Here is a 57167-nt window from a genome sequence, read left to right as displayed (position 1 = left end):
TGCGCGTCAGCGGCGCTGCCTGCACCGACGGTTCGTCGGGCACGACGACGACGGGTACGGGCAGCGTCGTCCACGCTTTCTGTCCGACGAGTCGCGCCTGCATGAGACACGTGTCATTCCACGGAGCTTCGCGACCGGCCGAGTATCGCAGGCGGTCGCTTGATACCGCCTCGCAGGTGGCCTGCGCACGCCCCACAGCGAACGGCTCGCGGCGCAGCTCGACGCGATCGCCGGATCCGATGTCGACGAGGTCGCCGACGGCGGCCTCCCGTTGCTCGTTCTCATCGACTTTGATGGGCTGCAGATCGGGCTTGAGCGTGAGCCGCAGCTCGTCGAGCGGAGGCATGATGAGGAGCCCGTACGATGCGACGTCCTGGCCGGTCGCGTCGGTACCCGACAGTTTGAAGACCACCGTGTCACCGCTCGCCCGGTACTCGCCCGAGATCTTCGAACCCGAGACCCGGTAGCCCTCACCAGAGCCAGCCCACAGCGACATCCGCAGAGTGGACACGTCGCCGGTCGCCCAGCGCACCTTGTCGGTGACGACGTCGACGCCGCCGGCCGCGAGCTCCGCGCGATCGCGCACGTTCAGCACTGTGTCGCTGATGGTCGGGGCCTGCGCTCCCACGCGTTCGGACGTGTGCACGACGATGAGACCATCGGCGGTGCTCTTCGTGGTCTCCGAGCGAATCGTGTACCGGTAGGAGACGGCGCCCAGATCGTCGCCGGGCTGCACGGATACGCGCCCCTCAGAGAGCTTCGAGAGGTCGAGTCGTTTGGCCAGCTGCTTCGCTTCGCTGCTGTTCGCACCGCCTGCGACATTGGGCACGACCGACTCGATCGTGAGCTTGCCGCCGGACGGATCGATGTCATTGTCGAGCGGTCGCACCACTGCTGGGTCGCTCTTCGGCGTCAGACGGAGGTAGTCGGTCGACGCGACGATCGCGCTGGATTCCGCGGACGGCACGATGATCACCGTGAGCGCGCCGGTGCCCGATCCTCCCTGCGCATCACGGACGGTGTACGAGAGCTGCACGGAGCCCGCGGTCGCACTCGCGAGCGCCGCGATGTCGAATCCGTTGCCCGCCGAGTTGACGGTCGCCGATACGGCGGCCTCGGCGTCGGTGTCGACCGCGACGAGACGCACTCGGTCTCCGTCCGGGTCGACCCCGGAGAGCGGCACGCGCACCTGCGTCGTCGAGCCGGGGCTGACGCGCGCCGTCACCGCGGCGGGCTCGGGATCGCGGTTCGAGCCGTCGGGCAGCACTGTCACGATCACAGAGCCCACGTCTCCTGCAGCCGGATCGCTCGCCCCGTACGCGGTGTAGCTCAGTCGATAGGTGCCCGGCTGCTTCGGTGCGAGATATCGCAGCACGTTGCCAGAAGCGAACGCGAGCTCACCCTTCGTTCCAGACCCGACGATCTCGGGGTCGAGCAGCAGGCGCTCTCCGGGGGCCGCCACGTCGTTGTCGAGCACACGGATGTCGACGACCGAACCGGCGCGGACGGTCGCGGAATCTGCCACCGCGATCGCACCGGTGGCGCCCGTATCCGGAACCTGGAACACCGTGAGCTTGCCCTCCGCCCGCGCCTCTCCCTCGGCGACGGTGACATCGACGGAACCGATCCGGCCGGCACCGCCATCCGCGGTGCTACCCGCGACGCGCACCTGCGCATGATCGATGATGTCGGCCTGCAGGTCGCCGTCGGCGACGTCGGCGCCGGCCACCGAGAGCGACCGAGAGGCGGCACCGGGGATCGCATCGAGTATCTCCACCGTCGCGTCGGTGAGCGGTCGCACGAACGCGCGCAGTGCCGGCAGCGCGAGTGGTGGTCCGGCGGGAGTGGCGGTGACGCGCAGCTGCCCGGTGACCTCGCCGCCGGTAACGGTGTCGCGCACGGTCACGGTGACGGCCGCGGTACCCGCTGCGGCCGCCTTGATCTCGACCGCACCGCTGGTCGGCTGCGGCGCGACCTGTACGGCGCCGCTCGGGTCGGTGGCGTCGAGCAGCGCGAACGAGCCCGACCCGCCGGCAACTCGATCGAGCGGTCGCACGGTCGCGGTCCGGCCCACCTGAATGGTCGTCGCCGTCGCCGTGAACTCGGGTGTCGCACTCGGGTCGACGGCGAGGGTCAGCTCCCGCTGCGCTTCTTCACCACGGCCGTCGCGCACGGTGACGCGCAGGGCGACGTCGGAGGCGCCGGCATTCGGATCCGTGTGCCGAATGCCGAGACGCCCGTCAGCGGTGACGATCGCACGCACCGGATCCTCCGACCGCACAGCCTCAGCCGCAGCCAGCGTCATGACATCGCCTTCTGGGTCGACCCAGCCCTCCAGAACGGGGTACACGAGGGTGCCGCCCGGGGCCAGCGACGGCACGCGCCATTCGCGCTGGCAGCCTTCCACCGGGCACCATGCGGGCGCCGTGTTGACGTCTTCGTCTGCGACGGTGAGGGTGACGGTCGCCGGCTCAGACACGAGCCCGCCGTCAGTCACCCGATAGGTGAAGGTCGCACTGCCGCTCGCGTCGGCGGCGGGCTGCACGGTGAGCGACTGCCCGTCCGGCATGAGCTGCAACGCACCGAACGACTCGGGAAGACCCTGCTCGCCGATCGATTCCGGCACAATCGTGAGCACATCGCGCTTGTTCGCGTCGAAGTCGTTCAGCAGCACGGGGAGCGGGGCCGGCTCCCCCGCGCGCACTCCGAATGCGTCGTCCACAGCGGTCGGGGGCACCTGCTCGGTCACGTCTTCCACGACGACCGTGCCGCGATCCTCTTTCGGCGGATCTGAGATGGTCCACTGCGAGAGCGGGATCAGCTCGCCTCCTGGCAGCGTCCACAGCATGCCAGTGCGCATCTCATTGAGCACGCCGCGTTCACCGTTCGAGCGGATCACCGGCAGCAGGTCGCCCGATTCCCGTGCCGAATCGTCGAGCACGAGCGGCTTCTCCCCCTCGTCGGTGGTCCAGAGCGCTCCCGAGTTCTGCCCGATCCACGCCGCATAGGCGGTCTCCCCGATGTACACGGGCTGCGCCGGCGTACCGGTGGTCTCGACGACGCGCTCCGCGGCCCCCTCGGTGTCCACCGCGGTGAGGCCGCTGGTGTCGGCGATCAGCACCGTGCGGCCCTCCCGGGTGCCATCGCCACCGCTGGCCTGCAACCTCGCCGAGCCATCGAGCTCGAGGGTCGTCGCCGGGGCGCCCTCGCGCCACAGTTCACCGTTCTCCGGGTCGAGCAGCACCCAGTCCCCGCTCACCAGGGCGAGTTGGGGTGCAGGGGCGTCACCGGCTGCAGCAGGCACTTCGGCTGCACCGCCGACGAACTCCCGACGCGAGACCTCGTATTCCCGCACGGCGTCCTCGTCGCTCGAGAAGAGCGCCATTCGGCCCGAGTCGGTCACGGCGATCGCGGCGGCGCGGTACGACGAGCCGCCGTCGACGCTCTCGGCGTCGGTGTCCGCCTCCGCATCGCCGCCCGCATCGTCTGCTCCCTCGTTCACGAGAGGATCAACGCGTTCGAGCGACGTCAAGCGGGACTCGAGATCGGCGAGTGCGCGGTCATCACCGGAGAGGTCGGCGGCTGAGCCGCCCGGCCCGCCGATCGCGGTCATCGACGGGTCGGCGATGAGCTCACCGGCGTAGACGGCGCCGGATTCGGTGCGCACCGCGACGAACCGCCCGGCGCTCACCACTTCCCGCGTGCCGTCGGGCAGGCGCACCGCCGCTGCCGCGCCCTCCGATGCCGCGTCGTCGGCGGCTTCGCTGTCGGAGACCCGAGAGGCAGTCGCCCCGTCATTGTCAACGCCGGCCGCTTCGGCATCATCGGTCGCGGCATCCTGGCCTGCTCCGGCGCGGTCCCCGAGGTCTACGGGGTCTCCTGCGTCGAGCGGCCACGCGCGACCATTGCCGTGCGACAGCACGGCGGCACTCGCCCCCGACTGCAGCACGCCGCTCGGGTCGGCCACTTTGCGTACGACGTCGATCTCACCCGTGTCGGTGTTGACGCGCGCATACTGCCCGGCCTCGCGAGCCACCCACACGCCGGGCTCTGCGCGAGGGGTCTCACGGGCGTCGTACCCGTTCGCGATCACCGCAACCGTGGCGATGAGCGCGCACGAGACGACGCCGGCGATCCACCACTGCAGCCGCCGAAATCTCTCGCGCCCCTCGCTCGGCGCCGCACTCACCCGGCACCGCCGCTCATCGCCCAGATGACACTCCCGGCGCCGGCGACGACGGCGAGGGCCACTCCGGCTCCGATGAGTCCGGCGCGCCAGGGTGATGCCGGTCGATCGAGGATCAGCCCGTCGTCGTCCGTGCCTCGACGCTGCGCGAGCATCTCAGCGCGCGCCTCGGCGCGCGTCACGCGGCCGACGGTGCTCACGACGGGGCCGCGAGTGCCAGCCGGCACCGCTTCGGCGCGCGGCAGCCAGGCCTCCGCGACGATCTCGAGCGGCGTCACGTCGTAGCCGAACGTGCGCTGCAGCTGCTGCAGTGCCTCACCGAACTCCGCCATCGAGGCGTATCGCTCGTGCGGGTTCTTCCGCAGCGCCTTCGCGATGAGTTCGTCGAAGCGCTCGTACCCCTGCGCACCGGGAATCGCCTGGTACAGCGCCTTCGAAATGCGCTCGGTGAGCTTCGAACGGGAGTTCTGCGAGCGATCCGCGAGCTCGAACGGCGACCGGCCCGCGGCGAACGAGTAGAGGGTCGCGCCGAGCGACCACACCTCGGTCGCGACGCTGCCGGTGCTCTGCAATCCGACCACCTCGGGGGCCGACCAGGGGATCGACATCGCCATCTCCCCGTCGAGTTCGCGCCTGCCCAGTACCTGGGCGATGCCGAAATCGGAGAGCGCCGGGCGGCCGAGCGTCGTGAGCAGCACGTTGGAGGGCTTGATGTCGCGGTGCAGCACACCGGCTCGATGCGCCGTCTCGAGCGCCCCGGCGATGCGCACACCCGCGTCCAGCACGTCGCGGAGTCGCGCCGGCTGCCCTTTGGTGAGCGCCCCCATCGAAGCGGGGCAGAACTCCATGGCGAGATACGGGTGCCCCTCGAGCGAAATGCTCGCCTGGTAGATCGAGACCACCGAAGGGTGGCTGCTCAGGCGTGCCATGACGTCGGCCTCGCTCTCGAAGACCTCCCGCAGTTCTTCGACGGCTGCCGATCCCTTCGCAGCGCCGTTCAGCACCTTCACCGCCACGAGGCGGCGCGGCATGTCCTGCTCGTACAGGAACACCTGCGCGAAGCCGCCCGACCCCAGCGGACGCACATAGCTGAACCCCGGGATCGAGGGCGCGCCGACTGGGGCGCGCTCAGGCACGAGCCGCCCCTGCGGCAATCGGCCTGCACTGCATCGGCGCGCGTCGGTGCGCTGCAGCGGCTGGGGAGCAGTGTGTCACGTGAATATCCTAATCGAGGCGAAGCGCACGGAGGACCTTATCCACAGCGGCGGAGACACGTCAGCCCCCGACCGCTGTGCGGCCGGGGGCTGACGTGAACGGTTCTGCTTACAGACCCGAGACGTCGAGCGGGATGCCCGGGCCGAAGGTCGTCGAAACGGCGCCCTTCTGCACGTACTTGCCCTTTGCCGACGACGGCTTCAGACGCGAGATCTCGTCGAGCACCGAGTTGATGTTGTCAGCGAGCTGCTCGGCCGTGAACGATGCCTTGCCGACGATGAAGTGCACGTTGGAGTGCTTGTCGACGCGGAATTCGATCTTGCCGCCCTTGATCTCGGTCACAGCCTTGGCTGCGTCCGGAGTCACGGTGCCGGTCTTCGGGTTGGGCATGAGGCCGCGGGGGCCGAGCACCTTACCCAGACGACCGACCTTGCCCATGAGCTCGGGGGTCGAGACAGCCGAATCGAAGTCGGTGTAGCCTGCGGCCACCTTCTCGATCAGCTCGTCGCCGCCGACCTCATCGGCGCCGGCAGCGATTGCTGCCTCAGCAGCAGCGCCCACCGCGAACACGATGACGCGCGCGGTCTTGCCGGTGCCGTGGGGCAGGCTCACGGTGCCGCGAACCATCTGGTCCGCCTTGCGGGGATCCACACCGAGCTTGACGGCGACCTCGACGGTCGTGTCGGTCTTGGTGGAACCGGTCTCCTTCGCCAAGGCGACTGCCTCAGCGGGAGTGTAGAACTTGTCTGCCTGAATCTTCTCGGCAGCGGCGCGGTACGCCTTCGACTTCTGTGCCATGTCCGATGCCCCTTACTCGACCGTGATGCCCATGGAGCGAGCGGTGCCCGCAATGATCTTCGCCGCAGCGTCGATGTCGTTCGCGTTGAGATCGGCCTGCTTCTGCTCGGCGATCTGGCGAACCTGCTCTGCGGTGACCTTCGCGACCTTGACGGTGTGCGGAGTGCCGGAGCCCTTCTGCACGCCTGCCGCCTTCTTCAGCAGCTCGGCTGCCGGCGGGGTCTTGAGCACGAACGTGAACGAACGGTCCTCGTACACGGTGATCTCCACCGGAACGATGTTGCCGCGCTGGGATTCCGTTGCAGCGTTGTACGCCTTGCAGAATTCCATGATGTTGACACCGTGCTGACCGAGCGCCGGACCCACGGGAGGTGCGGGGTTGGCTGCACCGGCCGGGATCTGAAGCTTGATCAGACCGGTAACCTTCTTGACCTTAGCCATGATTGTTTCCTTTCCATCGAGCTCGCACGGCAGTGCGAGCTCTCCCGCGAGTCCGGCCGTTCCGGATGCGGTACTCGTCCGCATCGACGCACGCCAGGGGCGTTCGCAGACGCAAACCAGTCGAGTCTACCCGATGAAACAGGATCGCGCACCTGGGGGCGCGGGACGGTTGGGTGAACCACCCGGGTCACACGGTGAACTCGACCGAGTCCCAACCCGTCGCACCGTTCGGTGGGGGCGGCGCCGTTGCCGCGGTCTGCGTGTAGCCCGATCTGTCGGTCGCCCGCACGCGCGCCGTATGCCGCCCCGGGCTCGACGGCCAGGCGAGCGTCCACTGCACCCACGTGTCGTCCGAGATCGCTGAGGCCAGCGTCGCCTGCTGCCACTCGCCGCCGTCGACCTGCACTTCGACCCGGTCGATACCCGTGTGCTGCGCCCATGCCACTCCCGCGATCGCGATGGTGTCGCCCGATGCGTTCGCGCCGGAGCGCGGGGTGTCGATGCGCGACGCCGTCTTGATCGGCCCCAGTTCCGACCAGCCGCGCGGGGTCCAGTACCCTTCCGCGTCGGCGAACCGCGTCACCTCTAGACGCGTGACCCATTTCGTCGCGGAGACGTATCCGTACAGGCCGGGAACGATCAGGCGCGCGGGGAACCCGTGCTCGGCCGGCAGCGGCTCGCCGTTCATCCCGACCGCGAGAAGCGCATAGCGGTCGGGGTCGGTGAGCGTCTCGAGGGGCGTGCCGGCCGTGAAGCCGTCCGGCCCGGAAGACAGCACCATATCGGCGTCGCGCGAGACCCCCGCGCGTTCGAGGAGCTCGCGAATCGGATACCCGAGCCACGTCGCCGTGTCGATGAGGTCGCCGCCGACGGTGTTCGACACGCACGCGATCGTGGTGATGTGCTCCTCGAGCGGGAGCGCGAGAAGCTCGTCGTAGGTGATGGTCATCGGGGTGTCGACGAGGCCGCTGATCTCGAGCCTCCAGGCGGAGGGGTCGATCCTCGGCACCTGCAGCGCGATATCGATGCGATAGAAATCCGCATTCGGAGTGATCAGCGGGCTGATTCCTGGTACATCGAGTTGCGCGCCCGCCTGGACCGCCGGGGCCGCCGTTGCCGGGGCCGGAAGCCTGATCGCCGATCGCGCCGCGAGATATGCGGCGCTGCCGGCGTTCTTCACCCGAGCACCGACGCCGACGATCAGGGCGGCCGCCGAGGTCGCGCCGACGAAGACCAGGAAGCTGCGCCTCTCGAACTTCGCACTGCGCTGCTTCGGGTGCACGACTCCGGCCGACCGATGCGGCCCCGGCTCGTCTCGCAGGGCAGCGGGCGCCGATTCGGCGTTCCGGGAGACGACTGCGGCGCGCCACGCGACAGCCTTCGGTCGGCCGCGATGCAGCACCCAGAGTCCTGCGATCGTCCCGAGCCCCGTCGGCAGCGCCCACAGCGGCGTGGCCTCCGCGCGCGTCAGAATCGCCAGCAGCGCGACGGCGGAGACCCCGATCAGGACCACCATCCCGAACCCGCGCCAGGCCACCTCCACCGCACCTGCCACGATGGCGAGCACCAGCAGCACGACGCCGAGGATGACGAACAGCGCCACCTTGTCGGCGGTGCCGAAGAGGGAGATCATGCTGTCTTTCACCCAGCTCGGCGCGAGGTCGATCGCGAGCGACCCGACGGCGAACACGGGTGACGAGCGGGGGTTCACGAACGCGGCGACGAGTTCTGCGATGCCGAGCACGGCGAGCGCCGCTGCGATTCCGAGCACAGCGCCGCCTGCCCGTGTTTCAGCTCCGCCCGTGTGCATGGGCTCACCGTAACGAGGCAACATGCAAAAAGCCCCGCCGAAGCGGGGCTTTCCTGCAGTTTGGGGGTTAGACCATCTTGGTGACCTGATCGAAGCTCAGCTCGACCGGGGTCTCGCGCTCGAAGAGCGAGACGAGCACCGTGAGCTTCCCAGCAGCGGGGTTGATCTCACTGATCGTGCCGGGCAGCCCCTCGAAGGAGCCCGACTTGATCGTGATGGTCTCGCCGACCTCGAAGTCGATCTCGACGTTGCCCTGAGCTGCGGCGTTCGCGGCGGCCTTGCCCTTCGCCGTGGCGGCGGGCTCGAGCTCGACGGTGCTCTTGAGCATCTCGAACGCTTCGTTGATGCGCAGCGGGACGGGGTTGTGAGCGTTGCCGACGAAGCCCGTGACCCCGGGGGTGTGGCGCACGACGGACCACGTGGTCTCGTTGAGATGCATGCGAACGAGCACGTAGCCCGGGATGCGCACGCGCGTCACCATCTTGCGCTGGCCGTTCTTGACCTCCATGACCTCTTCCATGGGGACCTGGATCTCGAAGATGTCGTCGACCGCGCCCATCGTCTCGCGACGGTTCCAGAGGTTCGACTTCACCTTGCGCTCATAGCCGGCGTAGGTGTGGATCACGAACCACTTCCCGGGACGGCGGCGCAGATCCTTCTTGAAGGCCTTGTAGGGATCGACGGCGGTCTCGCCGTCTTCATCGGTCTCTTCTTCCGACTCCTCGTCGACGATCGCGCTGGCGGCAGCCTCGGCCTCTTCAGCGCTATCGATGTCGAGCGCGTCCTCCACGGCAGCGTCCACATCGGGGTCCGTCGACTGCACCAGTGCGTCGAGTGCCGCGTCGAGGTCTGCCTCGGGGGTATTGTTCTCGCTCGTCATCTCTACTTGCTTTCCTTGTTCTACGGTCGGTTCGTTCGGCGGCTGATCAGCCGAGCGTCGTTCCGAATAGGAAGACCGTCACGAATCCGAACGCCTGGTCGAGTACCCACACCAACGCCATCATGATCAGCACGAAGGCGATCACGACGAGGGTGAAGTTGATGAGTTCTTTGCGGGTCGGGGTGACGACCTTCTTCAGCTCGGCGATGACCTGCTGAATGAACAGAATGATGCGGCTGAACCAGTTGCGCTTCGCGGCGCGATCGGCTTTGGCGCGCTCGACGAGGCCGCCGCTCTCCTCAACTTCGGTGCTGCTCACTCGCATGTCCTTTCCGTTGCCCCCGTTCGGCGCTTTCGCGCCGAACGGGTTTGGCAGGGCAGACAGGACTCGAACCTGCAACCTGCGGTTTTGGAGACCGCTGCGCTACCAATTGCGCCACTGCCCTATGGTGTGTTCAACCCAATCTCCCAGCCCTGGCGGCATAGGAAATTTTGGCAGAAGTCAACTACCGAGAAACACTCTACGCGATCCGCCTGGCGCTGTCGAACCGAGCGGGGTGCTCCCGGGCGCGTCGTGGCTCGGGGCTGCGACTCGCCGGACCGGCACCGCGTTGCGGCGCGGGCGGGCGATCCTCCGCATCCCGTGGGATCGCACCCGCACGGCGCCGCCCGGGGATAGGATCGAATCGTGAGCCACATCTCCCGTTTATCAAAGAAGATCTCCGCAATCGCCGAGTCGGCGACGCTCAAGGTCGATGCGAAGGCGAAAGCCCTGCAGGCCGAGGGTCGCCCCGTCATCAGTTACGCGGCAGGTGAACCAGACTTCTCCACGCCGCAGCACATCGTCGACGCGGCCCGCTCCGCACTCGATGATCCGAAGAACTTCCGGTACACCGCAGCTGCGGGCCTTCCCGATCTCAAGCGCGCGATCGCCGACAAGACCGCGCGCGACTCCGGCTGGGCGGTCGAGCCCTCCCAGGTCGTCGTCACCAACGGCGGGAAGCAGGCCGTCTACCAGGCCTTCCAAGTGCTGCTCGATCCGGGCGACGAGGTGCTGCTGCCCGCACCGTACTGGACCACCTATCCCGAGGCGATCCAGCTCGCCGACGGCGTTCCCGTGGAGGTCTTCGCAGGAGCGGAACAGCACTACAAGGTCACGGTCGAACAGCTCGAAGCGGCGCGCACCGAGCGCACGAAGGTGCTGCTCTTCGTATCGCCCTCCAACCCGACCGGCGCCGTCTACTCGCCGGAGGAGACGCGCGCGATCGGCGAGTGGGCGCAGGCCAACGGGCTGTGGATCATCGCCGATGAGATCTACCAGAACCTCACCTACGACGGCGTGCGCGCGGTCTCCATCGTCGAGGCCGTCCCCGCGCTGCAGGATCGCGCGATCCTCGTCAACGGCGTCGCGAAGACCTATGCCATGACGGGCTGGCGCCTCGGGTGGATGGTCGGCCCGGCCGACATCGTCAAGGGCGCGTCGAACCTGCAGTCGCATCTGACCTCGAACGTCAACAACATCGCGCAGCGCGCTGCGATCGCGGCGCTCACGGGTCCGCAGGAGCCGATCGAGGCTATGCGGCAGGCCTTCGATCGTCGGCGCAGGCTGATCGTCGCCGAGCTCAACGAGGTCCCCGGATTCCACTGCCCGACGCCCGAGGGTGCGTTCTACGCCTACGTCGACGTCACGTCGGCCCTCGGCAAGACCTATCGGCGCGTCACGCCCGAGACGTCGCTGGAGCTCGCGGACCTCATCCTCTCCGAAGCCGAGGTCGCTGCCGTTCCCGGCGAGGCGTTCGGCCCGAGCGGGTACCTGCGCTTCAGCTACGCACTCGGCGACGAGGCGCTCGTCGAGGGTGTCCGCCGAATTCAGGCGCTGCTGAGCGAGTAGAACGGCCGCCTGCGAGGCGCGGGCGGTGCTGGATCTGCGGATCCGGCACCGCCCGCGCGCATCTCAGCAGCCGCTAGCCGAACTGCGCGTAGTACTCGGCGGCGTCTGCCACGTCGTTGTTGTACGACGCGCTCGGGTTGTAGCCGTCGAGTGCCGCGATCCAGTGCTCGCCGACTGTGAGGTCGAGTCCCGGGTCGCACAGCAGCGCTGCAGCTGACAGAGCCGCGTCATCGATCTGGTCGATCTCGATGCGCCCGTCGCCGTTGCCGTCGCGGCCGAACACGTCCCACGTGCTCGGAATGAACTGCATCGGCCCCACCGCGCGGTCCCACTGCGCATCACCGTCGATGGCGCCGCCGTCGGTGTCTGGGGTCGCGAGAAAATCGGTGCCATCGAGCGGCACGCCGATGATGCGTGGCGTCGTCTCGCCGCTCGGCAGCAGCCTCGCGCCGTCGATGCTGCCGTGCTCGGACTCGATCTTGCCGATGCCTGCGAGCATGTTCCAGCCGAGCCGGCAGCCCGGCTGCTCGTCTGCGAGCGTCAACGCCGCCATCGCGTATGCGCGGAGGGCCCGCTCGGGAATGTCCGCTGCGCCGGAGACCCGCTGGAGCCACGCGGCATCGGCAGCCGGCAGCGCGCTGCCCGCCGCAGTCGGGGGCGGGGCGGGCGACGGGGCGACGAGTCGGTCACGTGCGCCGGCGACGGCCCTCCCCCGTTCCCCTGGCCCGTCCCGACGAGGACGGCCGCGCCTGCAGCGACGATGAGCGCAGCGAGAGCGACACCGCCGACGGCGTAGCGGAGGGTGCGACGGCCACGCGATTCTGCGCGGGCAGCGGCGCCGCGATCCGTGTCATCCATTGCCTCCAAGATATCGGGAATGAACCAGCATCTCGCGTGTTACATTTGTATGCAGGCGCATATAAATGGCGTAGAAGACGAGACACACAGGAGCACATCATGGAATTCGGGATCTTCTCGGTCAGCGACGTCACCCGCGACCCGGTCTCGGGCGAGACGCCGAGCGAGGCCGCACGCATCCAGGGACTCGCGGAGATCGCCGTACACGCCGAAGAGGTGGGCTTCGACGTCTTCGCCGTCGGCGAGCATCACAACGCGCCCTTCTTCTCCTCGAGCCCGACGACGTTCCTCGCCTACATCGCGGCGATGACGAAGACGCTGAAGCTCTCCACGAGCACCACGCTCATCACCACCAACGACCCGGTGCGCATCGCCGAGGAGTACGCGATGCTGCAGCACCTCGCGAAGGGCCGTATGGACCTCATGCTCGGACGCGGCAACACCGCGCCCGTGTACCCCTGGTTCGGCAAGGACATCCGCTCGGCGCTGCCCCTCGCGCTCGACAACTACAACCTCCTGCACCGTCTGTGGCGCGAGGACGTCGTCGACTACGACGGCAATTTCCGCACCCCGCTGCAGGGCTTCACGAGCACGCCGCGCCCGCTCGACGACGTGCCCCCGTTCGTGTGGCACGGCTCGATCCGCACCCCGGAGATCGCCGAGCAGGCCGCCTACTACGGTGACGGATTCTTCTCGAACCACATCTTCGCCCCCTCCGAGCACTCCCTCCGCCTCGTCCGGTTCTACCGCGAGCGCTTCGAGCACTACGGGCACGGAACGCAGAAGCAGGCAGTCGTCGGCCTCGGCGGGCAGGCCTTCATGGCGAAGAACTCGCAGGACGCGATGTCGCAGTTCCGCCCCTACTTCAACGAAGCCCCCGTGTACGGCCACGGGCCGCGGCTCGAGGACTTCGCCAGCCAGACGCCCCTGACCGTGGGCAGCCCGCAGGAGGTCATCGATAAGACGCTCGGATTCCGCGATGTCTTCGGCGACTACCAGCGTCAGATGTTCCTCATCGATCACGCAGGCCTCCCCACGAAGACCGTGCTCGAGCAGCTCGACCTCTTCGGTTCGGAGGTGCTCCCGGTGCTGCGCGCCGAGATGGCGAAGGACCGCGGCCCAGAGGTCGCAGAAGCCCCGTCTCACGCCGACCTCGTCACCGCCAAGTACGGCGACGCGGCGCCGCGTCAGCCCCGCCCGAACGCGAATCGGGGTGACAATGTCACCGGGGGTTCTCCGTACCAGGATTCACCCGCGAAGCGGGGAGCGGCGTTCGGGGTCGCCTGATCCCCCGTCCGTTCGCGGAGGGGCGCTGCTGCGGCAGCACCCCTCCTCTACCCAGTCAGACCCGCAGGATGAAGGAGAACGCGAGATGGAACAGCCCACTCGTATCGATGTGCGCCTCGCGAACGAGGCTTGGGAATCGGTGATGTCGGCGCACGCGGCGCTCATGCACACCTTCGCCGCCGAGCACATGTGGTCGGAGATCAGCATGCGCGAGTACGACGTGCTCTACACGCTCTCCAAACGCGGTGAGCCCATGCGCATGTGCGATGTGCAGGGCGGCGTACTGCTCAGCCAGCCCGCGCTCTCACGCATGGTGGAGCGCCTCGCCGCGCGGGGGCTCATCGCGCGTGAGCCCGATCCCCAAGACGGCCGCGCCGTGCTGCTCAGCCTCACCCCCGAGGGGGAGCGCCTGCAGCAGCAGGTCGGGCGGGCGCACGCGAAAAGCGTCGCACGGCAGCTCGGCTCCGCGCTCACCGCCCCAGAGCTGAACGATCTGCGCCGCCTCGCCGGCAAGCTCGTCACCGGCGACGCACCCGACTGATCGTCTCTCACCCTGTCATTCCCACCGCGTTCCTTGAGGAGCACCCCATGAACACACCATTTGAAGGATCAGCCGCTCTCTCGCCAGAGGCTTCGACCGCTCTCCCGCGCACCCTCGCCGTCGTGAGCGCCGGCACCAGCGACCCGTCGACCACGACGATGCTCGCGAACCGCGTCGCAGAAGCCGCAGCGAAGCTCGCAGCGCAGCGCGGCATCGAACTGCGCGTTCGCTTCGTCGATCTCCGTGCACTCGCCGAAGACGTTACGACGGCGCTCGTCACCCAGCACGTCTCCCCCGCGCTGCAGGCGGCCAGCGACATCATGCGCGACGCCGACGCGATCGTCGCGTCGACCCCCGTGTACAAGGCCGGCGCAAGCGGGCTCTTCACCGCCTTCTTCCAGGTGCTCGACAACGACCTCCTCATCGGCACGCCCGTCGTGCTCGGAGCGACGGCCGGCAGTGCCCGGCATGCGCTCGTCGTCGACGACCAGCTGCGCGGGCTCTTCGCGTACCTCCGCACCATCACCGTGCCGACCGGCCTCTTCGCGGCTCCCGATGACTGGACGAGCCGCGACTTCGGCAAGCGGATCGAGCGCGCTGCGACGGAGCTCGTCGCCCTCGTGGACGGCGGATTCCGTGAAGCGGTGCGCGGCGAGACGTGGGGCGCCTATCAGCACTCCTACGGCAGTGCCGGGGGAACCGAGCTCGGCATCGACTTCGACAGCGACCTCATGAAGCTTGCGACGGGCGGGCGCTGAGCTCGAACGCAGCGCGTTCGGGCACCGCGCCCGGTGGCGCCATAGCGCCAGCCCACGGAGCGCAGCGCGGGGTGGGGCGCTGAGCTCGAACGCAGCGCGTTCGGGCACCGCGCCCGGTGGCGCCACAGCGCCAGCCCACGGAGCGCAGCGCGGGGTGGGGCGCTGAGCTCGAACGCAGCGCGTTCGGGCACCGCGCCCGGTGGCGCCGGTGCGCCAGCGCTTCGGTGAGAGATCCGGCTTCGGTGAGGCCGATTCCGGCCTCTCGGTCTCACCGAAGTGGGATCTCTCACCCGAGGCGCACGGTGCGCGCGGCGACGCGCGCGGCCCACCGCAGGTCGTGCGTCGTGACGACCACGGCACCTCCCGCGGCGGAGAACTCGCGAATCACGCGCTCCAGACGGCGCATCCCGGCAAGATCTCGCCCGAGCGTGGGCTCGTCGAGGAGGAGCACCTCGGCCCGCAGCAGCAGCGCCGATGCGATGACGAGATCTTTGCGCTGCGCCGGCGCGAGGTCGTAGGGATGCTCGCCGGCGTTCTCGGCGAGCCCGGTCCGCTCGAGCACTCGGCTGACCGCCGCTGCGCGATCCGATCGAAGCTGCGCGCGATCTCGGCGCCGGTGAGGGGGCAGCGGCACGGCGCGCTCGAGTTCGGTCTGCACCGTCGCGGACGAGAGCTGCGCGCCGGGATCCTGACCCACCCAGCCCACCCACCGCGCGCGCTGGTGCGCCGGCAGGCCGTGCAACTCGGTGCGACCGACGTGCACCTCACCCGCGACGCGCACCGTCGGGTCGGCGTCGAGCATCCCGGCGATGGCACGGAGCAACGTCGATTTTCCGGTTCCGTTCGGGCCCACGATCGTCGCCACCTCGCCGCGAGCGACACTGCAGTCGAACGATTGGAACACGGTCGACCTCCCGCGCACCACGGTGAGGCGGTGCACATGCAGTCCGGGCGCGTCGAGATCGCGCCCAAGGAACGCGGCCTCAGTCGACGGGGGCTCGCGCTCCTCGGAGACGCCACCAGGGCGGGCGCCTCCGACCGTGCTCCAGACCCCGTGCTCGGCCAGCAGCGCATCCGTGAGCGATCCGGGGTGCGCACTATCGACGATGCGACCGGCCCGCAGGAACTGCACGCGATCCGCAGTCTCCGCCAGTTCGTCGAACTGGTGCCCGGCGAGCAGCACGGCGCCTCCGGATGCGCGGAAGCGTCGAAGCGCTCGCGAGAGCCGCTGCCGGGCATCGGGGTCGAGCGATAGCGCGGGTTGATCGAGCACGAGCAGTGACGGTCCGAGCGTCATGAGACTTGCGAGGGCGACGAGCTGCCGTTCGCCTCCCGAGAGGGTGTCGAGGCGCCGGCCGATCAATCGTTGCATGCCGAACATGTCGAGGGCGGCGCGGATGTCGACGGGGCGTGCACTGCCTGCGAGCCGTGCGGGCAGTCGCACCTCGTCATCGACGTAGCTCGTCATGCCCGTCAGCTGGGCCTCGGGGTCGTCGCCGAGCATCGCGACGCTGCCGCCCACGGCTCGGGAGCCCGACGTCGCCCCGCGATCGCCGAGGAGCGCGGCCGCGAGTCGGCAGAGCGTCGAGGTGCCCGCACCCTGAGGTCCGAGCACGGCGAGCATCTCGCCCGGGCCGATACTCAGATCGACGCTCGCCAGCGCGCTCGTTTCGGCGCCGTGGAACGCGAAACCCGCCCCCGTGAGCGACAGCACCGGGGTGTCAGCCACGGAGCACCCCCAGCAGCTCGGATGCCGTCGGCGCCTGCAGCACGCCGCCGAGCGCGGCGGCCACCAGCAGTATCGTCGAGATCGGCGCCCCCCACCGGAGCGCGCGCTGCAGCGCGCCGTCGGCGTGATCCTGCAACTCGGCCGGCCGCGGGGATCGCCCGAATCCCCGCTGCTCGAGGGTGTCGTGCCGCTGGTCGAGCTGGACGAGCGAAGCCGTCAGCAGGCCACCGATGATGCCGGGCATGAGGCGCACCCGCGTGCGGAGCCGGGCGGTGTTCCAGCCTCGGGCCGCTCTCGCCGAGAGCGCGTGGGACACCTGATCGCGCAGCAGGGGAATCAGGCTCAGCGCGGTCGCGCAGACGTATGCGATGCCGAGCGGCAGGCGCAGACGGATCATGCCGTCGAACGTGCGCGCAGAATCGGAGCCGAACGCGAAGAGGGCGCAGACGGCGATCATCGCCGCGACCCGCAACCAGAGCTGCAGAGCGACGGAGAGCCCTTCGACGGTGAGCGCTGCCGCACCCCAGCGCCACAGCACCTCGAGGTCGTCGCCCGGGTAGAACAACCCCTGGATGATGCCGACCATGATGAGCATCGGCACGGCCAGCACTGCGACGGTCGCGCTCCAGCGAGCGAAGCGCACACGTGGAGAGCACGCAGCGATCGTGGCGGCCACGACGAGCAGCGCCGCCGGCACGATCGGAGACGGAATACCGTAGGTGAGCACGAGCGCGCAGGCGAGCAGCACGAGCTCGGTGGCCGGGTGCAGCAGGCTCGCACGGCGGATCCCGGGTCGCCCGTTCGCCGCACCGATCGGGTCGCTGCCCGCGTTCACGACCAGGTCAGCGGCGAACGGGCGATCCTCCATGGTCAGCCGGAGACGCCGGGCGTCGTCGCGCGCCTGGCGGAGAGCGAGCGCATGGCGAGCGGATACCTGCTGACGATGCGATTCGGCAGGGTGCGCAGGACGAGGAAGGCGAGCAGGAAGATGATCGCCTTGTCCGCGGTGTCGGAGGCGAGGCTCTGCACCGTGGTCGCGTTCAGCATCTCGAGCCCTGCCGCTTGCAGCGTCGCGACGATGCCGCCGGTGCCGACGCCGAGGCCTCCGCCGAACACGAAAGCCGCGACGGGAGCGCCCAGTGCGCCCCCGGGAATCCCCGCGATCGCTCCGGCGAGCACGGCCCACCATGCGGCCCGGAATGCGCCGAGCCGGGCGGCCCAGCCGGCTGCGGCGCCGATGAAGGCGGCACCGGCGGTGAACGCGATGACTGTGGGGTTGATGGTGACGCCCCAGATGAGATTGCCGAGCACGCCTGTCAGTGCCCCGGCTGCCGGGCCGGCGAGCACGCCGACGATGACAGAACCGAGCGAGTCGAGGTAGAGCGGGATGGGAGTCAGTGTGCCGACGATCTGCCCGACGGTGATGTTCAGGGCGATGGCGATCGGCATGAGCGCGAAGATGCTGCGCGGAATGAGCGGCAGCGTGCCGGCGGCGATGAGCGCTGCACCGGCGAGATAGCCGACCATGACCCAGAGGGTGGTGTTGCCGAGGTCCTGCCCGAGCGTTGCGGGCTGCGTGACGAGCACCGCGACGTAGGTGGCGATGATCACGACCGCGCCGGCGGCGGTGAGGAGGTACGCCCACTTCGGGGCGGTGGGGCGGGCTTCTCCGGGACTCATCGTGGTGATGAGCCCCTGCCCAGAGACGCTATCGCGTGCGGTCATGCTGCGGTCCTTCCATCAGGGTGTCAGTGAGGTGGTCGAGAAAGCGTGCGGCGTCGACGCGACGAATGATCTCCGCGTTCGCGGGTCGGTTCCATCGACCCAACCAGTCGGCGATGGTCTCGCCGCGCGTCAGCGTTCCGGTCAGTTCCACATCGACCGGAGCGATCGCCGTCTCCGCCCAGGGAATTCTGCCAGCCGTCGCCGATCCGCGCGATTCGGCCTGCACCTCGGCCGGGTCGCGCGGGGCACCCGCACCGCGGATCGGCGGCACGGACGCTGCCGCGCTCCGCGCCCAGTGCACCGCCGTCGCCGCGACGTACGGGTCGTGGATGTGCGCGAGGTAGCCGTGGCCGTCCTCCTCGTGGAACTCGAAGTAGAACCGCAGCGCTTCCCCGATCTCGTGCAGCAGCGCACGCCATCGAGGCGACGCGCGGTGCGCTCCATCGACGATGCGGCTGAGGCGCTCGGGCGTCATCTCGACCATCTCAGTGGCCTCGATCGGCCCGATCACCGGCGGGAACGGGGCCTCACCAGCGACGTAGGCCTCGCCGAACGCGGCGAAGACACGGGCGGCGGCCTCCGGATCGTAGCTCACGTTCCATTCCGTCGTCGGGTGCGTGTTGCCGCGGTAGTTGAAGGCTCCGCCCATCACGAAGAGCCGCTTCAGCAGCCGGGGCAGCTCGGGCGCGATCTCGAGGGCGAGGGCGAGGTTCGTGGCGGGGCCGATCATCACGCCGATGAGTTCGCCTGGGCGCGCTCTCGCCGCATCGACCCAGGCCTGCGCAGCGCTGGCGTCTCGTGTGGCGCTGGTCGGCTGCGGAAGCGTCGCGTACCCCGATCCGGTATCGCCGTGGGTCACCTCCGCGTACTCCGGGTCCGCGGCGGCGTCAGACGAGGCGCGGGCGCCCGTCGCCGCTTCCGCCTCCTCACGCGCGGCCGTCGCCGTCTGCGCGAGGGGGTGCACCGCGCCGCGGAAGACCGGCAGGTCGGTGCGCCCGGCGAGGGCGAGCCAGCCGTGCGTATTGCGCACGACCTGCTCTGTCGAGACGTTGCCGCCGCTCGCGGCGATCCCGACGATCTCGACGTCGGGCTGGCACAGCAGATAGGCGATCGCTATGGCGTCGTCGATGCCCGGGTCGCAGTCAAGGAAGAGCGGGATCGCGGTTTCAGCCATGCCTCTATTGTGGCGGACGCCGCCGACACCGCCGAGAACCGGGGGCGCCCGGTGCACCTCGGCTACGCGTCGCCCGACGTGATGTCTTGCGCTTCCTCCACCGGGGTCTCGTGCGGGCGACCGATGTGGGCGACGTGACGACCCGCGATCCCGAGCATGACCATGGCGATGCCGGTCGCCGCGGCGCCGAACCAGTAGGGCGCACCGGCGCCCAGGGCTTCCGAGATCGGCCCTGCGACCGCGGGCGCGACAGCGCCTCCCATGAATCGCACACCCGAGTACGTCGACGATGCCACGTTCCGGGGCAGATCCGTCGCTTCCATCACGGCCTCGGTCAGCGCAGTGTTCATGACGCCGAGCAAGAGCCCGCTGACGATGACCACCACGACGAGTCCGGTCAGCGATCCGGTGAAGCAGCCGAGCAGCACGAGGCAGACGGTGAGCCCGCTGAGCATCGAGAACAGCACGGGTCGAAGGCCGAAGCGGCGAGTCAGCGCCGGGGCCACGAGCACGGAGGTGATCGCGAGCGCGAGCCCCCAGCCGAAGAAGACGAGGCCGAGCTCGTGCGCACCGAATTCGAGCCCGAGCGAATGCGCTGCGGCCTCCATCGGGTAGGGGCTGTAGGCGAGCAGCACGAAGAATCCGAAGTTGTAGAACAGCGCGACGAGCGCGAGCGATCGCAGCGCAGGATTGCGCAACGCCCGGAAACCGGCGAGGATCGACACCCGCTCGGCGGGCGGGGCCGCGTCGGCGGGCGGTGCCGGCTTGGGCTGACGCAGCAGCACGAGGATCGCGATGAGGGCGACCCCCATCAGCGCCGCCGTGCCGAAGAACGGTCCGCGCCACGACACCGAGCCGAGCACTCCGCCGACCAACGGTCCGACCGCGAGCCCGACGCCGAGGGCTGCCTCGTAGAGCACGATCGCCTGCCGAGCGCCGCCGGAGGCCGCTCCGACGATCGCGGCCAGCGCGGTCGAGATGAAGAGCGCGTTGCCGAGGCCCCAGCCTGCGCGGAACCCGATGATGGCGTCGACCGACGCCGATGCCCCGGCGAGCGCGGCGAAGATGACGACGAGCACCAGCCCGGCGAGGAGCGTGCGCTTCACGCCGAGGCGGCTCGACACCCAGCTCGTGAAGAACATCGCAGCGCCCGTGATGAAGAGGTAGCTCGTGAAGAGCAGCATGGTCTGGCTCGGGCTCGCGCCGAGTTCGTGACTGATCGCGGGGAGGATCGGGTCGACCAGCCCGATGCCCATGAACGAAACGGCGCATGCGAAGGCGATCGCCCACACCGCGGTGGGCTGGCGCAGGATCGACGTCTTCTGGGCGGGCGACGATACGGGTGTGGACTCGGTGCCCGGTCGTGATTCAGCGGTGGTGGACGTGATCTGCTCCTGGTGGTCTGGCGCGCTCGGCGCGCGGTTCATGCGGTGATCGGGACGGGAGACGGGTTAGCCCGGGCGGGCGTCGATGCCGTCGCCGATCTGCTGCATGAGCTCCGCGGCGCGCGCGAGCGTGGCCCGGTCGAAGTCGGACAGCGCGTCGAGGTGCGGGCGCACCCGTGCTGCGGCGGCCGCCCGGTACTCCTCGAGTGCTTCCACTCCCGCGGGCGTGACGGAGACGAGCGTGGCGCGCCCGTCGGCGGGGTCGGGGGCGCGGTTCACCCAGCCCTCGCCTTCCAGGCGCTGCACGAGACCCGTCATCGAGGGCTGCGCGACGTGCTGCTGATGCGCGAGGGCGCTGACGCGCATGGGGCCCGCCTGCTCGAGCTCGGCGAGCACGCGCCAAGCGATGAGCGAGAAGCCGCCGCCGGCGACGCGGCCGGCCACGCGGGCGAATCGCCCGGTGACGCGGGTGAGATCGAGAGCAAGCGCATCGGCACCTGAACCATTCTCGGAAAGTTTCTCGCTCACGAGAGAGACCTTAGCACGTATTACATCGGACTGCGATGCTTTTGCAGGTGTGCCGCCCCGGCGAGACCGTCCGGCACGAAGTTCACTCACCGAAGCCGAATCACTCACCGAAGCCGGCGGCATTCGCGCCTCGAGCCGCTACCCCCGGTCGATCACCACCACTTTCTGATTCGAGAACTCCCGGAGCCCCTGCGCGCCCAGCTCGCGCCCGAACCCGGAGCGCTTCACCCCGCCGAACGGCAGCGCGGGGCTGCCGCCCTTCAGGCGATTGATCGATACCATGCCGGCGACGATCTCGGTCGCGCACCGCTCGGCCGCCTCCGCCGTATCCGCGAACACCGTCGCACCCAGGCCGTAGGGCGAATCGTTGGCCAGCTCGATCGCCTCGTCGATCGTGTCGGCGCCGACGATCATCGCGACGGGGCCGAACAGCTCCTCATGCCAGACCGGCAGCTCGCGGAGCGGCTCGAGCAGCACGACGGGAGCGAAGCGGCGCGGGTCCTCGTCGTCGCGCTCGAACGACCCCCGCACCTCGGCACCCTGCTGCTGCGCCGCTCGCACCGCGCTGCGCAACTCATCAGCGGCCGTCTCGTTCGACAACGGACCGAGACGGGTCTCGCCGTCCAATGGATCCCCGGGGAGCGCAGAGAAGAACTCCGCGGCGAAGTCATCGACGAACTGGTCGAGCAGATCGCGTCGCACGATGATCCGCTTGGGCGAGACGCACGTCTGCCCGGCGTTCGAGAGCCGCATCGTCGCGGCGAGCCTCGCGAGTTCGCGTGCGCGCGACGCATCGAACACGATGAACGGGTCGCTGCCGCCGAGCTCGAGGACGACCTTCGTCAATGCGGCGCCCGCCGCCTCCGCGATCGCGGCACCCGCACGTTCTCCGCCGGTGAACGAGACGCCGGAGACGAGCGGATGCGCGATCGCCGCGAACACCTCCGCATGCGTGAACCCGGTGTCGCGCACCAGACCGCGCGGGGCCCCGGCATCGTTGAAGAGCGCCTCGACCAGCGCCGCGCTCCCCCCGCAGATCGATGCGTGCTTGAACGCGACGGCGTTCCCGAGCAGCAGGTTCGGCGCGATGCACCGGATCAACTGGTAGTGCGGGTAGTTCCACGGCATGACCCCGAGCACGACGCCGATCGCCTGCAGTCGCACCTCTGCCTGGTTCCCGTCTTCGTGCGCGATGAGCTCGGGTGCGAGCAGGTCGGCGGCATTGTCCGCGTAGTACGAGAGGATCGCGATGCACGATCGCACCTCCGCGAGACCCTGCGCGATCGGCTTTCCCATGTCGAGCGCCATCTGCTCGGCGAGGGCGTCGGCGCGCTGCTCGTAGAGCCTCGCAGCGCGCGCCAGCACCTGCGCTCGCGCGGCGACGCTCTGCCGGTGCCAGTCGGCGAAGGCTGCATGAGCGGCGTCGAGCACGTGCTCGACCGACGCGTGGACGGCGTTCATGCGCGCACCCCCGACGGCTGCTCGCGACCACCGGCCGGCAGCGCGGCACCGGTCGGGACGGGCGGCAGCTGCACCCAGAGCAGGGTCGATCCGTCGGCGGCGAGCGCGCGTCGGAGGGCCGGCCCGAAGTCGGCGACATCGCTGATCGCGCTCGCTTCGATGCCGTGCGCGCGTGCGAGCAACGCGTAGTCGGGATTCGTGAGCGACGTCCCTGCTGGACGACCGGGGAAGTGCCGCTCCTGGTGGGAGTGGATCGTGCCGAAGCCTGCGTTGTCGAAGACGATGATGATCGCCCGCCCGCCCGTCGCCTGGAGCGTGGCGAGTTCCTGACCGTTCATGCCGAAGCACCCGTCTCCCGCCAGCGCGACCACGGTGCGGCCGCGGTGCACGTGCGAGGCCGCGACGGCGGCCGGAACGCCCATCCCCATCGCCCCGTTCCTGGGCCCGATGAAGGTGCGCGGGTGCTGGTGGTGCAGGTATCGGAGCGCGCCGATGACGTAATTGCCCGCGCCGACCGTGATGATGGCGTCTTCGGGGAGTTGGCGCTGCATCTCCCCGAAGACGGATCCGCGCCACTCGTCCTCCCCGGTGCGCTCGGCCGCCGGAGTGCTCCATTCGAGATAGGCGGCCCGCTCGCGCTGCAGGCGATCGATCCGCGCCGGAGTCGCCGCGCGCACCGACGTCAGCGCTCGCAGCCAGTCCTGAGGGTCGGCGACGTACTGCAGTGAGACCTGGCCCTCGTGTCCGAGCAGGTCGGCGTCCGGGCTCACCACGATCGTGCAGCTCTCGTCGCCTCCGAGCGTGTACTCGTCCGAGAGCACATCCCGGCGCACCGTGCCCAGGTAGCACACGAGGTCTGCCGACCCGTAGGCTTCCGCCGCTCCTGCGTTGCGGCCGAAGCCGAGGCTGCCCACCCACGCTGGGGACTCGTGCGGAAACGCGTCGTGAGCGCGGAAGTCGGAGACGACCGGAATGCCCGCCTGCTCGGCGACGCGGCGCAGAAGCGCTGCCGCTTCGGCGTTCCAGCCGTCACCGCCGACGACGAACACGGGTCGCTCGGCGGCATCGATGGCGCCGACCGCTGCGCTGACCGACGCCGCGGTGAGCGCGAGCGGCGGCCGCTCGGTCCGCGGTACCGGGACCACGCCTGGGGCGCGCTGCACGAGCACCTCCTCCGGCAGTCCGACCACCACGGGGCCGGGGCGGCCGGATTCGGCGATCTCGAAGGCCCGCGCCACGCGTTCGGCCGCGCTCGCGGGATGATCCAGGACGAACACGGCCTTCGCGGTGCTCCCGAACCAGGCTTTGAGGTCGAACTCCTGGAACGATTCGAGGTCGCGCACATGGGTCGAGATCAGCCCGACGAAGACGACGAGCGGGGTGCAGTCCTGATAGGCGGTGTGGATCGCGATCGACGCGTTGGCTGCGCCCGGCCCGCGCGTCACCGCGACGACGCCCGCGCGGCCCGTGAGCCGGGCCTCTGCAACGGCCATGAATCCGGCCCCGCCCTCGTGGCGAGCGGTGATCAGGTCGATGGGCGAGTCCCGCAGGGCGTCGAGGAGCCCGAGAAAGCTCTCCCCCGGCACCTGATAGACGCGGGGCACCCCGCGAAGTTCGAGCTGCGTGACAATGGTGTTCGCGACGAGGTCGGACATGCGCACCTTTTCGATGTGTGGATTGCGGAAGAGGGATGCGCGCCGGTCACGCGCATCCCCGCATTACTCGGCCGTGTATTCCTTCGCTTCTTGCCGGATCGCCTCGGGATCGAAGTCGTTGATCTGATCCGTCAGGTCGTGGTTGAACAGCGTGGCGACGTCGTAGTCGGCAGCCTCGCCCTCGATCACGCCGTACTCGGTCAGGAGATCGACCATCTGCTGCAGGTCCTCGTCGGTCTGCAACCCGTACTGGCCCGAGTTGCCCTGACCGCCGGTCAGTTCGAGACGCGTCGAGAGCTGCCGCACCGCGAGCGCGAGCTGCTCCTCGTCAGTGCCCTCGGTCGGCTTCGCGGAGGGGTAGCGCTCCCAGTGCAGCTTGATCGAAGCCTCAGGGTTCTCCTCGGCGAAGACCGCGCCCTTGTAGAACGCGCGCCAGATCCCCGCGATCATCTCCGGGTCGTTCTCCACGGCCTCGGTGGAGCAGACGAACGTGGACGTGCCGTTGAGGTCGTTCATCACGGAGTCGAGATTGACGAGCTCTTCATCGAGCAGCGACTCGACGACGAGGTTCGGGCTGTCCCACGCCGAGTACGCGTCGATCTCGCCCTGCTGGAACGCGAGCGCTGTCTGCGCGCCGAACCCTACGGGCAGAAACTGGTCCTTCGACGCGCTCACGCCGGCAGCTTCCATGCCGCCGATCGCGTAGTTGATGCCCGTCGCCGTCGCCGAGTTGCTGCCGATCGTCTTGCCCTCGAGATCGGCGACCGACGTGAATCCCTTCGACTTCGGTGCGACCACTCGGAACATGTTGCCCGCCGTCGATCCGACGATGGTGATCGACGGATCGCCCGCCACCGTGGGAAGCGCCGTGGCGACGGACGCGTACGTGCATACCGAGTTGCCCGAGACGACGGACTGCACACCCGAGAGCGCGGTCTCGACGGGCTGCATCGTGACGTCGAGCCCCTCGTCTGCGAAGTAGCCGAGATCGATCGGCACGGTCGCGTAGCTCGCGGTCGCGGCCGAGAGCGTCTGGTCGGTGACGGCGAAGGTGATCGGCGTCAGGTCCGCCGCGCCCTCGGTTGATGCGCCGCCCTCCGACGATGCGCAACCGGAGAGCGCGAGGGCTGCGACCGCCGCGAACGCCGCGGCTCCGGTGATCCTGTGTTGCTTCATGCTGGTGTTCTCCTCTATGAGATGGCTACATTGCCTGTGGATCGAAGTGGTGCAGAGAGCCTGCGCTTATCGCTGGTACTTGCGCAGAAGGAAGTTGAGCGCCGCCATGGTGAGCCAGATCGCGACGCCGAAGCATCCGAGCACGAAGAGCAGCGCGAACGTCGTGCCGACCGAGCCGGTCTGCACGGCCGCCTGAATCGCGAATCCCATTCCTTCGCGCGCGGAGACGAACTCGGCGACGATCGTGCCGATGAGCGCGAGCACCGCGGCGCTGTTGAGCGCCGGGAGCAGGTAGCTGATCGCGTTCGGGATGCGCAGTTTGCGGATCACCTGCCACTTCGACGCTCCGACCGACCGGAAGAGGTTCACCTGGTCGCCGTTGATGTTCGTCATGCCGACCAGCGCATTCACGAGAATCGGGAAGAAGGCCATGAGCGCGGCGAGGATCACCTTCGGTGTCGTGCCGTATCCGAAGCCCGCGATGATCAGCGGGGCGATCGCGACCTTCGGGAACGTCTGGATGATGATGAGCATCGGGTAGACGGCTTTGCGCAACGACTCAGAGAAGACGAAGAGAAAGCTGATCAGCAGCGCGAGGACGATGGCGATCGTCAGTCCGAGGATCGTGATCTGCGCCGTCGCCGCGAGGTTCGTCCAGATCGTGCCGTCCGAGAACATGCGCCCGAGGGCCTCTCCGACCGCCTCCGGCGGAGCCAGCAGCAGGGGCGACACCCAGCCGCGTTCGGTGCTCAGATTCCAGAGCCAGAAGCCGCCCCCGAAGATCACGAGCACGATGATCACCGCGCGCACATTCGTCGAGGCGAGGGCGCTCCGCAGGGTCGCCTCGCGGCCGGTCGTCTTGCGCACCTCGTCGCCCGAGAGCACGGGCATCAGTTCCGTCTTCGTCGCACTCATGACTTGCCACCTGCTTCTGCATCGTTCGCCGGTCCGCCGGCCGCCTTCGCGGCTTCGAGGCTCACGCGGCCCCGCCTGACGAGTTCGTTGAATTCGGGAGAGGTCCTCGTTCGCGCGGAGCGCGGCCTCGGGAGGTCGACGTCGATGACGTCGACGATGCGACCGGGGCGCGCAGACATCACGACGATCCGGTCGGAGAGGAACACCGCTTCCGAGATGCTGTGCGTGACGAAGATCACGGTCTTCGGTTCGGCTCCCCAGAGCCGGAGCAGCTCTTCGTTGAGGTCTTCCCGTGTGAACTCGTCGAGCGCGCCGAACGGTTCATCCATGAGCAGCAGCTCGGGGCGGGTGATCAGCGATCGCGCGATCGCGGCGCGCTGCTCCATCCCTCCCGAGAGCTCGCGGGGGTAGTGCGACGCGAAATCCTGGAGCCCCATCATCTCGATCAGTTCCGACGCGTACGCGCGGTCGGCCTTCGTCGGCCGTCCGCCCCGGATCTCGATCGGCAGCAGAATGTTGTCGGTCACATTCCGCCAGGACAGCAGGGTCGGCTTCTGGAATGCGACGCTCGCCGTCGGGAGGGTACCCGAAACGACCTCTCCGCCGACGCGCACCTCACCGCTCGACGGGGAGTCGAGACCGGCGATGAGCTTCAGCAGCGTCGACTTGCCGCATCCGCTCGGCCCGATGAGCGAGACGAACTCGCCCTGCTTGAACTCGGCGCTGGTCTCGGAGAGCGCATGGATCTCGAGACGCTTCCGTCGGAAGATCTTCGATACGCCCTCGACGCTCACTCCCCCCAGTCGTGTCCGCTCTGCTAGTGACGCACTCATGCGACCCCTCCCATCTGCCTCTCCCGGACGTCATCGATGACCCGGGTGTAGAAATTCATCCAGTTGCCTCCGAGCACGAGTTCGCGCTCCTCCCGGCCGAGCCCGCGTGCTTCGAGGGCGGCTCCGAGACGGCCGAAATCCTGCGGGCCGCTGAACCAGTCGGGGCGCTCGGACGGCGCCACCCCCGGCGGCGGCGATGCTCCCAGTTGCGGCTGACGGCTCCAGCGGCCGCGGCGCATCCATTCCCGGTACTCGTCGGTGCCGCGCTGGTTCGCATCGGTCCCGATGCCGACGGCGGTGAGTCCGAGCAGATCGATGGAACGCGCCACCATCTCGGACCACAGCTCCGGAGTCGCGATCCGACCCCGCGTGAGGTTGTGGTACGTCGTGAGACCGATGACCCCGCCGCGCTCGACGAGCGGCCGGAGCACTTCGAGCGGCTTGTTGCGCGGGTGCTCCACGAGTTCGAAGATGTTCGCGTGCGTCACGGCGACCGGCATGCTCGAAGCGTGCACGGCGTCGAGCGAGGTGCGGTTGCCGACGTGCGAGAGGTCGATGACCATTCCGGTTCGGTTCATCTCGCCGACGACCTCCGCACCGAAGCGGCTGAGGCCCGAGTCGTGCGGGTCGTAGCAGCTCCCCCCAATGTCGTTCTGAATGTTGTAGGTCAGCTGCGCGACACGCACACCCAGGTCGGCGAACACCTCGACGAACCCGAGGCGCCCCTGCAGGAAAGAGCTGTTCTGGAATCCGAGGACGATGCCGAGACGCCCCGCGGCCCTGGCCTCGCGCATGTCCGCTGCACTCGCGACGATCTGCGCGATGTCGCTGTTCGCCTCGGCCAGCTCGCGCCAGGAGACGACCGCATCGAGGGATTCGATGGCGTCCTCCCAGAATCCGCAGGTCACGGTGACCGCGTCGACACCGCCCGCCCGGATCTCTTCGATGCCCCGGCGGTCGAGCCGGGAGCAGATCAAACTATCGACATTCATGGTTCCCCCCGGGGTTCAGACCGAATAGTGGAGGAGCGTTTCGCTCACTCCGGTGTGCGTGCGCGAAAGCTCGGACTCGACGCTCAGCGCGAAGTTGGACGGCTGGTAGATGCGCCACCACTGCTCGCCCGAGACCTCGACGCCGTCGCGCAGAAGCTGGACGACGTCGGCGTCGCGGTCGGCGTCGCAGCGCTCGATCAAGACGCGAAGGGTGCCTGCGTCATGGTCGGCCTGCGAGGTCAGCGCATACCCGTGATAGCGCGCTCGCACCTCGAGCCCGGCATGCCCGATCACCGATGCGAGGCCCGTCACGACGAAGGGCTTCGCCGGATCGTCGGCGGCCGAGGCGAGGAGCGCATTCACGATCACGTCCCCGGAGAGCAGCAGGCTCTCACCGCCGGCGTCGATGCCGTCCGGGGTGAGACGAGCGCTCAGCCAGGAGCGCCCCGGTTCACGAGCCGCGATGGCGCGTTCGAATTCGTCGACCCCTGCAGCGCCGGTGACCGCGATCGTTTCGAGCACGAAATCGCGCACGCCGGGCCACATCCCCTGCGGGCAGTCGAGCGCCATGATCAGTCGCTCGACGATCAGCGAGAGCTCGCGGCGAGACATTCGGATGCGCGCCGGAATGTGGTCCGTGTTCGGGAGGGTATCCGGATCGTCGTGAGCGAAGGCCGAGAGAACACTTCGTTGTTGTACTTCGAGAGCCACTGCTGCCATTCTCCTTATTCGCTGCTCCGCTACGCGGCGAGGTCGTTGTTGATGCGCTTCGCAGCGCGCTGCATCGTCGTGATGAGGGTGTCGTCTGGCAGGATCCCCTGCTCCGTGATCACGCTCAGCGCCCCGACGCACGCACCGCCCTTCATGATGGGAACCGCTACGGCGGTGATGAGATCGCCGAGCCACTCGGAGTGCACGATCGCGTACCCCTGTCGTCTGACGCGCTCGTACACCGAATCGTCGAGCACTTCCGCCTCGCGGGCGACCGCCCGGTAGACGTCGTCCGAGAATCCGAGCAGCACCTGGCCGGAGGCGGACGACCTCGGGGAGACCCTGGCCTCGTACCCGCGCCTGATGAACTTCGCGCGGACCGGTTCGACGCGCTCGACGATCACCGGGCTGCTCTGCTCCATCACGGCGAATGAGACGGGGGCGCCGAGCTCGGCGACCGCCTCCTGCATGACGGGCAGCAGCACCGGCCTCAGCTCCTTCGCCGGGTTCACCTTCGTCGCGAGCTCGGCCACGTGCAGGCTCAGATGGTACATGGCGCTCTCATCTTGAAACGCCCATCCCGCCGCGACGGCCGTCTGCAGATACTGATGCGCGGCGGCGCGCGCCCACCCCATCCGCTCGGCGAAGACGGAGACCGTGGTCCCGTCCTCCGATTTGGAGAGCATGTCGATCGCGGCGAGCATCTTCATCCCCGTCTGCAGCACCGGAGTGCCGGCCTTCTGGCGTCCCTGCGTCTCGCCGGCCTCCGCGTTCATGCGCTGACCGCCCAACGCCAGTCACGTGCCTCGAGACCGAGATCTCTGCTGAAGTGGGCGTTCTCGAAGATCAGACCGCGGAGATTGCGCTGGTGCACGTCGCGGGTCTTATCGAGTCCGTAGCAGAACGCGTTGAAGAGCCGGATGATGTAGGCGGGCACGAATCGGTCGTCGCGCACGTCCATGTGCGGCGTCGCATAGGGCAGGTCGGCCGTCGCCTGCACGTAGCCGACGATCTGGCCGAGCTGCGGGTACCTCGCGAGGAATCGCCCGATCCGCTCGCTCGGTGCCGCGTCGCTCAGCGCGTGCTGCAACTCGCGAACGCCGCCGATCAGGTCGATCGCAAGATCGTTCGTGCGGTCGGGCACCTCCGCGACCGGGCCGCTGCGCGGTTCCTCCGAGTTGCGGGATTTGTACCAGATGCGGGAGCGATCTTCGTGCGGAGCGACCGCGAACTCCGAGACCCACGCGTAGCCGCGCGATATCTGCGCGGAGAGGTCGGCGACGGTGGCCGTCGGGTCGGCCTGCTTGCGCTCGTCGACGATGAGCGCGCGGGTCGCCTCGATCACCTGCTCGACGGGCGCGAGCTCGAGAAGGAGGGAATGGAACATCTCCTGCGCGTCCGGGGTCACGGTGGTCGGAATCGACCGCGACACTTCGCCGAGTGTCATGGCGATTCCGGCGGCATGCGCGCCCTCCGCTTTGCGCAGCATGCGTCGGATGAGGGCGAGATCGACCGCGACCGCCTCTCCCGACGGGAAGACGCCGTAGTCCGTGCGATCCTGCTCTTTGAAGGTGATCGCCTCGCGCAGCAGCTCGTCGACTCGTGCGAAGACGTCCGGGGTGATGCGCTGCTCGAGCACGTCGGCCAGCAGGCCCTCGTAGCCGCTGATCCACGCATTCACCAGCTGCGGACGATTCATCGTGAGGAGAACGAGCCCGAGCGCCGAACCGTTGCCGACCGCGAGGCTTCCCCGCGTCGTGACGTCCGCTTCGACAGACTCCGCACTGCGAGCGCGGGCGATGAGGTTCACCAGGTCGAGGGAGATCTCGCGCATCATGTACGCGGTGAAGAGCTGCGCGGAGTACGGGATCGCCAGCGGGTGCTCGGGGCCGTAGTTCTGGAAGTCCTTCGTGCCGAAGGTGCCGTTGCCGTCGAGTCCGGTGTTGCGCAGCAGGTACCCGACCTCGGCGATGCGGTCGACGTCGGGCTGCTGCCCCGCCGCCAGTGCTTCGACGACGTGATCGAATACGCGGATGCTGCGGTTGGCGCGGAACCAGACGAGCGTCTCGGGTGTCGCCCGCCCGGCGTAGAGCCGCGGAATCGCCGTGCGGGTGTCCTCCAGCTCGGCGTCGCTCACCTCTCCGTCGATGAGCGCTCCGACGATGTCCCAGCTCGAGCCGATGATGCGCGGGCTCCGGTCCACCATCTGGGGCTCTTCCGAGAACGCCACGACGTGCATCACGTGACCATCGGCTTCGATGCGGTAGAGCACGCGGCCGGAGCCGACGCGATCGATGTCGGCCGAGACGAGCTCGATGCGCCAGTGCTCCCGGATCATCTTCGCGTACAGACTGCGCGCCGCGCTCAAGCGGCCCGGCTGCAGCGCCCCCAGGCGGCGCGGGTTCATGACGATCTCGGCTGCGCGGCCACGGGTCTCGACCTGACGGTTCTTCATGCACTTCCTCGGGCTCGGTGGCTACTGTCTTGTATGAACAGACGCCATCTTGTTCTGCAATACGGGCGATGCTAGCATGCGATGCATCCGATGCCAAGGAGAACGGGGAGAAGCCGACGATGCACGCCACCGCAGCAGCTCATGCGGTGCTCGCGCGCCTGCTCGATGCGATCACCTCGCACGCGCCAGAGCTCGGCTCCCGTGCACGGATCGCCGCAACCATCGAGGAGCTCGGAGACGAGTCGCCGATCACGTCGGCGCCCGCCAGTCTCGTGGTCGAAGCCCGCTGCGCCGCAGAGGTCCAGACGGCGGTCGCCCTCGCCGCTCGGCACGGTCTTCCCGTGGTTCCACGGGGCGGCAGAACCGGGCTCGTCGGCGGCGCCGTCCCGGTCGTGCCACCCCTCGTGATCGACGTCTCCGGCATCCGCTCCATCCACGAGCTCGACATCGCCGGCCGCTACGCGCACCTCGGTCCGGGGCTCACCGTTGCAGAAGTCGGCGAGATGCTCGCACCGCACGGCATGTTCTACCCTCCCGACCCAGCAAGCGTCTCCCGAGCGACACTCGGGGGCACTGTGGCGACCAATGCGGGCGGCTTGCGGTGCGTGAAGTACGGGGTGACCGAGCGGTGGATCCGCTCACTCGACGTCGTGCTCGCAGACGGGCGGCTCGTCACTGTAGGGCATCGCGTCATCAAGGACGTCACCGGCCTGGACCTCACGCACCTCATGATCGGCTCGGAGGGCACGCTCGGCGTCATCGTCGGCGTCGGCATCACCTTCTGCCCGATCCCCGTCGAATCCCGCCTCGCGCTCGCAGCCCTCGGCTCGGCGAACGAAGCGATCGCCCTCGCGGGCCGCGTGCTCGACACCCTGACGCCGAGCATGTGCGAGCTGCTCGACGCGGGCGCGCTCCTGGCGCGAGACACCGGGCCCCTCTCACCGCTGCTCGGCCCGGTCTCGGAGTGGGGCGCCGACCCGACGCTGCTCATGATCGAGGTGGACGGCTCGGCCGTCGAAACGGAGCACGCAGCGCTCATGGACCTGCTCGCAGCCGCCGGCGCACGCACGCACACGGTGTCGCCGGACGATCTCGACGGCGTGCTCTCGGTGCGCCGCGGAGGATCAGCCGTGCGTTCCGCAGGCACCCCTCCGACGGCCGAGGCGCTCGTCAGCGCATCGGGCGCCCGGCCCGTTCTGCCGCAGGACGTCTCCGTGCCGCTCCCCCGCCTGGCGGAAGCCGTGGCCGGCATCCGCTCGATCGCCTCGGGGTTCGAACGCACCGGCAGCAGGATCGCAGCCCACCTCGGAGACGGGAACCTGCACGTACTGCTCGTCGACGAAGTCGGCGACGCGGATCACGACGAGGCGCGCGAGCGATTGCAGACGGCGATGGCAGCGATCGTCGACACGGTGCTGTCGCTCGGCGGCACCGTCTCCGGCGAGCACGGCATTGGCTCGCTGAAGCGCGCGTACGCAGCGCTCGACCTCGGCGAAGACGTCATGGAGATGCACCGCAGCATCAAACTGGCACTCGATCCGCACTCGCTCATGAATCCCGGAACCGCGTTCTGACATCCCACCAGCAAGGAGCATCGTGACCACAGCAGCAGCACCTCTCATCCGCATTCCCGAAGACACGGGGGCGGCGCTCTCCGCTCAAACGACGGTCATCGGGGATCTCGCCTTCACCACCGCGATTCCCGTCGACGCGAACGGGGAGGTCGCCGGGGACATCGACGCGCAGAGCCGGCGCGTACTCGCGCGCCTCGAGGCCAAGCTCGCCGCGGTCGGATCCGGGCTCGACCTCATCGCCCACCTCACCATCCACCTGTGCGACATCCCGGCGAACCGCGATGCGTTCAACGCCGTCTACCGAGAGATGATGCCGGAGGGCGCCCGCCCGGTGCGCTGCCTCGTGGGGGTCGCCGCGCTTGCACGGCCGGAGATGCTCGTCGAGGTCACCGCGATCGCGGCAGCGCGGGCTCGCTGAGCAGCGCGGCGCTACGAGAGCCCGCACGCAGCAGCGCCCGCCGCCCCGGTCGGGGCGGCGGGCGCTGCTGTTTCGAATTACTCGCCGACGTACCCGTCGGCCACGTTCAGCGCCTCGTCGATGATGTCGAGACCCTTCACGAGATCTTCCTCCGAGATGATCAGCGGAGGAGCCACCTGCAGTCGGTTGCCCGCCGCGAACGGCCAGAGACCAGCCTGCTTGCACGCCGCGACCACCGCGTTGAACGGAGCGGCCGCCTCACCCGCCGCGTTGAACGGGATGAGCGGTTCGCGGGTGTCGGGATCCTTCACCAGCTCGATCGCCCAGAACAGCCCGGTGCCGCGCACTTCACCGACCGAGGGATGCTTCTCCGCGATCTCGCGCAGGCGGGGCCCGACGACGCGCTCTCCGAGGTCGCGCACGCGCTCGAGAATGCCCTCATCCTCGAAGATGTCGAAGGTCGCGACGCCGGCAGCCGCGCCCAGCGGGTGTCCGCTGTAGGTGAGCCCGCCGGGGAACGGCTTCTGGTCGAAGGTCTGGTGCACGGCCTCCGAGATGACGACGCCGCCCAGCGGCACGTAGCCCGAGTTCACGCCCTTCGCGAAGGTCACGAGGTCGGGGTGCACGTCGAACGCCTGGAAGGCGAACCAGTGGCCCGTGCGACCGAAACCGGCCATGACCTCATCGGCGATGAGCAGGATGCCGAACTCGTCGCAGAGGGCGCGCACGCCCGCGAGGTAGCCGGGCGTCGGGATGAGGATGCCGTTCGTGCCGGTCACGCTCTCGAGGATGATCGCCGCGATGGTCGCGGGCCCCTCGAGCTCGATCGTCGCACGCAGGTGCGCGAGCGCCCGCTCCGTCTCCTGCTCCGGCGTCTCCGAGTAGAAGACCGATCGGTAGGGGTAGGGCCCGTGGAAGTGGACGACGCCGGCGTCGAGCGTGCCGTTCGCCCAGCGGCGCGGCTCGCCCGTCAGCGTGATCGCCGTCGACGTCGACCCGTGGTACGACCGGTACCGGGCGAGCACCTTCTGGCGCCCCGTGTGGTGGCGGGCCATGCGCACTGCGTACTCCACAGCATCAGCGCCGCCGTTGGTGAAGAACACCGACCGGGCGCCCTCGAAGGAGTGCTCGACGATGCGCTTGGCGAGCTCGCCGCGCACGTCGTTCGCCATGGCTGGCTGGATGGTCGCGAGGCGGCCGGCCTGATCCTGGATCGCCTTGACGAGCCCCGGGTGCTGGTGGCCGAGGTTCAGGTTGACGAGCTGCGACGAGAAGTCGAGGTATTCGGTGCCGTCGTAGTCCCAGAACCGGACGCCCTCGCCCTTCGCGATCGGCAGCGGGTTGATCGCGCCCTGCGCCGACCACGAGTGGAAGACGTACTGGCGATCGTTCTCGCGCACCTCGCGCTGCGCCTCGGTGTCGCCGAAGCTCTGCTCGGCGCCGTTGAGGTCGATGTAGTCGCTCATGAAGAACCGCTCCTTAGTGGTTGCTCGGGAAGCCGAGGTCGATCTTCGACTGGTCGGGGTTCGGCCAGCGCGTGGTGACGACCTTCGAGCGCGTGTAGAAGTTGATCGACTCGGGGCCGTAGATGTGCGAGTCGCCGAAGAGCGAGTCCTTCCAGCCGCCGAAGGAGAAGGCGCCGACGGGAACCGGAATCGGCACGTTGATGCCGACCATGCCGGCCTCGACCTCGAACTCGAACTGACGAGCGGCACCGCCGTCGCGGGTGAAGATCGCGGTGCCGTTGCCGAACTGGTGCGAGTTGATGAGCTCGAGGCCCTCCTCGTAGCTGTCGACGCGCACGATGGCGAGCACCGGCCCGAAGATCTCCTCGAGGTACACCTTGCTGTCGGTCTTGACGTGGTCGATCAGCGAGACGCCGGTGAAGAATCCGTCGCCCTCGAACTGCGCCTGACGGCCGTCGACGACGACGGTCGCCCCCTCGGCCTCTGCTCCGGCGACGTATCCCTCGACGCGCTCCTTGGCCTCGCGGGTGATGAGGGGTCCCATTTCAGATGCGGGATCCGTGCCGTTGCCGATCGTGAGGTTCGCGATGCGGCTGGTGAGCTCGGGGATGAGGCGATCCGCCACGTCGCCGACCGCGACGACGACCGAGACCGCCATGCAGCGCTCGCCGGCGGAACCGTACGCCGCGGAGATCGCGGCGTCTGCGGTGACGTTGATGTCCGCGTCGGGCATGACGAGCATGTGGTTCTTCGCACCGCCCAGCGCCTGCACGCGCTTGCCGTTGGCGGCTGCGCGCTCGTAGATGTACTTGGCGATGGGGGTGGAGCCCACGAAGGAGACGGCCTTCACGTCGCTGCTGTCGAGCAGGGTGTCGACCGCGACCTTGTCGCCGTGGACCACGTTGAGCACACCGTCCGGCAGGCCGGCCTCGCGGAAGAGATCCGCGATGAAGACCGAGGCCGAGGGGTCGCGCTCGGAGGGCTTCAGCACGACGGTGTTGCCGCAGGCGATGGCGCTCGCGATCATCCAGAGCGGCACCATGACCGGGAAGTTGAAGGGGGTGATCGCTGCGACGACGCCTACGGGCTGCTTGATGGAGTGCACGTCGACGCCGGTCGAGACCTGCTCGTCGCGCTCGCCCTTGAGCAGGTGGAGCAGCCCCGATGCGAACTCGACGTTCTCGAGGCCGCGCGCGATCTCGCCCGCAGCGTCCGAGAGCACCTTGCCGTGCTCGCTGGTGACGATCGCAGCCAGTTCCGGGGTGCGCTGCTTGAGCAGCTGACGCAGGTTGAAGAAGACGTCTGCGCGCTTCGTGAGGCTCGTCCGGCGCCACTTCGGCAGCGCTTCCTGCGCCGCTGCGATGGCCTGCTCGACGGTCTCGACCGACGCGATGCTCAGGTCGTGCTGCGCTTCACCCGTCGCCGGGTTGTACACCGGCTGGGTGCGCTCCGCGGTGTCGACCTTTTCGCCGCCGATGACGTGGGGGATGCGTGCCATGCGTTCGCCTGCTTTCTGCTGAGTGCACTCGCGTCCGCGTGTGCCGCTGTGTGAGTGATCACCGCGTTCCGGGCAATCTGTTCGGAATCCAGGACTCCGCCACGACCCAGTGTGACAGCACCGCTCATCGTGATCGACCGCATTCCATCCACGATTTCGCTCGCTCCCGTACAATCTGTTCGATATGACAGAGACACGGACGGACGCGACCCCGGTGACGGTCGCGGATGCGCTCGCGCTTCCCGAGCTGCAGGCCGGCGCCCCCGAGCTCGTCGCGGGCCGCGCAGGGCTCGATCGCTCGATTCGCTGGGCGCACGTCGTCGCCGGCGCCGGCGCCATCGCACTGCTGGAGGGCGGCGAGCTGATCCTCACGACCGGGGCCGGATGGCCGACGGATCACGACGCACTCGACGGTCTCGCCCGGTCGGTGGTCGCGGCCGACCCGGCAGCCGCCATCCTCGAACTCGGAGCCCACTTCGACGCCGCGCCGGCCGAGCTCGCGAGCGCGTGCGAGCGCCACGCCATCCCGCTGATCGTGCTGCGCCGCGAAGTGCGATTCGTGCAGATCACGCAGCGCGTGCATCAACGCGTGCTCGCGGCGCAGACGGAAGCGCTCGCGGCGCGCGCGGATGTGCACACGATGCTCACGGAGCTCGGCTTGAATCGCAGCCCGGTCGATTACGTCGTCGAGCGTCTCGCCGAGACCCTCGACGCTCCGGTCGTGCTCGAGGATTCCGCTGGCCGCGTGGTCGCCTGGGCCGGGGGCGAACTCCTCCCCCAGGCGGCGCTCGCCCCGTGGGCCGCGACGCGTCCGGACGCGCTGCCCGCGGGCGCCGATTCCGTCGCCGTCGAGGCGCAGGGAAAGCGGTGGGGCCGCCTCTCCGCACTCCCCGGACCGCCGCACGCAGCCGGTCGACGCACCGTGCTCGAACTCGGAGCGTTCGCGCTCGCGCTCGGCAAGCTCGCCGACCCCGACGGGGAGCAGTGGTTGCGATTGAGCTCCAAGCGCCTCTTCGACGCTCTCCTCAACGGTCGCTACCGCAGTGACACCGAACTCGCGACGCAGCTCGCGGCTGCCGGTCTCCCGATCGACGGGCGAGTGCTGCTCGGCGCGACTCTGCGCGGCACCGAGGATTTCGGCGGTCACTCCTCGCTCGAACGCGCCGTGCTCGAGACGGCGCTGCGACGCGCGGTCGCCCCGGAGGGCCGCGTGATCCTCGTCCCCGATCCGACCGACGACGCGGCGCCCTCTGCTGGTTCCCGCGCCTCCGCAGGCGAACACGATCGCACTCCGCTGCTCGCGCTCCTCTCGTTTCCCGCCGACGACCCCCGCATCTCAGCTGTCGCCGAGTCGGGATCCGCACCGCCGCTCGCCGTTCGGCTGGCGCGCGAACTCGACATGCTCATCCCTTCCCCGACGCCCCCGGGGTGGCGCGCGCACCTCGGTCTCGGCGCGTCCGGCCGAGGCGTCCGCTCGCTCATCACGTCGCTCGAACGCGTGCGGGCCGCCGGGCGTCTGAGACCGACGGCTGCGGCCGGCAGAGTCACCGTGCAGCAGGCCGAACGGCAGGCGCTCGCCTACCTCGTGCGCGGACTGTCGGCGACGCCGGAGGTGCAGGAGTTCGCCTCCGAAGCCCTCGGCCCCGTCATCGCGCATGATTCCGGCTCCGGGCCCGGGCACAGCGGCGATCTCCTGCTCGTGCTGCGGGCGTATCTCGCGCACCCGACGAATCGCTCGCTCGCCGCGCAGCGCGCGAGGTTATCGCGATCCGTCTTCTACCAGCGCCTCGCGCTCATCGAAGAGCTGCTCGGCGTCGATCTCGCCGACGGCACGACGATCGCGGCGCTCACCGTCGCGCTGCTCGCGCGCAGCGACTAACCGAGCGCGACCGCCTCAGTCGCGCCACAGGCCGGGGTATTCGTGCCCGAGTTCGATGACGAGCCGGCGCAGCGCCGGGAGCGAGAGCCCGATCACGCAGCTCGGAGCCCCTTCGATGCGCTCGATGAATGCTCCGGCGAGGCCGTCGATCGCGAAGCCGCCTGCGAGTTCGAGCGGTTCTCCCGTGGCGACATAGGCTTCGAGCTCGGCATCGGCGAGGTCGCTCGCGAGTGTCACCGTCGCCGTGTCGACTGCGCCGGCCGCGGCTCTCGTCGCCCCCGCGGTGCAGTCGATGAGCCAGTGCCCCGAATAGAGCACGCCGGTGCGTCCGCGATGCTGCTTCGACCGTGCGAGCGCGACTTCTGGCCGGTGCGGCTTCCCGAGGATCTCGTCGTCGAGCAAGAACATCGAATCGCCCCCGAGCACGAGGCCGTCGATCTCGCCCGTGCCGTCGGGCCCGTGACGGCGCACCACGTCCTCGGCCTTGAGCCGGCCCAGGTGCTCGGTGAGCTCGGGGGCCGTGAGCGCCCTGCCCAGTTCCGCCTCGCGGGCGGCGACCTCGGCCTCCTCATCGACGTCGGGGGCGAAGCACACCGGCTCGATGCCCGCGCCGCGGAGCACGGAGAGTCGGGCGGGTGAGGTGGACGCGAGATAGAGACGCATGCCCTGCAGTTTAGAGCTCGCGCCGGTTGCATCCGCGACGCGAGCCGTGGCCCGCCCGGTGGGCTCACCACCGCCGATGGCCGTCGCGTAGGGGATCGCCAAGGCGCCCTGCCAATTCCCGAGATACGCACTGTACACACTCAGATCCCCTGCATACACTGCGGAGAGAGGAAGGAATCGGCCGCTGGAAGCCCGAGGCGCCGCGTGGGAGCGGACCCGAGGGCTGATATACGTGCGCGCGCTACACCAGCACCTTCGGCGACGACAACCCCCTATTCGATGCGCCCGGAAACGACGTACCTTGTGCTCATGGGGATGCACCGTGCCTCCCCGTGAACGGAAGGAGTTCTCATGGGTTTCCTCGGATTTTTGCTGCTTGGGCTGATCGCAGGGGCTATCGCGAAGGCCATCCTGCCGGGTCGTCAGGGCGGCGGCTGGATTGCCACCCTTATCCTGGGCGTCATCGGCGCACTCGTCGGAGGCTGGCTCGGAAGCCTGCTCTTCGGCGCTGACCTCGGTGAGTTCTTCTCAATCGAGACCTGGCTGGTCGCAATCGGCGGCGCAATCGTCGTGCTGCTGATCTGGGGCCTGATCACCGGTCGCAAGGGCAACCGCGCGGCGTAATTCCGCCGCAGCATGGCGGCGCGCACGCGCCGCGGCACGAGGTCGGCCTCGCGCAATGGGAGAATGAAGGCATGACTGCATTGCACAGCTCAGCCCCGCTCGAACCCGGCGCAGAGGTCGACCTCGTCGTTACCGGCATCGCTCACGGCGGTGTCGGTGTCGCGCGTCATGAGGGTCGCGTCGTCTTCGTGGCTGACGCCATCCCGGGCGAACGCGTCCGGGCCCTCGTGACCGACGCGAAGAAGAAGTCGTTCGCTCGCGCGACGGCCGTGGAGGTGCTCGACGCCTCAGCCGATCGCCGTGAGCACATCTGGGCCGAAGCCTCGATCTCCCGAGCTCCAGAGGATCGCGCAGGCGGCGCGGAGTTCGGCCACATCTCGCTCGAACGCCAACGATCACTCAAAGCCGAAGTCCTCGCGGATGCGATGAGCCGCTTCGGCGGCGTCGAGTTCGCGACCGAGGGCGACGATGATCTGGCCAGCGCACTCGCCGAGATCGTCGAACCGCCCCCGTCGTTCATCGACGAAGAGACCGACGAACCAGAGGCCGATACGGGTCTCGGCTATCGCACGCGCGTGCGCTTGCACGTGGATCCCGAGACCGGGGCCGTCGGCCCGTACGCTGCACGCAGCCGTCGCGTGATCCCCGTCGAGTCCCTGCCGCTCGCCACCGACGGCGTCAACCAGATCGCGCCGCTCGCCGACCTCATGCCGGGCGTCGAGACCGTCGACCTCGTCGACCCGTCGGGCGACGATCCGCGCATGCTCCTCACGCTCAGCGGGGAGAGGCAGCGCTCCGGCGCGAGCGATCCGATCCACGAGTGGGTGGAGGATCGCGGATTCCTCGTGCGCGCCGGAGGGTTCTGGCAGGTGCACCGCGCGGCACCGGCGGTGCTCTTCACGGCCGTGCGCGATGCCGTCTCCGATCTCATCGCCGACGGTCGATTCGAGCCGGGAGCCGGCAACCTCGACCTGTACGGCGGTGCGGGGCTGCTCGCCGCTGCCGTTGCCGAGGCCGCTGGAACCGGTGTGAAGATCGCAACGGTCGAGTCGGATGCCGCCGCGACCGAGGATGCTGCAGAGAATCTGTCATCCCTCGTCGGCGCACTCGCGCACACGGCCAGGGTCGATCGGCACCTCGCGGACCTGCTGAAGGCGTCAGCACCGGTGCGAGATCGCCTGCGGCGCGGAACCGTCGTGCTCGACCCGCCCCGCTCCGGCGCGGGCAACGGCGTGACCGCACAGCTCGTCGAACTCTCACCGATGAACATCGTCTACGTGGCCTGCGACCCCGTGTCCCTCGCCCGCGACACGAGATCTTTGCGCGACGCCGGCTACGAACTGACCGGACTCCGGGCCTTCGACATCTTCCCGCACACGCATCACTTCGAGTCGCTGGCGGTCTTCCAGCGAGCCTGACCGCCGTCGCGCACCCGAGCGTCCGCTCGACCGCAACCGCGCTGAAATCGTTCGCTGCGATCATGGGAACATGACAACGGCGTTCACACTGGTGCAGCTCTCCTATTTCAGCGCGGTCGCGCGCCTCGAGAACATGACGGCGGCGGCCTCCGAGCTGAGCGTGACGCAGTCGACGCTGTCGAGCGCCATCTCGCAGCTCGAGCGCGAGCTCGCCGTCGAGCTCTTCACGCGCGACCGAGGGCGCGGGCTGCAGCTGACGCCGGCCGGGCGGGCGCTGCTCGCTCGCGGCCCCGCCCTCCTCGAGGAAGCCGAGATGCTCGCGACGTCCGTGCGTTCGGCGAGCGAAGCGCTCTCCGGCGAGCTGACGGTCGGCATCTACGCTCCGCTCGCCCCGTTTCGAGCCCCCGAGATTCTCGACCGGTTCGAGGCCGCGTACCCCGAAGTGCAGCTCACCTTCTTCGAGGGCGACCAGGGCAGCCTGCAGGAGGCGCTGCACGACGGCCGCTGCGAGGTGGCGCTGATGTACGACCTCGGCGTGGACGACCGATTCGCGCGCACCGTCATCGACCGTGTGCCGCCGCACGTCATCGTGCCCGAAGCGCGAGCGCAGGCGCTCGCGGGGCGATCCGTCGTTAGCCTGCGCGAGTTCGCCGCAGATCCCTTCATCCTCCTCAATCTGCCGCACACCGGCGACTACTACCTGCGCCTCTTCAGGCAGCTCGGCCTCGAACCGCGCATCAGGCACGTCTCGCTCGGATACGAAACCGTGCGCTCGTACGTCGCCCGCGGTCACGGGTACTCGATCCTGAACCAGTGGCTCGACCAGAGCCTGACGTACTCGGGCAAACGCGTCGTCCCGCTCCGGCTCTCCGACGAGTTTCCTCCCACCGAAGTCTCGCTGGTGCAGCGACGCGACATCTCCTCGACGCGCAAGGCCCAGGCCTTCATCGAAGTGTGCCGGGATATCTACCAGGGTCGTGCGCAGACATCGACTCCGTCGATCGGCGGCAACGAAACTTCCCATTAGACGCGGCTTGCTCGGTCTTCGAGGATTGGGGCACCCGGTCACCCACACTGCGGCGAACTGACCCGGCCGGGACATCCATGGAGGACGCAATGACGCTGAATTCCGACCCAGCACGCCCCGTCGCGACCGAGCGCGCATCAGAACACGCCACCGCCCTGCCCCCGACCGACCCGGTCAATCTGCCGACCGGCCCCCTTCCCGTCGCGGAACGCCGGCAGCTCGACAAGAAGCGCCTCCGCGTGCTGCTCGCCGGCAGCGTCGGCCAGTTCATCGAGTTCTACGATTTCAGTCTCTACGGCCTGTCCGCGCTCACGCTCGCGACCCTGTTCTTCCCGAGCGACAACCCCGCCGTCGGCCTGCTCTCGACGTTCGCGGCCTTCGGGGTCGCGTTCTTCATCCGCCCGCTCGGCGGCCTGTTCTTCGGAGCCATCGGTGATCGCTACGGACGACGCCCGGTGCTCTACATCACCCTGCTGACCATCGGCGTCGCCACCGCCGGCATCGGCCTCCTGCCCACCTACGCGCAGATCGGTGTCGCCGCGCCGATCCTGCTCGTACTCTGCCGACTGCTGCAGGGGTTCTCGGCGGGCGGCGAATCGGTCGGTGCGCCAGCGTTCGTCTTCGAGCACGCCCCGAAGCATCGCCGCGGGCTGTGGCTCAACATCACCCTCGCAGCGACCGCGCTGCCCTCCGTCATCGGCGGGGCGCTGATCTTGACCCTGTCGCAGAGCCTGCCGGCCGACGCGTTCGAAGGATGGGGCTGGCGAGTGCCGTTCCTGCTCGCGCTGCCGCTCGCGGCGTTCGGGCTCTGGATCCGGTCGCGCACGGACGAGTCGGAGGCGTTCAAAGAGGTGCAGGCCGAGCAGCAGCAGAGCGAGGAACGACTGACTCCCATCCGCGACGCGTTCCGCGAGAACTGGCTGAAGATGCTCCAGGTCATCATGGTCATGGGCCTCACCGCGATGGGGTTCTACTTCCTCTCCGGCTACTTCGTCTCGTACGTGCAGACGGCCGGCGACCTCTCTCGCGAGAGCTCGTTGCTCGCCAATGCCGCTGCGATGCTGCTCTACGCGCTGCTCCTTCCGGTGGGCGGGATCATCGGCGACCGCGTCGGCCGCAAGCCGATGCTGATCGCCGGAGCCGCCATCATCGCCGTGATCGCCGTGCCTGCGTTCATGCTCGTGACGTCAGGATCACTGCCCCTCGCGATTCTCGGCCAGTTCCTGTTCGTCGGCGCCGTCTGCGTCTACGGCGGCGGGTGCTACACCTTCTTCGTCGAGATCTTCACGACCCGCACGCGCTTCACGTCGGCGGCCGTGAGCTACAACGTCGGCTACGCCATCTTCGGCGGCACCGCGCCGTTCATCGGCACGTGGCTGGTCGAGACCACCGGATTCGGCGCGAGCCCTGGCATCTACATGGCGGCGGCCGCCGCCATCGTGTTCCTCGTGCTCGTGCTCACACGAATTCCCGAAACCCACCCGCTGAAGCGGAAGCCCGCGACAGGAGTTGCCCGATGACCGACACCGCGTTCCTCGAAGATTTTCACGCCGTTTCCCGGATCGGCGCGACGCCGGCGAACGGCGTCGACCGCCAAGCCGCGACCCCCGCCGACCGCGAGACCCGCGAGTGGTTCCGCGCCTTCGCCGAGCGCCGCGGCTGGGAGACCCGCGTCGACGGCATCGGCAACCAGTTCGCGCTCGTCGAGCTCGTCCCCGGAGCGCCCTACGTGCTCCTGGGGTCGCACCTCGACTCCCAGCCCCTCGGAGGCCGGTTCGACGGCGCGTACGGCGTCATCGCGGGCCTGCACGCAGCGGCGCGGATCGCGGACCGGGCCGCAGCCTCCCCGGCAGCCGGTTCCACCGGCCCCGCTTACAACGTCGCCGTGGTCAACTGGTTCAACGAAGAAGGCGGACGTTTCGCCCCGTCCATCATGGGGAGCTCCGTCTTCGCCGGCATCAAGCGCGAAGACGAGATGCTCGAGGTGCGGGATCTCGGGGGCACGTCGGTGCGCGAGGCGCTCGCCGGCATCGGCTACCTCGGCACCGATGCGCGACCAGAGATCGCATCGTACGCGGAGATCCACATCGAGCAGGGCCGCATTCTCGAGCGCGACGGCATTCCCATCGGAGCGGTGGATCGCAGCTGGTACACGCAGAAGCTCGACGTCGAAGTGCTCGGAGAGCAGTCGCACACCGGTGCGACCGCCATGGCGGATCGACACGATGCGCTGCTGGGGGCCGCGAAGGTGATCGCCAAAGTGCACGAGGTCACCGAGCACTTCGAGCCGGAAACCCTCGTGTCCTCGGTGGGGCAATTGACTCTGGAGCCGAACTCCCCCATCGTCGTGGCCCGCCGAGTGCACCTGGTCGCCGACCTCCGAGCCGACGACGCCGACGTGGTGCTCGCCGCACGCGACCGTCTGCTCGCCGACATCGCCGATATCGCCGACGCCTACGGTCTGAGGATCACCGCCCGCGACTTCGATGTGCGCGACAACCAGCACTACCCGGAATCCGGCCTGGCACTCGCCGAAGCCGCCGCCGCCGAACTCGGGCTCGGCGCCCGCCGCATCCGCACCATGGCCGGGCACGACTCGGTCGCGATGAACCGCATCGCACCGACGGTGATGCTCTTCATCCCATCGGTCGACGGCGTCAGCCACTGCGAGCGCGAGTACACCCGGGACGAAGACATGATCGACGGCGTCGCAATGCTGGCCGAGGTCGGCTGGCGACTGGTGCACGGAGCGCTGCAGGCGGAGCTCGTCGCGGCCCCGGCCTCCGCGCCTGCGAACGCGTGAGTGGACGGAGCACGACCATGGCACCGACCGCTCTCGGCCGAGATCTCGATCTCGCATACATCGACGCGCACACCGCGAGGCGACGCTTCATCAGCGGCGACCTCACGCCGAGCGAGCTGCTCGAGGCGACGCTCGCCCGCATCGAGGAGGTGAACGGCGACGCGACGCACGGCGGCGTCAACGCCTTCACCGAGGTGCTCGCCGACTCCGCGCGGAAGGCGGCGCGAGCGGCTGACGCGGCGTACGCGGCCGCGGCGCCGGGCGAGGCGCTCCCCCCGCTCCTCGGGGTTCCCGTCGCCACGAAGGAGAAGCACGGGATCGCGGGACGCTCCCTCGTGCAGGGCCTCGAAGCGTGCCGCGGCGCCGTCGCCGACGCGCACCACCCCGTGGTTGAGCGGATCCTCGCCGCGGGAGGCGTGATCCACGGTCGCACGACCTCGCCCGAGTTCTCATGCGCGACCACGACGCACTCGCCCATGTGGGGCGTGACGCGCAACCCGTGGAACCTCGATGCCACTCCCGGCGGTTCGTCTGGTGGCGCCGGAGCGGCGCTCGCCGCCGGCATGGCGGTGCTCGCCACTGCCTCCGACATCGCGGGGAGCACCCGCATCCCGGCAGGGTTCACGGGCACCGTCGGATACAAGGCCCCGTACGGCCGCATTCCCGCGATCCCACCGCTCTCCGCCGATTGGTACCGCGGCGACGGGCCCATGGCCCGCACGGTGGCCGACGCTGCGTTGCTCGCCGAGGTGATGAGCGGCCGCCACATCGCCGACCACGGCTCCTGGGGGCGCCAGGGCGATGGCGAGCTCATCGCAGCACTCCGGGGCGCCGAGGGCGCCCGCGGGCTGCGCGTGGGGCTCTCGCTGACGCTGGGCGACTATCCGGTCGCTCCCTCGGTCCGGGTGCAGACACTGCGCGCAGCCCGGGCCTTGGAAGCTGCGGGCGCCGACGTCGTCGAGGTCGCGCTGCCCTGGTCCACCGAACGGTTGCGCCGCACGGCGTTCGTTCACTTCGGCCACATTCTCGGGCCGGCGATGGCGCAGCTCACCGCGGGTACCGAATCACGACTCGCCGCGTACACTCGCCGGTTCATCGCCGACGCGGAGCGGGCCGCGGCCGGGGTGAGCCTGCCCGACTCGCTCGCGCTCGACGCGGCGGTGCAGGCCGAACTCGCCGCGGCCATGCACGGCCTCGACGTGCTGCTGACCCCGACGCAGGCCGTGGAGATGCTCGACGCCGACGGCGATTACCTCGACGGCATCGACGTCCCCGATGGCGATGGCTCCACCCGGCACCTCGAGCACTACTGGGAGGCGCACCTCACCAGCCCGTTCAACATTGCGAACCGGGTGCCCGTGCTCTCCGTACCCGCAGGAGTCTCGCCGTCGGGAGTGCCGATCGGCGTGCAGATCGTCGGCCACCCATTCGCCGAGGCGTCGGTGTTCCGAGCAGGGTCGGCGATCGCGGAGCTCGTCACGATGCCCCCCTACCCGCGGGCGATCGGGTGACCCCCGGCTCCCGCCCCTACGGCGCGACGACCCGGACGACGCCCTGCATCTCGGGGTGAATCGAGCAGAGGTAGGCGTACTCGCCCTCCTCAGAGAACTGGTGCGTGTAGCTGCCCTCGACGAGGAGCTCGCTCACGAAACTGCGATCCTCAGCGACGACATCGTGCTCGTTCGGCCCGACGAACTCCCACCGCACCGCCTGACCCGGGGCGATCTCGACCTCGGCCGGCTCGTACCGGTTGTCAGAGACCGTGACGGTCACCTCGGCCTGCACGTCGTCATCCGAGGCCACCGGCTCCGGCGAACCCACCGGAGCGCACGCGGCGAGCAGCACGGCGGCGGCCCCGCCGAGAACCCCCGCGGCCCCGCTCAGCAGGCGTCGCCGTGAGATATCGTGCGTCATGGCGCGCCCCGATCAGTGCTGGTGCAGCGCGCGGGCCGCATCGGTGATCGCGCCGGTCATCGACGGGTAGACGGCGAAGGCCGAGGCCACCTGATCGACGGTGAGCCGGTGCTCGACGGCGAGCGCGAGCGGGAAGATCAGCTCGCTGGCGCGGTGAGCGACGACCACCCCGCCGATGACGGTGCCAGACGCCTTCCACGCGAACAGCTTCACGAAGCCGTCGGTGAACCCGATCATCTTCGCCCGCGGGTTCACGCTCAGGGGAATGGTGTGCGAGATGGCTTTTGCGACATCGGATGCCTCGGCGAGCGAATTCTCATTCCACCCGACCGTCGCGATCTCGGGATAGGTGAAGACGTTCGCGGCGACGTTGCGCAGATCGATGGGGCGCACGAAGTCGCCCAGCGCGTGCATGATCGCCGTGCGACCCTGCATCGACGCGACCGACGCGAGCGGGAAGAAGTCGGTGCAGTCGCCCGCCGCGTAGATCGAGGGCACGTTCGTGCGCGCGACCTTGTTCACACGGATGTGACCGCTGTCGGTCAACGAGACGCCAGCCTCGGCGAGGCCGAGACCCGCAGTGTTCGGGATCGAGCCGACCGCCATGAGGCAGTGCGTCGCCTCGATGGTGCGCCCGTCTTCGAGTTCGACGAGCACGCCGTTCTCGGTGCGGGTGACGGAGGTGGCGCGCGACTTCGACATCACCTGCATGCCCAGCCGGGTGAACTCGCGCTCGATCACGCCCGCGGCGTCGCGGTCCTCGCCGGGAAGCACCTGATCGCGGCTCGAGACGAGCGTCACCTCCGAACCGAGGGTGCGGTAGGCGTTCGCGAACTCGGCGCCGGTCACACCCGAGCCGACCACGACGAGGTGCTCGGGCACGCTCGGCAGATCGTAGAGCTGCTTCCACGTCAGAATGCGCTCGCCGTCCGGCTTCGCCGAATCGAGTTCGCGCGGGCTCGAGCCGACGGAGACGACGATGGTGTCGGCCTCGATGCGATCGAAATCAGTGCCGCCCCCGCCCGCAGCCGTCGAGATCACGACGGCGTTCGGGCCGTCGAGACGCCCCTCGCCCTGCACCACGCGCACGCCGGCGTCTTCGAGCGAGCGCAGCATGTCGACTGATTGCGCCCCGGCCATGGCGAGGAGACGCTTGTTGACCGCCGCGAGATTGACGGCGATCTCCGGGCGGACCGGCTTTCCGTCGCCACCGGGGACGAACGCCTGCACGCCGAGCTTGCCGGAGTCGCGCACGCTCTGCGCCGCGCTCGCGGTGGCGATGAGGCTCTTCGACGGGACGACATCGGTGAGCACCGCAGCTCCGCCGACACCGGCTCGCTCGATCAGGATCACTTCCGCCCCGAGCTGGGCTCCGGCGAGTGCCGCTTCATAGCCCCCGGGGCCTCCGCCGACTATCGCGATCCGATGCTTACGTTCATTCGCTTTCGCCATAGTGCAAGTCTACGCAGCCGCGCGGCACGGGGCCGCCGATCAACCGGGGCTACTCGCCGCGCTGGCACTCCGAACGGCATTCGCGCTCGCAGTAGCCGGGCCAGCGCTTCTCGAGCCTACGATCCAGTCCCATCCAGTAGGTCTGCATGACGGAGCTCGTGCGGGCGCCCATCCACAGCTGGATGTTGCGCACGGCCTCTCCATCGGCCCACAGCCACTCGTCGAACCAGGCATCCACCGCGCCCGCGAGCGCCTCGCCGCGTCGTCGGCCGAGCCCGGGCCGGGTGCTCTGCTCGCGCTGCTCGCGGCACAACCAGGTCACGCCGACATTCGGCGGCGCCGGGAGATCCTCGATCTGGATCTCGGAGAAGACCTCGACGAACACGCGCCCGTACGCCGTCTCGGGAAGGCCGCGCAGCCACTCGCCGAGCTGCGGCAGGTCAGATGCATCCCCCGCTGCCAGTACGCAGTCGATGCCCTCGGGATCGACGACCGAGACCGCCTCGGGGAAATCGAATGGTTCGGAGATGTTCACGTCTTCATCTTAGGGCGTCCTAACCTTGATCGGAAGATCTCACAGCGAATTCGACGCCCCGCGACGAGCGCACCCGGCGGTGGTCATCGCGAGTCACGTGGCCGACCGCGCATGAGCGTTCGTTTAGGATCGACAGTTGCGAGCCTGCACGCGCGAAGGGATCACATCCGCCGCATGCGCACGCGCCGTCACCATACGCTGAAGTTGGAAGGACCGCCACACATGACGAGGATCGACTCCTCCCCAGCAACCGCGTTCGACGGCATCACGGGCAGGGATTCGATCGGAGGCGGCATCCCGATTCCGACGCTCCGCTCGCGCACCGCCTACGCCCCCGCCGCCCTCGAACGAGACCCGGGGATGCCGGCATCGTCGTGGCGGTTGCGGAGCGACGCGTGGGAGTACCTCCGCTTCGCAGTGAAACGGCTCGCCACAGAGTCCGACACCGCCGACGCACTCGCCGCCGACGGGGAGGTGCACCGCAACCTGCGCGCACTCGAAACGATCGAGCTCTACTGGGCGGGGTTCGGTCAACGCTACGTCGCGGCGATCGGGGAACTCCTCGAAGCCGGGGACTACCGCACGGCGCTCGACCGCATCGGACGCGTGGTGAACCGGCTGCGGCACGACACCGTGCCCGACGAGCCCCGCGACGAGTTCCTCGACGAGCAGGAGCGCGCAGAATTCACCATCGACTCCGACCCGAGGCCGCGGTTCGAGGTGCTCGTCGTCGATGAGACGACGAGCCAGGATCGAGACGGTCTGCGCACGGAGGCGCTGCGCCTGCGCGGCCCGGCCGACGACTTCGTCTACGACTACGTCGTCGTGCCCTCTGCCGACGACGCCGTCGCGGCCGTGCTCACCAACCCGAACATCCTCGCCTGCGTCGTGCGCCCCGGGTTCAGCGAGCACACCCGGCAGAAGCTGAGCCGAGATCTGCAGGAGGCGATCCGCCTCGCCCGCGCCGAGGTCGTGCCGGGCGCCGCGCCGGCGCGGAGCTCGCTCGCCTCGGTGCAGCGCGTGCTGGGTCTCGCCGATACGCTCGCCGCGATCCGCCCCGAACTCGACCTCTACCTGATCGCCGGAGCCCACATCGAAGATCTCGCCGGCGCGCTCACCCGGCGCTTCCGCCGCGTGTTTCGGCGGGAGGATCAGCTCGAGCTCCATCTGACGCTGCTGCGGCGCGTCTCCCATCTCTACGACACCCCGTTCTTCTCGGCCATCCAGGACCACGCACGGCGCCCCGTCGGCGTCTTCCACGCCCTGCCCGTCGCCCGCGGCGGCTCGGTCGTCGGGTCGAAGTGGATCCGCGACCTCGCGGACTTCTACGGCCTGAACCTGCTGCTCGCCGAGACGTCGGCCACGTCGGGCGGACTCGACTCGCTGCTCGCCCCGACCGGTGCGATCAAGAAGGCGCAGGACCTCGCCGCCCGCGCGTACGGGGCGAAGCACACCTTCTTCGTGACGAACGGCACCTCGACCGCGAACAAGATCGTGCACCAGGCCCTCATGGCCCCGAACGACGTCGTGCTCGTGGACCGCAACTGCCACAAGTCGCACCACCACGCCGTGATGCTGACCGGCGCGCGCCCCGCATATCTCGAGGCCTACCCCCTGAACGATTTCGCCTTCTACGGCGCGGTGCCCATCGACCGGATCAAGCAGCTCCTGCTCGACTACCGCGCCCAGGGCCGCCTCGACGAGGTCCGCATGATCACGCTCACCAACTGCACCTTCGACGGCATCGTGTACGACCCCGAGCGCGTAATGGCCGAATGCCTCGCGATCAAACCCGATCTCGTGTTCCTGTGGGACGAGGCCTGGTTCGCCTTCGCCGCGTTCCACCCCGTGACCCGGCGGCGCACCGCGATGGCGGCAGCGAAACGCCTCGAGCAGCAGCTCGGCACCTCGGCGCACGCCGCCGCATATCGCGCCCAGCGGGAACGGCTGTTCCCCTCGGGCGGCGAGACCCCCGGCTCCCCCGCCGCCGACGACGTCTGGCTCGCGGAGCGCCTGATCCCCGCGCCCGACGCGCGCATCCGCGTGTACGCGACGCAGTCGACGCACAAGACCCTGACCGCCCTCCGGCAGGGATCGATGATCCACGTCTACGACCAGGACTGGGTGCGCGACGCCGAGGAGGCGTTCCACGAGGCGTACATGACGCACACGTCGACGTCGCCGAACTATCAGATCCTCGCATCGCTCGACATCGGGCGTCGGCAGGTTGAGCTCGAAGGGTTCGAGCTCGTGCAGCGCCAGCTCGATCTCGCGACCAGCCTGTCTCAGGCGATCGCTCGGCACCCGCTGCTGCGCCGCACCTTCCGGGTGCTCACCGCGCACGACCTCGTGCCAGCAGCCAACCGCGATGCCGGGCGCCCGATGCCGCTGCGCGACGGGCTCGCATCGATGTGGCAGGCATGGGCGACCGACGAGTTCGTCGTCGATCCGTCGCGCATCACCATCGAGATCAGCCGCACCGGCGTCGATGGCGACACCTTCAAGCACGAGCACCTCATGGACCGATACGGCATCCAGGTCAACAAGACGAGCCGCAACACGGTGCTGTTCATGACGAACATCGGCACCTCCCGCAGCGCGATCGCCTACCTCATCGAAGTGCTCGTGAAGCTCGCCGAGCGCTTCGAAGAGGCCAGGGCGCAGGAGGATCCCGACGTTCTCGTCGCCGAAGAGACGCTGATGCCGCCGCTGCCCGATTTCAGCGCGTTCTCGCAGCGCTACGCCACCGACGGGGTGCTGCCCGACGGCGACATGCGCGCAGCGTTCTTCCGGGGGCAGCAGCGCGGTGCCGTCGAGCACGTCTCCCCCGCCGAGCTCGCCGAGCGGGTCGGGCGAGGCGAGCAGCCCGTCTCGGCCGGATTCGTCACGCCGTACCCGCCCGGCTTTCCCGTGCTCGTCCCCGGTCAGGTCATCTCTGCCGAGGTGCTCGATTTCATGGCCGTGCTCGATACGCGTGAGATCCACGGCTACGACGCCCGACGCGGGTACCGCGTCCTCCGCCCGGAAGCGTGAACGGCGTCGGCGGCCGAGTGCTCGGGCGCTCTAAGCTGGAGCGCATGAGCGCCGCACCGTCCGACACCCCCGCCGCCCTGGCCGCTGAAGCCGCCTCCGCCATCGCCCGGTTGACCGGCGTGGAACGGCACGACATCGCCCTGACTCTCGGCAGCGGGTGGGGCAAAGCCGCCGATGTGATCGGGGAGACCGTCGCGGTCGTGCCCGCGGAGGAGGTGCCCGGCTTCCACGTCTCCGGCGTGCCCGGCCACTCGGGCACGCTCAGGTCCATCCGGCTCGCGAGCGGCAAGCACGCCCTGATCATCGGTGCGCGCACCCACTACTACGAGGGGCGCGGCGTCCGCACCGTCGTGCACGGCGTCCGCACCGCGGCCGCGGCGGGGGCCGAGATCATGATCCTGACCAACGGCGCCGGCGGCGTCGATCCCGCGTTCCGCGCGGGCGAGCCCGTCCTCATCAGCGACCACCTCAACCTCACCGCCGTCTCCCCCGTCGAGGGCGCGAACTTCGTCGACCTCACCGACCTCTACGCGTCGCGCTTGCGAGACATCGCCCGGTCCGTCGAGCCGGGCCTGCAGCAGGGGGTGTACGTGCAGCTTCCCGGGCCGCACTACGAGACGCCGGCCGAGATCCGCTACCTGCGCACGATCGGCGGTCAGATCGTCGGCATGTCGACCGCGCTCGAGGCGATCGCCGCCCGCGAGGCGGGGATGCAGGTGCTCGGGTTCTCGCTCATCACGAACCCGGCCGCCGGCATGGGGGATCCGCTGAGCCACGCCGAGGTGCTCGCCGAGGGCAGGTCCGCCGAGCCCCGCCTCGCCGATCTGCTCACACGCGTCGTCGCGGAGCTGTAGGCGCGCCGCCCGCTGCGCGCAGCTCAGCGGGCCGCCACTCACTTCAGCGGGGTCACTCTTCGTGCGTGTCGGACGCGCGACACGCACGAAGAGTGACCCCGCTCGCATGAGGCCGCGGCAGCTCGAGCGCCGCTAGGATCGGGGCAACGAGCACTCGAGGAGGAGCGCATGGAGTCGGTCGACGTCGTCGTCATCGGAGCGGGGTTCGCGGGGCTGATCGCGGCAAGAGAGCTGAGCACCGCCGGGCTGAGCGTGGTGGTGCTCGAGGCACGTGACCGCGTGGGCGGGCGCACCTGGACGGATCACCGCTTCGGGCACGATCTCGAGCTCGGCGGCACCTGGGTGCACTGGGTGCAGCCGCACACGTGGGCCGAGATGACCCGCTACGGGCGCGACATCGAGCGCAGCCCCAGCGCCGAGGAGGCGTTCTGGCTCGGAGCCGACGGCGTCTCCCGAACGGGCTCCATCGCCGAGTTCATGGCACTCATCGACGATGGGCAGCAGGGCATCATCGACGATGCGCGAGAGGCGATCCCGCGCGGCGTCGATCCGACGACGGGCCGCATCGCGCAGCTCGACAGCCTCACGGTGCAGGATCGCATCGACTCCCTCGACCTCACGCCGGAGGCACGGGCGGCGAACGAATCGGTGTGGGTCGGGCACGTCAACGCCCCGCTCGATCAGGTGGGCCTGTCGAGCGCTCTGCGCTGGGTCGCAGCCACGGGCGGGCACTGGCAGCTCATGCACGAGGCGTCGGCGACCTACCGCGTCGTCGGCGGCATGAGCGCATTCACCGCCGCGATCGCCGCAGACGTGCGCGGCGAGATCCGGTTCGGCGCCACCGTTGCCGCGGTGGAGAGCGATGCCGACGGGGCGAGCGTCGAGCTGGTGGACGCCTCGCGGATCCGCGCTCGTCGCATCGTCTCCACGCTTCCGGCGAATGCCATCTCGACGATCGATTTCCGCCCACCGCTGCCCGATGCGTGGCAGCGGCTCTCGGCAGAGCGCGTCGCTTCGCAGGGCACGAAGGCGTGGATCCGGGCACGCGGCCACGTCACGCGGTTCTTCGCGTACGCGAGTCAGCACGACCCGCTCTCGGTGCTCAAAGCCGAGTACTACGGCGCAGACGCAGACGGCGACTACACGCTACTCGTGGGATTCGGCCCGGATCACACGCGACTCGACCTCGACGACGTCGCCGCCGTTCAGGCCGCCGTCGACGTCTTGCGGCCAGGCATCGAGGTGACCGGCGCGACCGGGCACGACTGGATGGCCGATCCGCTCTCGCAGAACACGTGGATGACGCATCGCCCGGGGCAGCTCACCCGGGACCTCATCGAGTTGCAGCGACCGCACGGCGCCGTGCACTTCGCGACGACCGACAACGCGAATCTGTGGGGCGGCTTCGTCGACGGCGCGATCGAGAGCGCCTTGCGTGAGTCGAGGCGCATCCGGGCGGATCTCGCCTAGCCCCGACGCCCGCAGCACCCCGAAAACCGCAGCGGGGTCACTCTTCGTGCGTGTCATGGACGCGACACGCACGAAGAGCGACCCCGCTCGCAGGGTGTGCGGAGGAGGCTACCCCTCGTGCACGATGCGGCCGTCGACGACGGTCAGTACGATCGGCACCTCGGGCAGCGCGTCGGCATCGGTCGCGACCGGATCGGCGCCCCACACCGTGAGATCGCCGACGGCGCCGATGGCGATGACGCCGCGGTCGGCATGACCTCTCGCCTGCGCCGGCCAGAGCGTGTACGCGAGGAGCGCTTCCTCGCCGGATAGCCGCTGCGACGGCTCGAACACGTTCGCCGATGCGTCGCCCGGGGTGTGCCGCCCACGCGCCCACGCCATGCCGACGCGCGGGTCGTACTGCGCCACCGGCCAGTCGGAACCCAGCACGAGTCTCGCCCCCGCGTCGAGCACATCGCGCACGCGGTACCCGGTGTGGCTCCGATCCTCGCCCAGCCGCTTCGCCCACGTGTCGCTGTGGTCGGAGGATCGCCACTGCATGTGCAGCGGCTGCATCGAGGCGGTCACCCCGCTGCCGCGCAATTGCTCGACGTCCCCGTCGGAGAGCACTTCGAGATGCTCGATGGAGTGGAACGGCAGGCCGTCACGCGCCGGCAGCGCGGCGTACACGTCGAGCACGCGGCTCACGGCGAAGTCGCCGACGGCGTGCGTCGCGATGAGCATGCCGGCGTCGTGATAGGCGCGCACGACGTCGCCGTAGCGCTCCCACGACGGCCAGAACGCGGCGCGCCCGTCACCGCACGAGTCGGGCTCGTGCAGCCACGCGGTCCCCGTATCGATGACGCCGTCGCTGAAGAGCTTGATGGCACCGGTCTGCCAGAGGCGGCCGGCGCGATCCTTCTCCGAGATGACGCGCGCCACGTCGGCGTCGGTGTCGCCGACGGCGTGCCAGTGGTGCACCGTCAGGCGGTGATCCAGCTCGCCCCGCTCCTCGAGCTCTTCGAGCAGGTCGACCGTGGCATCCTTGCCGTCCATGATCGCGCCGCCGGTGAGCCCCACGGCGGCGAGCCGACGGAACATGTCGCGCAGGCCGTCTCGCGCATCGTCGTGCGACGGCTGCGGCGCGGCATCGAATACGAGATTGTAAGCTGTCGGCTCGCGCAGCTCCCCGGTCGGGACCCCAGCCTCGTCGACGACGATCTCACTCGCGTCGTCGAAGTTTCTGGAACCCGTGATGCCCGCCGCGGCGAGCGCGGGGGCGGTCGCGAGCCCGGTGTGCAAGTCGTAGCAGATGAGCGCGACCGGTCGTCCGGGCGCGGCGTCGGCGAGCAGATCGCCGCGCAGCCCGGTGTGCTCGAAGGCCTCGTACTCGAGGTTCCAGCCCCGCAGCCAGGCGTCCTCCGGGAGACGCGCGTGCTCAGCGGCGAGCGCAGCGCGCAGCTCGTCGATCGTCTCGAGCCCGCCGAGATCGAGCCCGGCGGTCACCGATGCCGCCCAGTGCGGATGGGTGTGCGAGTCGAACAGGCCGGGCGTCACGGTGGCACCGCCGAGATCGCGGGTCGGTATCGCGAACTGCGCGGCAGCATCGGCGATCTCGGCGTCGGTGCCGACAAGTTCGATGCGGCCGGCGCGGATGAGGATCGCGGTCGCGTCGCTGGCCTCTCCGGTGTTGCTGCGCAGGGTCGCGCCGATCAGCGCGAGGTCGCCTCCTGAATGCTCCATAGTGCTCCGTGCTCCGTTCTCGGTTGCGGTCGATGGGTGGTGTGGCTGGCGATGCGCCGGCAGAGCGGTCAGTGCCTGCCGATCGGGCTGTAGTGCCGGCGCGGCGCGGTCTCCGTGCCGAACCGTGCGGGATCCCAGTGGCGGTCGAATTCCGCGTCCGTCGGTTCGCCGGCTACGAGCGCCGCGAGGTACTCCCCCATGAACGCAGCGTACTTGAACCCCTCGCCGGAATCGCCGCAGGCGAGCACGACGGACGGGCGGATGCGGCCGATGATGAAGTCTCCGTCTCCCGAGTCGGTCCAGGTGCACACCTGGGTTCCGAGCACCCGGGGCACGATGGACGTGAGATCGCGTGCGACCCGTGCTCGGATCGTCTCGGTGCGGGCGGGGTCTGGGCGCCGATCGAGATCGTCGCCCAGCGTCCCTCCCGCAAGCGGGCGCAAGGGCCGGTCGAGCCCGATCTTGTAGCCGGAGGCGCCGTTCGGCATCGCGTAGACGCCGGCCGAGTCGGGTCCGTGCTCCGCGGGGGTCTCCGGCGGGCAGTCGACGAGACCCGGAAGGTCGGGAGCGGGCGGCGCGCCAACTGGGTCGCCCACATAGACGACCTGCTCGATGTAGGGCGTGAGCGGCAGCGCGATGCCGAGCCCGGGCAGCAGTTCGGCTGTTCCCGGCCCGGCTGCGACGAGCACTTGATCAGCGGAGCGGTGTTCTCCGCGCTCGAACCGCACCGTGGCCGAGGCGTCTCCCGGCTCGATCGCCGTGACGCGGGTGTGCGGCAGGTAGGTGCCCCCGGCCTCGATGAACGCTTCGAGGCCGCGCTGGAGCAGACGATGGATGTGCACGACGCCCGCCTGCTCGACGTAGAGCGCGTCTCGTCCATCGGATCGCAGACCGGCGAACGCCTCTCCGACACGGTCGGCCGAGATGCGTTCCACGGGTTCGCCGATCGCGGTGAGCGACTCGGCCACGGCCGGCAGTGAGGCGTCATCTCGCCACAGCAGACCGGTGCGGCGGTACACGGGTTCCTTCAACCGTTCGCTCAGGCGGTCCATGGCGTCGAGCGTGCCCCGCAGCGACCGAGCGCGCCACGGCTGCGTGTCTGCGAGGCGCCACAGCCGCGTGCTGCCGCCGTTCGACGCCGACGGGCCGCCCGGTTCGAAGCGCTCGACGAGGGTGACGTCCCATCCGCGATCCTGCAGGTCGAGCGCCGCGGGGAGCCCCCAGGCCCCCGCCCCGACCACGATCGCGGATCTGCGACCCGTGCGCGTCGCCATCCGGTCAGTCCGCGATCGTCGTGAAGTGCTTGCGCAACGGCTCGTGCACGCGCCACACCCCGATCCAGCCCGACGGCATCACCATGACGTCGCCCGGCCCGAATTCCTCCGGCTCGTGGCCTGCGACGTCGATGGTCAC

49 protein-coding genes and 1 tRNA gene (2 of these 50 running past the window's edge) are annotated in these 57167 nt (G+C 69.3%); 16 read left to right on the top strand and 34 right to left on the bottom strand.

The features are described 5' to 3' along the window. The 8 genes from JSQ98_RS13155 to JSQ98_RS13120 all read right to left on the bottom strand — a co-directional run. A protein-coding gene (locus JSQ98_RS13155) for an Ig-like domain-containing protein (protein WP_211650070.1) crosses the window boundary here: on the bottom strand, positions 1-4189 show its 5' portion. The gene continues 1973 nt to the left of window position 1, outside the view; 4189 of the gene's 6162 nt are visible here — the first part of the coding sequence; its start codon is at positions 4187-4189; the stop codon falls past the left edge of the window. Beyond that, complete coding sequence (locus JSQ98_RS13150) at positions 4186-5322, bottom strand: protein kinase domain-containing protein (protein WP_090146660.1); 1137 nt, start codon at positions 5320-5322, stop codon at positions 4186-4188. Before JSQ98_RS13150 ends, JSQ98_RS13155 begins: the two co-directional genes overlap by 4 nt. Positions 5323-5509: 187 nt before the next feature. Continuing rightward, a complete protein-coding gene (rplA, locus tag JSQ98_RS13145) occupies positions 5510-6199 on the bottom strand; it encodes a 50S ribosomal protein L1 (RefSeq protein WP_090146657.1) in 690 nt (229 codons plus the stop codon). Between the two features lie 12 nt (positions 6200-6211). Further along, positions 6212-6640: a 50S ribosomal protein L11 gene (gene rplK, locus JSQ98_RS13140; protein ID WP_090146655.1), complete on the bottom strand. Its 429-nt coding sequence runs from the start codon at positions 6638-6640 to the stop codon at positions 6212-6214. 187 nt (positions 6641-6827) lie between these two features. Continuing rightward, positions 6828-8450: a molybdopterin-dependent oxidoreductase gene (locus JSQ98_RS13135; RefSeq protein WP_249290835.1), complete on the bottom strand. Its 1623-nt coding sequence runs from the start codon at positions 8448-8450 to the stop codon at positions 6828-6830. Positions 8451-8517: 67 nt separating this feature from the next. Beyond that, the gene (gene nusG, locus JSQ98_RS13130; RefSeq protein ID WP_090146651.1) at positions 8518-9330 is read right to left on the bottom strand and encodes a transcription termination/antitermination protein NusG; all 813 of its coding nucleotides are present in this window, start codon (positions 9328-9330) and stop codon (positions 8518-8520) included. Positions 9331-9376: 46 nt separating this feature from the next. Next, on the bottom strand, positions 9377-9649 hold the full coding sequence (secE, locus tag JSQ98_RS13125) for a preprotein translocase subunit SecE (RefSeq protein ID WP_090147422.1): 273 nt from the start codon (positions 9647-9649) through the stop codon (positions 9377-9379). A 51-nt stretch (positions 9650-9700) separates the two neighbouring features. Further along, a tRNA-Trp gene (locus JSQ98_RS13120) sits at positions 9701-9776 on the bottom strand. A 242-nt stretch (positions 9777-10018) separates the two neighbouring features. On the opposite strand from JSQ98_RS13120, the gene JSQ98_RS13115 reads away from it, so the two are divergent. Beyond that, entirely contained in the window at positions 10019-11221 is a 1203-nt protein-coding gene (locus tag JSQ98_RS13115) for a pyridoxal phosphate-dependent aminotransferase (protein ID WP_211650067.1), read from the top strand. A gap of 73 nt (positions 11222-11294) precedes the next feature. Here the strand turns inward: JSQ98_RS13115 and JSQ98_RS13110 are convergent, their stop codons facing one another. Together JSQ98_RS13110 and JSQ98_RS13105 are read right to left on the bottom strand one after the other, a co-directional pair. Beyond that, on the bottom strand, positions 11295-11774 hold the full coding sequence (locus JSQ98_RS13110; protein WP_211650066.1) for a lytic murein transglycosylase: 480 nt from the start codon (positions 11772-11774) through the stop codon (positions 11295-11297). A gap of 133 nt (positions 11775-11907) precedes the next feature. After that, on the bottom strand, positions 11908-12075 hold the full coding sequence (locus JSQ98_RS13105) for a hypothetical protein (protein ID WP_211650065.1): 168 nt from the start codon (positions 12073-12075) through the stop codon (positions 11908-11910). 103 nt (positions 12076-12178) lie between these two features. Here JSQ98_RS13105 and JSQ98_RS13100 point away from each other — a divergent pair, with 103 nt between their 5' ends. The 3 genes from JSQ98_RS13100 to JSQ98_RS13090 all read left to right on the top strand — a co-directional run bounded on the left by JSQ98_RS13100 (position 12179) and on the right by JSQ98_RS13090 (position 14665). Continuing rightward, positions 12179-13366, top strand: a complete 1188-nt coding sequence (locus tag JSQ98_RS13100; protein WP_200330117.1) for a CE1758 family FMN-dependent luciferase-like monooxygenase — start codon at positions 12179-12181, stop codon at positions 13364-13366. Between the two features lie 85 nt (positions 13367-13451). After that, positions 13452-13907 carry a MarR family winged helix-turn-helix transcriptional regulator gene (locus JSQ98_RS13095; RefSeq protein WP_211650064.1) on the top strand — a complete coding sequence of 152 codons (456 nt, stop codon included), beginning with the start codon at positions 13452-13454 and terminating at the stop codon, positions 13905-13907. 47 nt (positions 13908-13954) lie between these two features. Then, positions 13955-14665, top strand: coding sequence for a CE1759 family FMN reductase (locus tag JSQ98_RS13090; protein ID WP_211650063.1), 711 nt, complete (start codon positions 13955-13957; stop codon positions 14663-14665). Positions 14666-14951: 286 nt separating this feature from the next. Here the strand turns inward: JSQ98_RS13090 and JSQ98_RS13085 are convergent, their stop codons facing one another. The 15 genes from JSQ98_RS13085 to JSQ98_RS13015 all read right to left on the bottom strand — a co-directional run bounded on the left by JSQ98_RS13085 (position 14952) and on the right by JSQ98_RS13015 (position 31404). Then, positions 14952-16394 carry an ATP-binding cassette domain-containing protein gene (locus JSQ98_RS13085; RefSeq protein WP_211650062.1) on the bottom strand — a complete coding sequence of 481 codons (1443 nt, stop codon included), beginning with the start codon at positions 16392-16394 and terminating at the stop codon, positions 14952-14954. Continuing rightward, positions 16387-17262 (bottom strand): energy-coupling factor transporter transmembrane component T family protein, encoded by an 876-nt coding sequence (locus JSQ98_RS13080; RefSeq protein ID WP_211650060.1) that lies wholly within the window; start codon positions 17260-17262, stop codon positions 16387-16389. The genes JSQ98_RS13085 and JSQ98_RS13080 overlap by 8 nt, the downstream gene beginning before the upstream one ends. A 2-nt stretch (positions 17263-17264) precedes the next feature. After that, positions 17265-18119: a histidine kinase gene (locus JSQ98_RS13075; protein WP_211650059.1), complete on the bottom strand. Its 855-nt coding sequence runs from the start codon at positions 18117-18119 to the stop codon at positions 17265-17267. Then, on the bottom strand, positions 18103-19293 hold the full coding sequence (locus JSQ98_RS13070) for a nucleoside hydrolase (protein WP_211650058.1): 1191 nt from the start codon (positions 19291-19293) through the stop codon (positions 18103-18105). Before JSQ98_RS13070 ends, JSQ98_RS13075 begins: the two co-directional genes overlap by 17 nt. A gap of 62 nt (positions 19294-19355) precedes the next feature. Beyond that, positions 19356-20720, bottom strand: coding sequence for an MFS transporter (locus JSQ98_RS13065; protein WP_211650057.1), 1365 nt, complete (start codon positions 20718-20720; stop codon positions 19356-19358). A 24-nt stretch (positions 20721-20744) separates the two neighbouring features. After that, entirely contained in the window at positions 20745-21206 is a 462-nt protein-coding gene (locus JSQ98_RS15305; RefSeq protein WP_346728797.1) for a MarR family winged helix-turn-helix transcriptional regulator, read from the bottom strand. Between the two features lie 138 nt (positions 21207-21344). Next, positions 21345-22667: an aldehyde dehydrogenase family protein gene (locus JSQ98_RS13055; RefSeq protein ID WP_211650055.1), complete on the bottom strand. Its 1323-nt coding sequence runs from the start codon at positions 22665-22667 to the stop codon at positions 21345-21347. Continuing rightward, positions 22664-24322, bottom strand: a complete 1659-nt coding sequence (locus tag JSQ98_RS13050) for a thiamine pyrophosphate-dependent enzyme (RefSeq protein WP_211650054.1) — start codon at positions 24320-24322, stop codon at positions 22664-22666. The genes JSQ98_RS13055 and JSQ98_RS13050 overlap by 4 nt, the downstream gene beginning before the upstream one ends. 63 nt (positions 24323-24385) lie before the next feature. Next, on the bottom strand, positions 24386-25498 hold the full coding sequence (locus JSQ98_RS13045) for an ABC transporter substrate-binding protein (protein WP_090146623.1): 1113 nt from the start codon (positions 25496-25498) through the stop codon (positions 24386-24388). A 66-nt stretch (positions 25499-25564) separates the two neighbouring features. After that, positions 25565-26413: an ABC transporter permease gene (locus JSQ98_RS13040; protein WP_211650053.1), complete on the bottom strand. Its 849-nt coding sequence runs from the start codon at positions 26411-26413 to the stop codon at positions 25565-25567. Continuing rightward, the gene (locus JSQ98_RS13035; RefSeq protein WP_090146619.1) at positions 26410-27246 is read right to left on the bottom strand and encodes an ABC transporter ATP-binding protein; all 837 of its coding nucleotides are present in this window, start codon (positions 27244-27246) and stop codon (positions 26410-26412) included. Before JSQ98_RS13035 ends, JSQ98_RS13040 begins: the two co-directional genes overlap by 4 nt. Continuing rightward, the gene (locus JSQ98_RS13030; RefSeq protein WP_211650052.1) at positions 27243-28238 is read right to left on the bottom strand and encodes a dipeptidase; all 996 of its coding nucleotides are present in this window, start codon (positions 28236-28238) and stop codon (positions 27243-27245) included. The genes JSQ98_RS13035 and JSQ98_RS13030 overlap by 4 nt, the downstream gene beginning before the upstream one ends. A 15-nt stretch (positions 28239-28253) precedes the next feature. Then, entirely contained in the window at positions 28254-28949 is a 696-nt protein-coding gene (locus JSQ98_RS13025) for a hypothetical protein (protein ID WP_211650051.1), read from the bottom strand. 29 nt (positions 28950-28978) lie between these two features. Continuing rightward, the gene (locus tag JSQ98_RS13020; protein WP_090146613.1) at positions 28979-29725 is read right to left on the bottom strand and encodes an IclR family transcriptional regulator; all 747 of its coding nucleotides are present in this window, start codon (positions 29723-29725) and stop codon (positions 28979-28981) included. Further along, entirely contained in the window at positions 29722-31404 is a 1683-nt protein-coding gene (locus tag JSQ98_RS13015; protein ID WP_211650050.1) for a hypothetical protein, read from the bottom strand. The genes JSQ98_RS13020 and JSQ98_RS13015 overlap by 4 nt, the downstream gene beginning before the upstream one ends. A 119-nt stretch (positions 31405-31523) precedes the next feature. Here JSQ98_RS13015 and JSQ98_RS13010 point away from each other — a divergent pair, with 119 nt between their 5' ends. Continuing rightward, on the top strand, positions 31524-32978 hold the full coding sequence (locus JSQ98_RS13010; RefSeq protein WP_211650049.1) for an FAD-binding oxidoreductase: 1455 nt from the start codon (positions 31524-31526) through the stop codon (positions 32976-32978). Between the two features lie 22 nt (positions 32979-33000). Beyond that, a complete protein-coding gene (locus tag JSQ98_RS13005) occupies positions 33001-33396 on the top strand; it encodes a RidA family protein (protein WP_211650048.1) in 396 nt (131 codons plus the stop codon). Between the two features lie 77 nt (positions 33397-33473). Here JSQ98_RS13005 and JSQ98_RS13000 read toward each other — a convergent pair whose 3' ends face one another. Both JSQ98_RS13000 and JSQ98_RS12995 read right to left on the bottom strand, forming a co-directional pair. Then, positions 33474-34862, bottom strand: coding sequence for an aspartate aminotransferase family protein (locus JSQ98_RS13000; RefSeq protein ID WP_211650046.1), 1389 nt, complete (start codon positions 34860-34862; stop codon positions 33474-33476). A gap of 13 nt (positions 34863-34875) precedes the next feature. Continuing rightward, positions 34876-36360 (bottom strand): CoA-acylating methylmalonate-semialdehyde dehydrogenase, encoded by a 1485-nt coding sequence (locus tag JSQ98_RS12995; protein ID WP_211650044.1) that lies wholly within the window; start codon positions 36358-36360, stop codon positions 34876-34878. A gap of 184 nt (positions 36361-36544) precedes the next feature. Here JSQ98_RS12995 and JSQ98_RS12990 point away from each other — a divergent pair, with 184 nt between their 5' ends. Next, the gene (locus JSQ98_RS12990; protein ID WP_211650042.1) at positions 36545-38239 is read left to right on the top strand and encodes a PucR family transcriptional regulator; all 1695 of its coding nucleotides are present in this window, start codon (positions 36545-36547) and stop codon (positions 38237-38239) included. Positions 38240-38254: 15 nt separating this feature from the next. Here JSQ98_RS12990 and JSQ98_RS12985 read toward each other — a convergent pair whose 3' ends face one another. Next, a complete protein-coding gene (locus JSQ98_RS12985) occupies positions 38255-38902 on the bottom strand; it encodes a Maf family protein (protein WP_211650040.1) in 648 nt (215 codons plus the stop codon). Between the two features lie 351 nt (positions 38903-39253). Here JSQ98_RS12985 and JSQ98_RS12980 point away from each other — a divergent pair, with 351 nt between their 5' ends. The 6 genes from JSQ98_RS12980 to JSQ98_RS12955 all read left to right on the top strand — a co-directional run bounded on the left by JSQ98_RS12980 (position 39254) and on the right by JSQ98_RS12955 (position 46285). Continuing rightward, positions 39254-39526 carry a GlsB/YeaQ/YmgE family stress response membrane protein gene (locus JSQ98_RS12980; protein WP_090146600.1) on the top strand — a complete coding sequence of 91 codons (273 nt, stop codon included), beginning with the start codon at positions 39254-39256 and terminating at the stop codon, positions 39524-39526. A 71-nt stretch (positions 39527-39597) separates the two neighbouring features. Next, entirely contained in the window at positions 39598-40944 is a 1347-nt protein-coding gene (locus tag JSQ98_RS12975; RefSeq protein WP_211650039.1) for a class I SAM-dependent RNA methyltransferase, read from the top strand. Between the two features lie 70 nt (positions 40945-41014). Further along, the gene (locus JSQ98_RS12970) at positions 41015-41971 is read left to right on the top strand and encodes a LysR family transcriptional regulator (protein WP_090146598.1); all 957 of its coding nucleotides are present in this window, start codon (positions 41015-41017) and stop codon (positions 41969-41971) included. Positions 41972-42060: 89 nt separating this feature from the next. Then, positions 42061-43491: an MFS transporter gene (locus JSQ98_RS12965; RefSeq protein ID WP_090146597.1), complete on the top strand. Its 1431-nt coding sequence runs from the start codon at positions 42061-42063 to the stop codon at positions 43489-43491. Further along, complete coding sequence (locus JSQ98_RS12960) at positions 43488-44774, top strand: M20 family metallo-hydrolase (protein ID WP_200330157.1); 1287 nt, start codon at positions 43488-43490, stop codon at positions 44772-44774. The genes JSQ98_RS12965 and JSQ98_RS12960 overlap by 4 nt, the downstream gene beginning before the upstream one ends. 17 nt (positions 44775-44791) lie before the next feature. Next, positions 44792-46285 carry an amidase gene (locus tag JSQ98_RS12955; RefSeq protein ID WP_211650038.1) on the top strand — a complete coding sequence of 498 codons (1494 nt, stop codon included), beginning with the start codon at positions 44792-44794 and terminating at the stop codon, positions 46283-46285. Between the two features lie 16 nt (positions 46286-46301). Here the strand turns inward: JSQ98_RS12955 and JSQ98_RS12950 are convergent, their stop codons facing one another. The 3 genes from JSQ98_RS12950 to JSQ98_RS12940 are packed head-to-tail and all read right to left on the bottom strand — an operon-like array spanning position 46302 to position 48675. Further along, positions 46302-46688, bottom strand: a complete 387-nt coding sequence (locus JSQ98_RS12950) for a cupredoxin domain-containing protein (RefSeq protein ID WP_211650037.1) — start codon at positions 46686-46688, stop codon at positions 46302-46304. 12 nt (positions 46689-46700) lie between these two features. Next, the gene (locus tag JSQ98_RS12945) at positions 46701-48140 is read right to left on the bottom strand and encodes an NAD(P)H-quinone dehydrogenase (RefSeq protein ID WP_090146593.1); all 1440 of its coding nucleotides are present in this window, start codon (positions 48138-48140) and stop codon (positions 46701-46703) included. Positions 48141-48189: 49 nt separating this feature from the next. Next, complete coding sequence (locus JSQ98_RS12940) at positions 48190-48675, bottom strand: SIP domain-containing protein (RefSeq protein WP_090146592.1); 486 nt, start codon at positions 48673-48675, stop codon at positions 48190-48192. A 222-nt stretch (positions 48676-48897) separates the two neighbouring features. On the opposite strand from JSQ98_RS12940, the gene JSQ98_RS12935 reads away from it, so the two are divergent. The 3 genes from JSQ98_RS12935 to JSQ98_RS12925 all read left to right on the top strand — a co-directional run bounded on the left by JSQ98_RS12935 (position 48898) and on the right by JSQ98_RS12925 (position 54032). After that, positions 48898-51708 carry an aminotransferase class I/II-fold pyridoxal phosphate-dependent enzyme gene (locus JSQ98_RS12935; protein WP_211650036.1) on the top strand — a complete coding sequence of 937 codons (2811 nt, stop codon included), beginning with the start codon at positions 48898-48900 and terminating at the stop codon, positions 51706-51708. Between the two features lie 44 nt (positions 51709-51752). After that, a complete protein-coding gene (locus tag JSQ98_RS12930; RefSeq protein WP_211650035.1) occupies positions 51753-52562 on the top strand; it encodes a purine-nucleoside phosphorylase in 810 nt (269 codons plus the stop codon). Between the two features lie 168 nt (positions 52563-52730). After that, entirely contained in the window at positions 52731-54032 is a 1302-nt protein-coding gene (locus tag JSQ98_RS12925; RefSeq protein ID WP_211650034.1) for a flavin monoamine oxidase family protein, read from the top strand. Positions 54033-54140: 108 nt separating this feature from the next. Here the strand turns inward: JSQ98_RS12925 and JSQ98_RS12920 are convergent, their stop codons facing one another. The 3 genes from JSQ98_RS12920 to JSQ98_RS12910 all read right to left on the bottom strand — a co-directional run. After that, entirely contained in the window at positions 54141-55754 is a 1614-nt protein-coding gene (locus JSQ98_RS12920) for an amidohydrolase (protein WP_211650033.1), read from the bottom strand. A gap of 68 nt (positions 55755-55822) precedes the next feature. Beyond that, positions 55823-57028, bottom strand: a complete 1206-nt coding sequence (locus JSQ98_RS12915; RefSeq protein ID WP_211650031.1) for an NAD(P)/FAD-dependent oxidoreductase — start codon at positions 57026-57028, stop codon at positions 55823-55825. Positions 57029-57032: 4 nt separating this feature from the next. Further along, positions 57033-57167 carry the final stretch of a cupin domain-containing protein gene (locus JSQ98_RS12910; RefSeq protein ID WP_211650029.1) on the bottom strand. Its footprint extends 228 nt past the window's final position, so the window shows 135 of its 363 coding nt (coding positions 229-363); the start codon falls outside the window, past its right edge; its stop codon occupies positions 57033-57035.

Origin of the sequence: Leucobacter manosquensis, from assembly GCF_018304845.1 — a bacterium.
GTDB classification, from domain to species: domain Bacteria; phylum Actinomycetota; class Actinomycetes; order Actinomycetales; family Microbacteriaceae; genus Leucobacter; species Leucobacter alluvii.
Note: the sequence above shows the minus strand (reverse complement) of the source record. Positions and strands in the feature narration are given on the sequence as shown.

What these genes read in the sequence shown, in the direction of transcription:
- rplA (WP_090146657.1), bottom strand. Translation starts at nt 6,199, where the DNA reads ATGGCACAGAAGTCGAAGGCGTACCGCGCCGCTGCCGAGAAGATTCAG.
- rplK (WP_090146655.1), bottom strand. Translation starts at nt 6,640, where the DNA reads ATGGCTAAGGTCAAGAAGGTTACCGGTCTGATCAAGCTTCAGATCCCG.
- JSQ98_RS13135 (WP_249290835.1), bottom strand. Translation starts at nt 8,450, where the DNA reads ATGCACACGGGCGGAGCTGAAACACGGGCAGGCGGCGCTGTGCTCGGA.
- nusG (WP_090146651.1), bottom strand. Translation starts at nt 9,330, where the DNA reads ATGACGAGCGAGAACAATACCCCCGAGGCAGACCTCGACGCGGCACTC.
- JSQ98_RS13110 (WP_211650066.1), bottom strand. Translation starts at nt 11,774, where the DNA reads ATGGCGGCGTTGACGCTCGCAGACGAGCAGCCGGGCTGCCGGCTCGGC.
- JSQ98_RS13105 (WP_211650065.1), bottom strand. Translation starts at nt 12,075, where the DNA reads ATGACACGGATCGCGGCGCCGCTGCCCGCGCAGAATCGCGTGGCCGTC.
- JSQ98_RS13100 (WP_200330117.1), top strand. Translation starts at nt 12,179, where the DNA reads ATGGAATTCGGGATCTTCTCGGTCAGCGACGTCACCCGCGACCCGGTC.
- JSQ98_RS13095 (WP_211650064.1), top strand. Translation starts at nt 13,452, where the DNA reads ATGGAACAGCCCACTCGTATCGATGTGCGCCTCGCGAACGAGGCTTGG.
- JSQ98_RS13090 (WP_211650063.1), top strand. Translation starts at nt 13,955, where the DNA reads ATGAACACACCATTTGAAGGATCAGCCGCTCTCTCGCCAGAGGCTTCG.
- JSQ98_RS13080 (WP_211650060.1), bottom strand. Translation starts at nt 17,262, where the DNA reads ATGGAGGATCGCCCGTTCGCCGCTGACCTGGTCGTGAACGCGGGCAGC.
- JSQ98_RS13075 (WP_211650059.1), bottom strand. Translation starts at nt 18,119, where the DNA reads ATGACCGCACGCGATAGCGTCTCTGGGCAGGGGCTCATCACCACGATG.
- JSQ98_RS13070 (WP_211650058.1), bottom strand. Translation starts at nt 19,293, where the DNA reads ATGGCTGAAACCGCGATCCCGCTCTTCCTTGACTGCGACCCGGGCATC.
- JSQ98_RS13065 (WP_211650057.1), bottom strand. Translation starts at nt 20,720, where the DNA reads ATGAACCGCGCGCCGAGCGCGCCAGACCACCAGGAGCAGATCACGTCC.
- JSQ98_RS13055 (WP_211650055.1), bottom strand. Translation starts at nt 22,667, where the DNA reads ATGAACGCCGTCCACGCGTCGGTCGAGCACGTGCTCGACGCCGCTCAT.
- JSQ98_RS13050 (WP_211650054.1), bottom strand. Translation starts at nt 24,322, where the DNA reads ATGTCCGACCTCGTCGCGAACACCATTGTCACGCAGCTCGAACTTCGC.
- JSQ98_RS13045 (WP_090146623.1), bottom strand. Translation starts at nt 25,498, where the DNA reads ATGAAGCAACACAGGATCACCGGAGCCGCGGCGTTCGCGGCGGTCGCA.
- JSQ98_RS13040 (WP_211650053.1), bottom strand. Translation starts at nt 26,413, where the DNA reads ATGAGTGCGACGAAGACGGAACTGATGCCCGTGCTCTCGGGCGACGAG.
- JSQ98_RS13035 (WP_090146619.1), bottom strand. Translation starts at nt 27,246, where the DNA reads ATGAGTGCGTCACTAGCAGAGCGGACACGACTGGGGGGAGTGAGCGTC.
- JSQ98_RS13030 (WP_211650052.1), bottom strand. Translation starts at nt 28,238, where the DNA reads ATGAATGTCGATAGTTTGATCTGCTCCCGGCTCGACCGCCGGGGCATC.
- JSQ98_RS13020 (WP_090146613.1), bottom strand. Translation starts at nt 29,725, where the DNA reads ATGAACGCGGAGGCCGGCGAGACGCAGGGACGCCAGAAGGCCGGCACT.
- JSQ98_RS13015 (WP_211650050.1), bottom strand. Translation starts at nt 31,404, where the DNA reads ATGAAGAACCGTCAGGTCGAGACCCGTGGCCGCGCAGCCGAGATCGTC.
- JSQ98_RS13010 (WP_211650049.1), top strand. Translation starts at nt 31,524, where the DNA reads ATGCACGCCACCGCAGCAGCTCATGCGGTGCTCGCGCGCCTGCTCGAT.
- JSQ98_RS13000 (WP_211650046.1), bottom strand. Translation starts at nt 34,862, where the DNA reads ATGAGCGACTACATCGACCTCAACGGCGCCGAGCAGAGCTTCGGCGAC.
- JSQ98_RS12995 (WP_211650044.1), bottom strand. Translation starts at nt 36,360, where the DNA reads ATGGCACGCATCCCCCACGTCATCGGCGGCGAAAAGGTCGACACCGCG.
- JSQ98_RS12990 (WP_211650042.1), top strand. Translation starts at nt 36,545, where the DNA reads ATGACAGAGACACGGACGGACGCGACCCCGGTGACGGTCGCGGATGCG.
- JSQ98_RS12985 (WP_211650040.1), bottom strand. Translation starts at nt 38,902, where the DNA reads ATGCGTCTCTATCTCGCGTCCACCTCACCCGCCCGACTCTCCGTGCTC.
- JSQ98_RS12980 (WP_090146600.1), top strand. Translation starts at nt 39,254, where the DNA reads ATGGGTTTCCTCGGATTTTTGCTGCTTGGGCTGATCGCAGGGGCTATC.
- JSQ98_RS12975 (WP_211650039.1), top strand. Translation starts at nt 39,598, where the DNA reads ATGACTGCATTGCACAGCTCAGCCCCGCTCGAACCCGGCGCAGAGGTC.
- JSQ98_RS12970 (WP_090146598.1), top strand. Translation starts at nt 41,015, where the DNA reads ATGACAACGGCGTTCACACTGGTGCAGCTCTCCTATTTCAGCGCGGTC.
- JSQ98_RS12965 (WP_090146597.1), top strand. Translation starts at nt 42,061, where the DNA reads ATGACGCTGAATTCCGACCCAGCACGCCCCGTCGCGACCGAGCGCGCA.
- JSQ98_RS12960 (WP_200330157.1), top strand. Translation starts at nt 43,488, where the DNA reads ATGACCGACACCGCGTTCCTCGAAGATTTTCACGCCGTTTCCCGGATC.
- JSQ98_RS12955 (WP_211650038.1), top strand. Translation starts at nt 44,792, where the DNA reads ATGGCACCGACCGCTCTCGGCCGAGATCTCGATCTCGCATACATCGAC.
- JSQ98_RS12950 (WP_211650037.1), bottom strand. Translation starts at nt 46,688, where the DNA reads ATGACGCACGATATCTCACGGCGACGCCTGCTGAGCGGGGCCGCGGGG.
- JSQ98_RS12945 (WP_090146593.1), bottom strand. Translation starts at nt 48,140, where the DNA reads ATGGCGAAAGCGAATGAACGTAAGCATCGGATCGCGATAGTCGGCGGA.
- JSQ98_RS12935 (WP_211650036.1), top strand. Translation starts at nt 48,898, where the DNA reads ATGACGAGGATCGACTCCTCCCCAGCAACCGCGTTCGACGGCATCACG.
- JSQ98_RS12930 (WP_211650035.1), top strand. Translation starts at nt 51,753, where the DNA reads ATGAGCGCCGCACCGTCCGACACCCCCGCCGCCCTGGCCGCTGAAGCC.
- JSQ98_RS12925 (WP_211650034.1), top strand. Translation starts at nt 52,731, where the DNA reads ATGGAGTCGGTCGACGTCGTCGTCATCGGAGCGGGGTTCGCGGGGCTG.
- JSQ98_RS12920 (WP_211650033.1), bottom strand. Translation starts at nt 55,754, where the DNA reads ATGGAGCATTCAGGAGGCGACCTCGCGCTGATCGGCGCGACCCTGCGC.
- JSQ98_RS12915 (WP_211650031.1), bottom strand. Translation starts at nt 57,028, where the DNA reads ATGGCGACGCGCACGGGTCGCAGATCCGCGATCGTGGTCGGGGCGGGG.